Source organism: Streptomyces sp. TAA486 (assembly GCF_000426165.1).
This window is the reverse complement of the sequence record NZ_AUEV01000001.1, coordinates 111,566-169,236: the sequence shown is the minus strand read 5'-3', so window position 1 is coordinate 169,236 and position 57,671 is coordinate 111,566. Positions and strand designations below refer to the sequence as shown.

Sequence of the window (57,671 nt, the reverse complement as noted above, 5' to 3'; positions counted from 1 at the left end):
ATCGGGTCGTACACGGGGATCATGGTCGAGTGGAACTTCCCGCCGCTGTTCACGGTCACCTGCACATGACCTGCCGTGGTCCGCTCCTTCATCAGCAGGAAGAGCAGGCCCAGGAAGCAGATGACCAGGAAGACCACAGCGAGGACGATCGCATGCGTGGGTATCTTCTCCTCCGTGCGGGACATGTCCGTGACCGTCCAGACGGCGCCCTTCAGCGGCATCGTGCCCGCGGGCGTGACGATGCCGTCGGGCGTCACGGTGATGTCCCCGATGACGACCAGGGGCTGCGCGTACGCCCCGGCCTGGCCGTACGGCTCCGCGGCTCCGGCGCCGGACGGATATCCGTAGGCCCCCTGAGGACCGGGGTATCCGTATGCCGCGCCTCCACCCTGAGGTGGCGTGGGCTCCCCCGCGGGTCCGAACCCGCCCTGCTCCGGCGTCGATCCATCTTTCATGACAACCGAGTATGTCGTACGGCCAACCTCACGTCAGTGGCCACCGCTCCCTCGCGGTATCCGGGAGGCACGCGCGCCTGCCACGGTCACCGCGCCACCGCGTCGTCCCGTGTGCGGAACGACCGGCTCTTGCCGCCGCCCCGGCCTTGCACCCCGCTGACGCGAACGTCGGCGGAACTCTCGAGCGGGTGCGGTGACATGGCCGCGAACGCACCGCGAGAGAATCGACGCGACCTCCGTACATCACGGAGCCGCATGCCCGGAATGTACCGAAATGAAGGAAACCAGCGATGAGTTATCCGCCGGAGCCGCCCAACAACCCGTACGCGAACAATCCGTACGCCAACAACCCGTACGGCCAGCAGCCGCAGCAGGGTTACGGCTACCCGCAGCAGCAGGGCGGCCAGCCCGGCTACGGCTACCCGCAGCAGCCGCAGGCAGGCCAACCCGGCTACGGATACCCCCAGGGACCGCCGCCGGGCGGACCGGGGTCGGCTCCGGCCGCTCTGCAGAGCAAGGTGAACGCCGTCCGCGTGATGATGTTCATCGCCGGCGGACTTCAGGCCGCCGTCTCGATATTCGCGCTCATCGGGCTCGGGTTCGCCACGAACAGCCTGAACGAGGTCGAGAGCGTCACGGACGCGCGGATCGGGCTCGGCGTCGCCTACGCGATCTTCGGAATCTTTCTCGCGCACGCCATCATCGGCATCGTGCTGGGCATTTCGACCCCCAAGGGCGGCAGCGGGGTGCGGGTCGGAGGAATCGTCTGGGCCTCCTTCCTCACGCTCTTCGGCCTCCCCGCACTTCCTTTCGGGCTCATCTGGATGGGCATCGGCATCACATGCATCGTGCTGCTGGCGCAGGCGGGTGCCTGGTTCAACAGGCAGCAGTACTGACCGGCGGCCGTTCCGGCCCAGTACCCGGACGCCCGGCGGCCTGCCTCGGGGGCAGGCCGCCGGGACGCCGCGAACGCGCCGCCCCTGAGGGGTCCGGACGGTCCGGCCGACCGACGGTGGACGTCAGTGGAAGAAGTGCCGCGTGCCGGTCAGGTACATCGTGATGCCCACCGCCTTCGCGGCCTCCGTCACGGCCTCGTCGCGCACCGAACCACCCGGCTGCGCCACGGCCTTGACGCCCGCGCGCGTCAGCACCTCGAGCCCGTCCGGGAAGGGGAAGAATGCGTCGGAAGCGGCATAGGAGTCCCGCGCACGCTCCTCGCCCGCGCGCTGAACCGCGAGCTTCGCCGCGTCCACCCGGTTGACCTGGCCCATCCCGACGCCGACCGTGGCGCCGTCCTTGGCGAGCAGGATCGCGTTGGACTTCACGGCACGGCAGGCGCGCCAGGCGAAGGCCAGCTCCTCCAGGTCCGCAGGTGAGAGCGCCTCGCCGGTAGCCAGCGTCCAGTTGGCCGGGTCGTCGCCCGCTGCCTGCAGACGGTCCTTGACCTGGAGCAGCGCGCCACCCTCGATCGGCCTGAACTCGACGGACGCGGAGGGCTCTTCGGCGCAGCGCAGCACCCGGATGTTCTTCTTGCGGGAGAGCACCTCGACGGCGCCCTCCTCGTAGCCGGGCGCCACGACGACCTCGGTGAAGATCTCCGCGACCTGCTCGGCCATCGCGAGCGACACGGGGCGGTTGACGGCGATGACGCCGCCGAACGCGGACAGCGAGTCGCAGGCGTGCGCCTTGCGGTGGGCCTCTGCGACGTCCGCACCGACCGCGATGCCGCACGGGTTGGCGTGCTTGATGATCGCCACGCACGGCCGGTCCCCGTGCTCGTACGCGGCGCGGCGCGCGGCCTCCGTGTCGACGTAGTTGTTGTACGACATCTCCTTGCCGTGCAACTGCTCGGCGCTCGGGAGGCCCGTGCCGCTGCCGTCGGTGTAGAGGGCGGCCGGCTGGTGCGGGTTCTCGCCGTAACGCAGCACGCTGCCGCGGGTCCAGGCCGCACCGGCGAACGCGGGAAGCGGGTTCGCGCCGCCGGAGCCGGTACCTGCCTCGGCCTCACTGCCCGTGTCGTCCGGGGCGTAGCCGTCGGCGAACCAGCTCGCCACGGCCACGTCGTAGGCCGCCGTGTGCTGGAAGGCCTCGCCCGCGAGCCGCTTGCGCTCGGCCAGTTCGAACCCTCCGGTGCCGCCGACCGCCTTCAGCACATCGCCATAGCGCCCCGGGTTGACCACGACGGCGACCGACGGGTGGTTCTTCGCCGCCGCGCGCACCATGGACGGACCGCCGATGTCGATCTGCTCGACGCACTCGTCCGGTGTCGCACCGGAGGCGACGGTCTCCCGGAACGGGTAGAGGTTGACGACGACGAGGTCGAAGGGCTCGATGCCCAGCTCGTCCAGCTGCTCCCGGTGCGAGGCGAGGCGGCGGTCGGCGAGGATGCCCGCGTGCACACGCGGGTGCAGCGTCTTGACCCGTCCGTCCAGGCACTCGGGGAATCCGGTCAGCTCCTCGACCGGCGTCACCGGGACGCCCGCGGCGGCGATCCGCTTCGCGGTCGATCCCGTCGAGACGAGCTGCACGCCCGCCGCGTGGAGGCCCTGCGCCAGCTCTTCCAGGCCTGTCTTGTCGTAGACGCTCACCAGCGCCCTGCGGATCGGGAGCCGCTGCTCGGTGTCCTGACTCCGGCCCTGGCTCATGCCACCCTCACCCATCCTGCAGCCGTACCTTTCGTCCCTCGATGCGATAGCCGGCGCGGGAGAGGCGTCCCACGACGTCGACCAGCAGACGTCGCTCGACCTCCTTGATCCGCTCGTGCAGAGCGGCACCCTCGTCGGCGTGGTCCTCGTCCAGGACCTCCACCACGCCCTGCGCGATGATCGGCCCCGTGTCGACACCGTCGTCGACGAAGTGGACGGTGCACCCGGTCACCTTGGCCCCGTACGCGAGAGCGTCACGGACACCGTGGGTGCCGGGAAAACTGGGAAGGAGCGCCGGATGGGTGTTGACCACCCGGCCTCCGAAGCGGGCGAGGAATTCCTTGCCCACAAGCTTCATGAAGCCCGCGGAGACGACGAGGTCCGGCTCGTACTCGGCGGTCGCGGCCGTCAGGGCCTCGTCCCACTCGTCCCGCGTCGCGTGATCCCTCACCCGGCACACGTACGTGGGGATGTCCGCACGCTCGGCCCGCTCCAGCCCCTCGATCCCGTGGCGGTCGGCGCCGACGGCCACGATCCGGGCGCCGTACGCCTCCGGCCCCTCGGCCTCGATGGCGTCGAGCAGGGCCTGCAGATTCGTACCGGAGCCGGAGACGAGGACGACGAGACGGGCGGGGTGCGTACGGGAGCGGGGGCCGATGCCCTGGCCGCTGCCTGTGTCGGGGCGGCTCGGGCTCTGGTGCGCAGCCACGGCGAAGCTCTCTCTCACGGGATTCGCCCGGCACGAAGGGCGCCGGACAAGGGGAGCAGCGGATTTGTGTGGTCGTACGAACTCATGGAGCGGCGGCTTCCGGGGAACTCTACGAAGCGTTCGACCGTCGGCAACGATACCGGCCCCTCACGCTGCCCCCTCGGGACGGGGGCGGATGTGCCAGGTAGCGTCAGGAGGTACGGGCCGTCACGGAACGGGCGCATCCGGCATCTGCGGGTCGCTGACCGTGAAGGGCCGCACGAGGACGAGCGGGACAGGACGACGGCCGGCATGAGGCACGGCCGGGACGAGACGCATCAGCACGACAGCACGCAGACGAGAACGACAGGACAAGGGGAAGACTCACTCCACATGGCCGACCGACGCCGCCGCCGTGCGGCCCCCTCGGACGACGCTTCGCGCGCGGACAACCCCTTCGCGGCACCACCGGAGGGGCAGGCCGACCAGCCCTGGCAGCCGCGCCGGTCAGCGCGCTCCGAGGGCGAGCCGGGGACCGGCCAGGGACAGGACGGTCCGGACTCCGGGAACAGTTCCGGGAACGGGAACGGCGGGTCCGGTTCCGACTCCGACTCGGGCCGTGACCGCTCCGGGTGGGGCAGCCACTGGAGCAGCAAGCAGCCGGGCCGGCAAAGCGGCGGCTTCGGCGGCCCCGGTGGTGGCGGCCAGGAAGGCGGCAACGGCGACAGCTCGGGCGGCCAGGGCGGCGGCCTCGCCCGCGGTATGCGCTGGGACCCGACGGACCCGACGCAGCGGCATGCGCGCTACTCCCTCCACACCGGCGTCTGGGCGCTGTTCTTCTCCCTCTTCAGCCTTCCTGAGGTGGCGCTGCTCCTCGGGGCGCTGTCCCTCTACTGGGGCATCAGCGCGCTGCGCGGCGGCAAGTCCTCGTCCAGGTCCGGGACTTCGGGCAAGCGCGGCGGCTCCGGAGGCGGGGCGACCGCGGAGGACGTGGCGGGCACGGACCGCACCGCCACGGAGGAAGCACCGAAGCAGGTGCCCCAGGTCCCGGTCGTCGTCAGTCCGGCGCAGGCCGCCAAGTCCCGTACGACGGCGGCCGTCAGCGGTTTGGTCGCCGCGTCGCTCGCGCTCGCGGTCGTCGTGGCGACGTTCACCTTCCAGCAGGTCTACAGCGAGTACTTCACATGCACGGAGGACGCGCTGACGCAGTCCTCCCGTGAGGACTGCAAGGACCTGCTGCCGACCGAACTGCGGCCGCTGCTCGAGAACCGCTCGTCGTCGGCGAGCGGTCTGCAGATGCGCTGAGGCCCGGGGCCCGGCAGGAGTCGCGGGCCGGTCGCGGCCGGGCCCGGTCGCCATCGGCCCTCAGTCCCTCGTCCGCCGAAGGCTGTCAGTCCCGGCGCGGTTCGAAGTCCGGCATCAGTCCGCCCGACGCCGCCTTCAGGTCCCTCCAGCGGGCCAGACGCGCGGCTGCCGCGTCGGGGCCGCCGTCGCCTCCGCGCCCCCGGAGCCGCCACGCCCGCAGCGTGAGCGCCACCGGCACGCCGACCAGCACCGCCCACATGAACGTGGCCACACCCGTCAGCTGCCAGCTCGGCCCGAGAAGCGCCATGGCCTCGGTGCCGAGGGCACCGCCCGAGAACGCCGCGAGGACCGCGACGCCCACCGCGCATTCGCACCCCACGAGGACGACGACGGACGCCGTGGCTCTCCAGCTCACCGGCGCCTCGCACCGGCCCGGGTCGGGTGCGGCGCCGCGCGCCACGTACCACCCGATGGTCGCGCCGGCGGCCAGCGGCAGCATTGCCGCCGCGACGCCGCCGACGAGGCCGTAGCCGCTGTCCACCGCGGGCAGCGCCTCCAGCAGCGGGAACGGCGGCAGCGATGCGCTGCCGGTCTGCGTGAGCGGTCCGACCACGGCACCGGTGCCGAGCGCGAAGCCGGGACCGAGTCCGTACGCGGCCGCCCACACCGCGGCGTTCGGCAGCAGCGCGATCACGAGAAGCAGCACCGCGAACTGCCCCGTCCAGGAGCCGCCGGCGAGGCGCGGAAACGCGGACTGGACATCGTCCACGTGCCACAGCAGCGCGCCGAGCGTGATGACGAGGCCGCCCGCGCACAGCACCGCCATCGCCGTCACGGCGGTGTGCAGCGAGCCCACGCGCCGGGCGAGCGCACGTGCCTCCGACAGCACGGGTGCCGCGAGGTCCCGCTCGCGCGACAGCGGCACGTCGGGCCACTGGGCGCTCTCGCCGGACGGTGAACTGGGAGGCCTGCCGCGCTCGTTGGGTGCCGTGCGTCCCCACCCCGGCCACATCGCCGCCACCGCGATGCACAGGACGAAGAGCGGCAGCCGCCCCGAAGCGCTCAGTGCATCCGCGCGCACGGGCCCGGCGGAAGCGAAGAGAACGGTGACTGCGCCCGTCACCAGATATCCGCCGGCCACGCAGCCGAGGGACGACAGCTCCCCCGGCGACCCGCCTCCGTCCTCGCCGGCCCCAGCCCCTGCGCCCTCGCGCCCCGCGTCCCCGCCCGCGGAGAGCGCCTGCACGCACGCCCGGTACAGCAGCCACACGGGCGGGATCACCAGCAGCAGTGGCGTCAGCGCGACGGGCGCCGGGACACCGGAGAGCGTCTCGGTGCGGACGAGGGCGCTGCCGTGCCCGAGCAGCCACAGATCGGCGGCGAGGTGCAGGGCGGCGCCTGCGCCGCTCTCCGGGTACGGCGAGATGATCCACAGCAGCAGCACGAGGACGGTGAGTGCTCCGAGCCCCAGCCCGGCAGCGAGCACACCTTCGAAGAACCACGAGGCTTTCGACGGCAGCGGTCGTGACGTGCTCCGGCCGTATGGGGACAACGTCGGGCTGCGATGCGTCACTTGGCTCACCTCGACATGCTGTCAACAACACACGTTCTGTCCTGGTAACACGCTTGTTGTCGATGTGTCGCCCAATATGTCCACATACACCTTGTCGGACAAGACGATCGTGCGTGGCCGGGTCTGCCTCCCGCGCCGGAGGATCTGGGGAGCACATGAGCGGACAGCAGCAGGAGCCGGCCGTCGCGGGAGCGGAGAGCGCCGGCGCCCCGGTGCAGCAGGACGCGGTCCTCTCCGAGCGGGACGAAGAACGCCCGGGCCGGGACGGGGCTTCCCCTGCCCAGGCCCAAGCCTCCTCGGTCCAGGACGGAGCTCACCCCGACCGCTCCCCCACCGCTGCGGCGGACGACTTCGACCTGCTCTACGAGGGCAGCGCGCCCGCCCTCGTCCGTCAGGCCTTCCTGCTGTCCGGTGGCCACGACCTCGCCCGCCGCATCGTCGCCCACGCCTTCCGGCTCGCGTGGCACCGCTGGCCGCAGGTCGCCGTCGACCCCGATCCGGCGGGCTGGGTACGGGCTGTCGCACACCGGTCCGCGCTTGCTCCCTGGCGCCAGGTCCGGCCCGTTCAACTCGTCCGCCGCATGCAGGCGATGCGTCATGTCCCGCCCGGCGACCGGACCTTGCTCGACGCATTGCTGCGCCTTCCGCCGTCCTACCGTGCGGCTCTGCTGCTGCACGACGGGCTGGGTCTGAGCCTCGGCGACACCGCCGCGGAAGTGGAGGCGAGCACAGCGGCGACCTCGGGACGGCTGCGCCACGCGCGTGCGGCGCTGACCGAGAGGGTGCCGGTGCTGCGCGACGCCTCGCCGGAGGAGCTGCCGGGCGTGACGGCGCTTCTCGTGCGTCAGCTGGCGGCCCCGCAGCCCGCGACGCTGCCGCCCGCGGAGGCCGTACGCAGGAGCAGCGGGATCCGCGGCTGGTGCGGAACCGCCGCCGCGCTGGGCCTCACCATCGCGGTGGCTGCCGCGGGTTTCGCGCTCGTCGTGTCCGACGACGAACGGAACCCGCCCCGGCTGCCCGTGCCCAAACCGCCGTCCTCGACGCTCGGCCCGGATCTGCAGCCGGGCCGCCTGCTGCCGCTGATCCGCAGATGAGCACGGCACGCGAGGCACGGAGAGACGGACAGGCCCGCTCCCTGCGTGTGCCGCGAGGGAGCGGACCCGTTCGTCGTTTCGAGCTCAAGAGCCCGGGCGTGAGCGGCGTTCACCCGCGTCACGCCCTCACCGGGCCCGGGCCGGGGCGAGACTCAGCCGGCCAGCAGTCCGCGTGCCAGCCGTGCCGTCTCGGACGGTGTCTTGCCGACCTGGACGCCCGCGGCCTCCAGGGCCTCCTTCTTCGCCTGGGCGGTGCCCGACGAACCGGAGACGATGGCGCCCGCGTGCCCCATCGTCTTGCCCTCGGGAGCCGTGAAGCCCGCGACGTAGCCGACGACCGGCTTCGAGACGTTGGCCTTGATGAAGTCCGCGGCACGCTCCTCGGCGTCGCCGCCGATCTCGCCGATCATCACGATCAGGTCGGTGTCGGGGTCGGCCTCGAACGCCTTGAGGGCGTCGATGTGCGTCGTGCCGATGACGGGGTCGCCGCCGATGCCCACGCAGGTCGAGAAGCCGATGTCACGCAGCTCGTACATCATCTGGTACGTCAGCGTGCCGGACTTCGAGACCAGGCCGATGCGGCCCGGCTTGGTGATGTCCGACGGGATGATGCCGGCGTTGGACTGGCCGGGCGTGATCAGCCCGGGGCAGTTGGGGCCGACGATGCGGGTCCTGTTGCCCTTCTGGGAGGCGTAGTCCCAGAAGTAGGCCGTGTCGTGCACCGCGATGCCCTCGGTGATGACGACGGCCAGACCGATCCCGGCGTCGACGGCCTCGACGACCGCGTCCTTGGCGAACTTCGGCGGTACGAAGATGACCGTGGTGTCGGCGCCGGTGGCCTCGATGGCCTCCTTCACGCCGCCGAAGACCGGCACCTGTGAGCCGTCGAAGTCGACGTTCGTGCCCGCCTTGCGGGGGTTGACGCCGCCGACGATGTTCGTGCCGGAGGCCAGCATCCGCTTCGTGTGCTTCTGGCCCTCGGAGCCGGTCATCCCCTGGACGATGACCTTGCTCTCCTTGTTGAGGAAGATAGCCATGGTGTGTCGATGTCCTCGCAGATCTCGGTCTCGTCCGCTTACTTTGCGGCCAGCTCGGCAGCGCGGTCGGCCGCACCGTCCATGGTGTCCACCTGCTGCACGAGCGGGTGGTCCGCATCCGTGAGGATCTTGCGGCCCAGCTCGGCGTTGTTGCCGTCGAGGCGCACGACCAGCGGCTTGGTGACGTCCTCACCCTTGCTCTTGAGCAGTTCGAGTGCCTGGACGATGCCGTTCGCGACGGCGTCGCAAGCGGTGATCCCGCCGAAGACGTTGACGAAGACCGACTTCACGTCCGGGTCGCCCAGAATGATCTCCAGGCCGTTCGCCATCACTTCGGCGGAGGCGCCGCCCCCGATGTCCAGGAAGTTGGCCGGCTTGACGTTCTTGTGCGCCTCGCCCGCGTACGCGACGACGTCGAGGGTCGACATGACCAGGCCCGCGCCGTTGCCGATGATCCCGACCTGGCCGTCGAGCTTGACGTAGTTGAGGTCCTTCGCCTTGGCGGCGGCCTCCAGCGGGTCGGCCGCGGCCTTGTCCTCCAGCGCCGCGTGGTCCGGCTGCCGGAACTCGGCGTTGGCGTCGAGCGAGACCTTGCCGTCCAGGGCGATGACCTTGCCCTCGCCCGTCTTCACGAGCGGGTTGACCTCGACGAGCAGCGCGTCCTCACGGATGAAGACGTCCCACAGCTTCTTGAGGACCTCGGCGACCTGGTCGATCAGCTCGGCCGGGAACTTCGCGGCCTCGGCGATCTCGCGCGCCTTGGTGTCGGTGACGCCCTCGATGGCGTCGACGGGGATCTTCGCGAGAGCCTCGGGCTTCGTCGCGGCGACCTCCTCGATCTCGACACCGCCCTCGACGGAGGCCATGGCGAGGAAGGTCCGGTTGGTGCGGTCCAGCAGGAAGGAGACGTAGTACTCCTCCGCGATGTCCGCGGTCTCGGCCAGCATGACCTTCTGGACCGTGTGGCCCTTGATGTCCATGCCCAGGATGGCCCTGGCCTTCTCGACTGCCTCCGCGGGGTCGGCCGCGAGCTTCACACCGCCGGCCTTGCCACGGCCGCCGGTCTTCACCTGCGCCTTGACGACCGCGCGACCACCGAGTCGCTCGGTCACCTCGCGCGCCGCCTCGGGCGTATCGATGACTTCGCCGGCCAGCACCGGTACGTCATGCTTGGCGAAGAGGTCCCTCGCCTGGTACTCGAACAGGTCCACGCGCGTACGTCCCCTTAATCAGTGGTTCGCGGTTGTCAGCGTGTCAGCGTGATCATGGGCGTGCCGCGAGGCCGCGGCGTCACGACGAGGCGCGGCATGTCCGCCTTGCAGGTTAGCCCCGCACCTGAGCGGTGCCTAAATTCCAGCTCACACCTGTGCGGTGACAACGGTCACAGCGGCACGTACATGTTGTGCGGACGGAATCTACGCGCCGCGCGCCCGCTTCCGCACTCCACGGGCTGGAACGCCAGGGCCGTTCCAGCGCGTTCGTTCGCCACGTGTGGGATGCCCGCGAAAGCCTCACCGCCAAGTGCCGCCCCGGCGAAGACAGTTCACCGGTCGGCCCGGCCTGCGTCACGTGGGAGGGCGCTCGGCCCGCCCGTACCGTCAACTCCGTCCGGCCACCGAACCGGGTTGCGCCACCGTGCTCGTAGCGTCCGAAGCCGTCACGAGGACGCGGACGCAACCCGGTTCATCGGCAGCCGTGCGGTCAGAGGGCCGGGATCGTCGGCGTGACCGGAAGGGCGGGGATCGAGGAGGGGATGATGCCGATGCTCGGGACGCCAGGGATCAACTCGGGTACCTCGATCACCAGGTCCTCCGGCAGCCCCGGCGCGGACGATGGGGCTGCCGGAGCCGGGATGCGGGACAGAGCGCCCAGGTCCTTATTCGAGGGAGCCGACGGCTTCTCGGACACGGCCGCACCGGCCTTCTGCGTGACATCCCTGATCGCCTTCCCTGAACTCCGCCTCGCCGCGTCCCCCGTCTCCTCCTCGTGCTGCGCGATGCGTCCGGTCTTCTCGAGAGTGTGCTGTGCCCCGTGCGTGATGCCCGCGACGGCATCCGTGCCGCCGACGACGGCCGCGCCGGCCGGTGCCTCGTTCGCCGACGCGCTGCCGGCAGCGCCTGCCAACAGCCCGGCGGCGGCTGCCGCGACGACGAATCCGCGGCGAACACTGCTGCTCAAGTGCATGGTTACCTCGATTGCGTGGTCGGTGGTGGTGAAGCGATGAGCGATGGGTGGAGATGCGGGGTGGCCCGACCCCCTTAGCCGGCCACCCCGCATCCCCTTACCGGCGGCTCAGAGGCCGGCCGGCACCTGGGGCGCGACGGGCAGACCCGGGATGTTGGCCGGGTCGGTCAGGTCGCGCTTGGTCGGCGAGGTGACGAGGCTTCCCACGTTCGTGACGGTGTGGGCAGCCAGCTTGTCCACGTTTCCGTGGACACCGGTGCCGGCCAACTCGTGCGCGTACACAGCGGAGTCGGCGGCGACGCCCTGGGCGAAGGTGCCCAGGTCACCGCTCGCGTCCTGCGTGAGGGCCGTGGTGCGGTAGTAGGTGCTCTCCACGAAGGGAGCGGTCGTGGACAGAGCGCAGTCGACGGTCTTGGCCGCGTCCACGGCGAACTGGTAGCCGGTGGCCCGCGCGTGCAGCGCGACGGGACGGACCGCGGGGACGTTGCCGGTGACGTTGTCGATGAGCGGGTGGGCGGTGGCGACGGTGTTGCGGACCGTGCCCACCGTGTCCTCTGCGTGACGGCCCTTGAGCACCGCGGTCAGCTGCTCGGGCCGCAGAGGCGCCGCGGGGAGGGCGCCTGCCAGCTCACCGGCGGACGGGGCGGAGGGCACCGACGGGACGGCCGGAACCGCGGGCACGGACGGGACAGCGGGAGCCGGCAGGCGGCCGGAGACGTCGTCCACGCCCGGAGCGGCGGGAACCGCGGGAACGGCCGGAGCGGTGGGCAAGGCGGGAACGCCGGGTGCGGCCGGGAGAACAGGGGCGGTGGGCACGCCGGGAAGTGCCTGGACCGAGGGAACGCCGGGCGCGACGGGCAGCCCGTCGGTGACCGGACGGACGTCCTTCTGGGCTTCCTTGATGGCCTTGCTGGCGTGCCCGGTCCTGTCGAACACCTGGCCCGCGGCGCCCTTGGCACCCTCGGCCGAGCCGGTGGCGTCCGTGCCGCGAAGCTTCCCGGTCACGCCGTCGGCGGCACCCGCGGGCAGGCCACCGGTGGGCAGGGTGTTGGTGGGCAGGCCGTTCTCGGGGATGCCCTTGCTCGGCAGCTCTTCGCGGACCTCGCCGGTCACGTCCTCGACCGTTCCGGTCGTCTCCTTCACGGTGTCCGTCGCGCGCCGCACCGTGCCGGCCACGGTGCCCTTGCCGTCCTCACCGGCCTTCTCGGTCTTCTCGACGGTGCCGCCGACGGCGCTGCCCGCCCCGGACGGCACGGGCAGCTCGGCCGCGGACGCGCCGGCCGTGCTCAGCGCCCATATGCCGGAAGCGGCGGCAGCGACCATCAGTGAACGTCGGATGTTCTTGCGCATGAGACGGAAGTCCTTCGAATTCAGGGGATCTTGAGCCCCGGATGCCGGACGGCGTGATCCCGATCGGGATCCGTGCCGCTGCTCCGGGGATTCGGGCGGGCAGACCTGTCCACCCCCGCGTGGCAGGTCGCGAGCGCGCGTCACGCGCTGCGCAGACGGGTGGAAGGTCTGCCCTAGCCGGGGAATTCGAGGACGTCGCCGGCGCTGTCGCGCGTCGGCGTACCGTCCGCGGCGCGCACGGCGCCGGACTGAAGCGGCCCGAAGTGCTCGGTGCCGGGCACCACCGCGTCGTGCTGGTGCGGGCCTCCGCGCTGGACCTGGCCGTCGCCGGCGTACTGCGACGCGCTGGGCGCGGGCACGGCGGGCGTGCGGTGGAAGGGAAGCCGGTCGGCGGGGCCTCCGTCGTTCCGGGAGATGCCGTCGTCGGCCGTCGCGGCGGCAATTCCGGGAGATGACGCCGAGGACCCCATGGCCCGACTGCCGTGCGTGCCCTGCCCGTCGGTGCGGTCGCCCGCGCCGTCGGCCGTGGCACCGGACGTGCCGTCCGTACCGATGTCACCGGCGTTGCCGCCGGCGCCGCCCGAGCCCTCGCCGACGCCGAGACCGAGGCGCCCGGGCAGTCCGCCCAGGCCCGACGGGACGGACGCGCTGTCGACGGCCTCGCCGACCGGGCGTGTGACCTCGCCGGTGCGGGAGGCTCCTTCCGCGACCGGGCTCACGACGTCCGAGGCCGTGCGCTCTGTCGCGTCCCGTACCTCGCGCCTGTGCTTCGCCGCGAGTTCGGCCTTGGTGAGAGCGTGCCCGGCCTTTTCCTTGCCGGTCTTGCTCGCCGTGGCTCCCGCGTCCGTGCCGGACGGTGTCTCGGACTTCACCAGTCCTGACGATGTTGCGCCGGCGTCCCGTACGTCGTGACCGGGCCCGGAAGCGGCCTGCGCACTGCCGCCGAAGACGAAGGCGAGAGCGAGGAAGCCCCCGAGGAAGAGGAACGTCAGCAGGGCCCGCCGCGCGGCGGCCGGGCGCGGCAGGCGCACGGCGGCAGGCACAGCTGAAACTGCTGACAAGGCAGGGGCCTTCCAGGCGGAGGGGATGCGGACGCGGGCTACTCAGGGGGCACAACTGCCCGCCGGGAACCCTGCGTTCCGGACAACGGAGATCCTTGCACGGACGCCGGTCCCCAACGCAACTGCCATCACAACTTGTTCACGTCGTGGCCACAGCGCTCCGCAGGGCCCGGCCATGACGTCTCCCGCACCACCGTTCCGCAGCTCCGCGGCTCGCGGGTCATTCGTCCGGGACCGGGAGGGGCCGCTTCTCGATGGCCGCCGCCATCACCTCCGGGAAGTGGTCGGGCGTGCAGGCGAACGCGGGAGCTCCAAGAACGGCGAGGGCGCTCGCGTGGGAGCGGTCGTACGCCGGTGCGCCCTCGTCCGACAGGGCGAGAAGGGCGACGAACTGCACGCCGGCCGCCTTCATCTGTGCCACCCGCTTGAGCATCTCGTCACGTATGCCGCCCTCGTAGAGGTCGCTGATGAGGACCACGACGGTCTCGGCGGGGCGGGTGATGTGCGACTGGCAGTACGCCAGCGCCCTGTTGATGTCCGTGCCGCCGCCGAGTTGTGTGCCGAAGAGCACGTCCACCGGATCGTCGAGCTCCTCCGTGAGGTCGACGACGCTGGTGTCGAAGGCGACGAGCCGCGTGTTCAAGGAGCGCATCGAGGCGAGCACCGCACCGAAGACGGACGCATGGACGACGGACGCCGCCATGGATCCCGACTGGTCGATGCAGAGGACGACGTCCTTCTTCACACCCCGCCACGCCCGCCCGTGACCGATGAGCCGTTCCGGGACGACGGTGCGGTGCTCGGGCAGATAGTTCTTGAGGTTGGCGCGGATGGTGCGGTCCCAGTCGATGTCCTGGTGACGTGGGCGGTGGACCTTGGCGGAGCGGTCGAGCGCGCCGGTGAGGGCGGAGCGCGTACGGGCGCCGAGCTTCTTCTCCAGTTCGGCGACGACCTTGCGCACCACGGCGCGTGCCGTCTCCTTGCTGGTCTCCGGCATGGCCGCCTTCAGCGACAGGAGCGTGCCGACGAGGTGCACGTCCGGCTCCACCGCCTCCAGCATCTCCGGCTCCAGCATCAGCGCGGAGAGGTTGAGCCGCTCGATGGCGTCGCGCTGCATCACCTGCACGACGGAACTGGGGAAGTACGTCCTGATGTCCCCGAGCCAGCGCGCCACTTGGGGCGCCGAGCCGCCGAGGCCGCCGCTGCGCTCGCCACGCCGCACCTGACCGGAGCCGGCACCGGGACCGCCCCCCGGGCCGCTGCCGTAGAGCGCCTGGAGAGTGCGGTCCATGGCCGCGTCCGCGCCGCTCAACTCGCAGCCCGTGCCGTCCGAACCGCCGGAGCCGCCGAGCACCAGGCGCCAGCGGCGCAGCCGTTCGTCGGCGGGGGTGAGCCCGCCTGTGTCAGAGGCCGAGCCGTGGGCGTCGCCGCCGCGTGCGTCGCACGGCGCCGGTGTCGCGGGGGCGGTACCGGCCGGGCCAGGATTGCCGGGCGCGCTGTCCGTGCCGGGGCCGGTCATAGGGGTGCCTCCTCCTGCTCCGTCGTGCGGTCGGCTCGCACCGCCGGTCCGAGCAGCAGGCGGAGAGTCGGCAGAACCGCGTCCGCGCGCGTCTCGTCCAGCCCGTACCCGAAGCCGGGCCGTACCGGGCGGAGCGGCGGCAGCGAACTGCCCGCGCTTCCGGGGCCGTTGACTCCTCCCGCTGCGTCCGCCGCCGTCGAGAGGCCGCCACGCCGCACGAGTTCGCCGACGGTGCGCCGTACGCCGGACTCGAATCCCGCGAACGTCCTGCGCAGCAGCGGCAGGACATCGGTGAAGGCATCACGGGGCACGGACGACAGCCAGCCGTCGATGAGGGCGAGCAATCGCTCGTCGTGCACGAGCAGCATTCCGCCTCCGGCCAGGAATCCCTCGATCCATGCCGCGGCCTCCGGCGGTGCCGTGCCCGGCGAGAGGGCGAGACTCATGAGCCGGCCGGCTTCCGTCTGCGTCAACTGGGCGTCGTCCAGCAGCAGTCGGACGCACCGGCCGCGGACCAGGCCCGGTATCCGGTCACGCGAGGCGAGCTTGCGCACAACTCCACGCCAGCGCGACTGCACTCCCCCCGCTGCGGCCCCTGCAGCCCGCGGGCCCGGCACCGTGGACGTCCCGGTCGGGGCGCCGGAGGGTTCGGCGCACGCCTGCGCCAGGAGCGCCATGGACTGATGGACGGCGTCGATGTGGTCGCGCATCCGGGCCGCGCCGTCCGCGTCCAGCCCCGCGCACGCGGGCGGAAGCCCCACGCACACGCGTTCCGCCAGCCCGAGGGCGACATGCGTGAGGGCCGCCGAGTCGGTGCCGCGCACATTGCCGTACCTCAGTGAACGCACCAGCGCGGGCAGCGCCTCGGCGAGCCTGCCGACGTCGGCGTCCAGCGCGGCACGGTCGGCGAGCGCCCTCATCACGATCCGCAACGCATCGGGCAGCTCCGCCAGCAGACAGCTCTCGGCCAGGGCCGTGACCTCCGCCAGGACGGTGGCCTCGGTCGCGCGGGACACTGCCTTGGCCGTCGCCGCGCCCTCCACCGTCGTGCCCCACACCCCCGCTTCCGCCGTACGCACCGACAACTCCGGTTCCCAGCACAGCCGCCAGCTCTCGCGGAACGTCCCGGTGCCGCCGGTACGGGAGCGCGCCGGCACCGCCCAGTCGATGTCCAGCAGGCGCAGCCGGTGCAGGAGCCGGCTGCGCGCCGAGTCCGTCTCCTTGCGCAGGTCGAGCTCCAACTCTCGCTCGGACGCCTCCGGTTTGAGCCGCAGCGTGCGCTGCTGCCTGGCCAGGTCCCGCTGGAGCGGCACGGCGGGCGCTCCCTGCGGCACCTCCCCCAGGACGTCTCCGACGACGAGCTTGTCCCGCACGAGGGCGAGCGGCACGTCGGAGCCCTCGCACATCACGGCCCTCACGGCGTCGAGGGTTTCGGTCAGGCCCGCCAGGGGTCTGCCGCGCATGGCGGCGAGAGAATCTGCCAGCCGGACGGCCTCGATGACGTGGGCCGAGGAGATTCCGTAGTCCTCGGCGCGCAGCAGCCTGGCCACCTTCGTCATCCACCGCTCGACGACCCGGTCGGGCGAGGCGAAGAGGTGCTCGTACCAGCCGGGAGAGGTGATGCCCGCGCCGTAGCCACTGCGGCGGGCGAGGCGCCGGTGCGTCCATGGCACCCAGGTGATCTCCGCCTTCACCTTCGGCAGGCCCTTGAGGGACTGCCTGTCGTCGGCGACCTTGGTCTTCGCCGCAAGCGCCGGCACGTGCCACGCTCCGCACACGACGGCGACGTCACCCGGCCCGAACTCCCGGACGGCGTCCCGCAGACGCAGCCGCATGTGGGACTCGCGCACCTGGTCGCGGCGGTGGCCCGCGTCGGCCTCCGCGGCCGGGTGGATCCCTTCGCTGCCGTGCTTCTCGCGGATTGCGGCCATGGCCTCACCGAGCACCGCGAAGGGGGCGTACGGATCGGAACCGGCCCGCGCCTCGCGGTGTTCGATCACGTCCTCCCACCACCGCTCGGCGTCGTCGTAGCCCGCGGCCTCGGCCAGAGCGGCGAGCGGATCGACGCGCAGCGATGCCCCGTTGCCCTGCCCGGCCGCGGCCCCCGGATCCTCGCGGCCGGGCTCCCCGTCGTCCTCGCCGGCCGCTGCGTCGTCCCCTTCGTCGGCGAGGGCGAGCGCGTGCGCGGCGGGAAGGTCGATGAAGCGGACCGGGACCCCGCGCCCGAGCGCCCACCTGATCGCGACCCACTCGGGGGAGAACGCGGCGAGCGGCCAGAACGCCGCCCTCCCCGGCTCGTCCAGGGCGTGGGCGAGGAGCGCCACCGGCGGACGCATCGCCTCGTCCCCCGCCAGCGCGACGATGCCGTCCGCCTCCGGCGGTCCCTCGACGAGAAGCACTCGCGGCTGCCGTGCCTCCAGGGCGGCGCGCACGGCGCGTGCCGACCCGGGCCCGTGGTGCCGGATGCCCAACAGCAGGGGCACGCCGCCTTGTTCGCCCACGGGCCCGTCGGTGACGACGTCCGCAGCGGTCACGGGGAGACCTCTCGGCAGGCGCGGTAGAAGTCCTTCCAGCCGTCACGTTCCCGTACGACGGCCTCCAGGTACTCCTGCCACACGACGCGGTCGGAGGACGGGTCGCGCACCACGGCGCCGAGCACGCCGGCGGCCACGTCGCCCGCCCTGAGCACCCCGTCGCCGAAGTGGGCCGCCAGCGCCATCCCGCCGGTGACGACGGAGATCGCCTCCGCCGTGGAGAGCGTCCCGGAGGGGGACTTGATCTTCGTGCGCCCGTCAGCCGTCACGCCCTCCCGCAGCTCACGGAAGACCGTCACCACGCGCCGTATCTCCGCCGTGCCCTCGGCAGCGGCCGGCAAGTCGAGGGAGCGGCCGAGCTGGTCGACGCGGCGGGCGACGATGTCGACCTCCGCCTCGGCCGTCTCGGGCAGCGGAAGGACCACTGTGTTGAACCGGCGGCGCAGGGCGCTGGACAGCTCGTTCACCCCGCGGTCGCGGTCGTTCGCCGTGGCGATGAGGTTGAAACCGCGCACGGCCTGCACCTCACCGCCCAGCTCCGGTATCGGCAGGGTCTTCTCGGACAGCACGGTGATCAGGCTGTCCTGCACGTCGGCCGGGATGCGCGTCAGCTCCTCGACGCGCGCTGTCATGCCCTCCGCCATCGCGCGCATCACGGGGCTGGGCACCAGGGCGTCGCGGCTCGGGCCCTGGGCGAGCAGCTGGGCGTAGTTCCACCCGTACCGGACGGCCTCCTCGGCGGTGCCAGCGGTGCCCTGCACCAGCAGCGTCGAATCACCGCTGACGGCGGCCGCGAGATGTTCCGACACCCAGGTCTTGGCGGTGCCGGGAACACCGAGGAGGAGCAGCGCCCGGTCCGTCGCCAGCGTGCTGACGGCCACCTCGACGAGCCGGCGCGGGCCCACGTACTTCGGCGTGATCACCGTCCCTCCCCCAGACTTCGTCCGGGAGGTGCCCCCAGGCAGCACGCCGCCGAGCAGATACGTGGAGACCGCCCACGGCGAGAGGCGCCAGCGCTCCGGACGCGGCCTGTCGTCCGCCGCGGCGAGCGCCTTCAGCTCGTCGGCGAAGGCGTCCTCGGCGTGCGGCCGCAGCGCGGGCTGCTTCGCGGCGTCCACGGCACTGGAATCGGTCACGAGTCCCCCTCCACACATGGCGGTCGATGTGCCTTCAGCGTGCACCCCGCCACTGACAGTCACCCCTCGCACCTACCCTGACCTGCGATGAAGTCCTGACGGAGCCGCAGCGGCGACGGATTGTCAGTGGCCGGCCGTACGGTCGGGACCATGACTGGACAGGGGGTCCGCTGGAGCGCGGAAGAGGTGCTGGCGCTCGCTCCTGACGACGCGTCACGCAGGGCAGGGAGCAAGCTGTCCTCGCCGGGCCCGTGGTCGGAAGCGGCGTCGGGCGACGGTGCCGTGTGGGGCCTGTGCAAGGGGAGCGGCAGCAGGCCGTACAGAACGGTGGTCGATCTCGGCGGGTACCGGGGCGACGGCGGTACGGACGGTGCGGCAGGCGGGGGCAGCGCCGGCGGGGGTCCGGGCGCGCTGAACGGGCCCGGATACAGCTGCAGTTGTCCCAGCCGGAAGTTCCCCTGCAAGCACGCGCTCGGGCTGCTGCTGCTCTGGGCCGGTGACCAGGCACAGGCCCAGGAGGAGCCTCCGGAGTGGGCCGGCGAGTGGCTCAGCGGCCGCCGCGAACGGGCTGCCCGCAGAGCCGCGGGAGGGGAAGCGGGGCGTGCCGACTCCGGGACCGCTGCCGGTGGCACGGGCAGCGGCGGCGGACGCCAGGCCGACCCGGATGCGGCGCGGCGCCGCGCCGAGCGACGGTTGCGGCGCATCACCACGGGCGCCACGGAGCTCGAGGAACGCCTCGCCGACATGCTGCACGGCGGTCTGGCCGGCGCGGAACAGGGCGGCTACACGCAATGGGAGGAGACGGCTTCCCGCATGGTCGACGCCCAGGCTCCCGGGCTGGCCGCACGCATACGGGAGTTGAGCGCCATCCCCGTCTCCGGCCACACGTCGTCGGAGGCCGAGGGTGCCCACGGGAGCTGGCCGGCCCGCCTGCTGTCGGAGTGTGCTCTTCTCCATCTGCTGAACCGGGCCGTCCTGTCTCTGGACGATCTCCCGGAGCCCCTCGCAGCGACGGTGCGCACCAGGGTGGGGCTCACCGTCGACTCCGCGGAAGTGCTGGCAGGCGAAACCGGCGACCCCGGCCCCGGCGGGTCCAGCGGCAGGATCCGGGACCGATGGCTGGTGCTCGCTCAGAAGGACACGGATGAGGGACGGCTGACGGCGAGGCGCATATGGCTCCACGGCCGGGAGTCGGGGCGTCCCGCGCTGCTGCTCTCGTACGCGGCGGGCGACCGCGCGCCCGAACAGGCCCTGCCCGTCGGCTCGGTGATCGACGCGGAGCTGGCCTACTACCCGGGGGTGCGCCCGCTGCGCGCCGCGCTGGGCGAGAGACACGCGGCTCCGGAAGCCGGCCCCGTACCGGAGGGGGGCACCGTGACCGATGCGCTGGCCTCGTACGGCCAGGCCCTGTGCGACGACCCTTGGCTGGAGGCCTGGCCGACGGTGCTGGGCAGCGTCGTCCCGACACTCGACGACCGCGGCGGGGGCGAGGCACGAGGCAGCGGGGGCGAAAGCCGCAGCGGCGGCGTCCGGCAACTCGCGGATGCGGACGGCCAGTTCGCGCTCCCCATAGCGCCCGGCACTTCGCCCGCGGCCCAGTGGAAGCTCATGGCTGTATCGGGCGGCCGCCCCGTCACGGTCTTCGGCGAATGCGGCCACAAGGGCTTCGCCCCGTACACGGCATGGAGCGAGGGGGAGGCGGTGCCGCTATGAGCGCAGCAACGGGCACTGCCCGGCGGGCGCGTCGCCGTGCCGAGCCGTCCACGGCCCGGCAGAGGGGAGCGCGATGAACGCGGTACCGCTGACCGAAGACGGCCCGGACAGTCCGGACGGCGCATGTGAGACTCCGAACGACGCCTGGGGTGAGCTCGTGACGGCTGCGCTGCTCGGCAGCGAGCGGCGCACGCCACCGGGTGGCAGCCCGGCGACTCTGCTCGACGCGGCTGCGGTGGCGACCGTCCGGCACCGTGCGGGGCTGCTTCCCGCGCCCGCCCGTGCCCGGCCCGAACCGGCGCCCGAGGACCGGCGGCCCGCGCTGCCGACCCCGGCCGCCGACCGGCTGGCGATGCTGCTCGCCGGACGTCCGGGGGCGAGCGGCCCCGGAGGCGGACGGCGGGGCGCGTCCCCCGACCTGACGGAGCTGCTTCCGCAGTGGCTCTCCGCCGCCAACGAGCACGGGTACCGCGCGCCGGACGCACAGCTGCCCGCCTTGCTGGACACTGCCCGCGCCCGTACCGATCTCCGCGCGGAGACGCTGGCGTTCGCGGGTCCGCGCGCGTTGTGGCTGGCACGCCTCAATCCGGACTGGAAGTTCGCGCTGCGCAACAGCGTGCCGCAGCACCGGGCCTCCCCTGGCGCCACGGCCCAGCCCGCGTCTGCCCGGAGCCGGCCGGACACGGAAGCGGCCCGACAGCTCTGGGACGAGGGGCTGTTCGCGGAACGCGTCGCCCTGCTGGACTCGCTTCGCCGCAGCGACCCGGCAGCGGGGCTGGCCCTGCTCGCCGGCACCTGGGCGACGGAGCGCGCCGAGGACCGGCTGATGTTCCTCGACTCGCTCCGCGAGGGTCTCGGCCCCTCCGACGAGTCCTTTCTCGAGCAGGCGCTCAGCGACCGTTCCCGTACGGTGCGCGCCACCGCGGCCGAACTTCTCAGCACACTGCCCGGTTCCGCGCTCGCCGCCCGCATGGCGGTACGGGCCCGCGCGTACGTCACGCAGGACCCTCTCGCCACGGGACCGCGGATAGCGGTCGAGGCTCCGCACGAGTGCGACGCGGACATGCAGCGTGACGGCGTGGTTCCCAAGCCACCCTCGGGCCGTGGTGAACGTGCTTGGTGGCTCGGTCAGTTGGTGGAGGCGGCGCCGCTTTCGGCGTGGAGCGCACAGTTCGGCGGGCGCGGCGCGCGGGAGATCGTGGACCTGCCCGTGGCGGACGAGTGGAAGCAGGATCTGCACGCGGCATGGTGCCGTGCCGCTGCGCGGCAGTGCGACGTCGAGTGGTCGCGAGCACTGATCGGGTCGCCGACGGCACCGCCCTCGGAGGGCCCGGGGGACGCGGCGAGGCTACTGGCGGTGCTTCCCGAGACGGAGCGCGCCGTGTGGGCCGCCGGATTCATCGAGTCTCATGGTCTGTCGGAGGCGTTCCGCATGCTCGGCGTGTGTGCGGTGCCGTGGGCGGAGACGCTGGGACGGGCCGTGGTGGACGCCCTGGAGATCGCACGGGACGCGGGCAGCTATCCCTGGAGCTTCAGCGGCGTGCTGGGGCTGGCCGAACGCTGCCTCTCGCCCGCGGACGCGAGAAGGCTGGAACCGCTGGCCGCGGTGCCGGACGAGCCGGAGGGCGGTTCACCGGGAGCGGGCGCCTACTGGGCGGAGGCATTCCAGCGGCTCGTGGCCACGCTGCGTCTGCGCGCGGCGATGCACGCCGAGCTGCGAGGAGTACAGGAAGGGCAGGGCGGACGCGAGGAACACGGCGAAGAGAAACAAGGCGAAGACGAGCAGGGGCGGCGGCGCGCCGTGGAGACCGACGGGCAGAGGTGAACGGACGGTCATCAGCCAGCGGTCAGCAGTCAGGCAGCGAGCCGTCCGACGTTCGCGCGGATCCACTCGACGACCTCATTGGTCGTCGCGCCCGGGGTGAAGATCTCCGCGACACCGCTCTCCTTCAGCGGGGCGATGTCGTCCTCGGGGATGATGCCGCCGCCGAAGACCTTGATGTCCTCGGCGTCCCGCTCTCGGAGCAGCTCCAGCACCTTCGCGAAGAGCGTGTTGTGGGCCCCGGACAGGATGGACATCCCGATCGCCTCGGCGTCCTCCTGGATCGCGGTGTCCACGATCTGCTCCGGCGTCTGGTGCAGCCCGGTGTAGATGACCTCCATGCCCGCGTCACGCAGCGCGCGTGCGATGACCTTCGCCCCGCGGTCATGACCGTCGAGCCCTGGCTTGGCGACCACCACGCGGATCGGACCCGACACACTCATCACTGCCTCCATCTCGACGGGCCCCCTACGCCCGACGGCGTGGGAGGTGCCCCCACTGAGGGGGTTGGTTCTACGACGGTTCTTCGTCATCTGTCCGCCGCGGGACCGCGGAGGCCGTCCGCGACTGCCCGAGTGAACGAACGTTATCCCCAGCATCCCGCACCCTGGCGCCTCCGGTCGGCAAGCGAGGGGGAAATCACACGACGGCGGCTCCCGGGACGGACGTCCGCTCCGCGCGTCCGCACGCCCGGCGACGGACGCGCGCAGTCACGCGAGCTGTGCGCCGGCCAGGGGATGGCACCTGCCCCGGTATGCCCCTTCGTCACGTTCTCCTGGGCACTTCTCCACCATCTCTCCCCACCCACGCGGCAACCGTCGCCGGCAGCCCACGCCGCTCGCCGCACCCACCCCCCACAGCGGACCCCGCTTCTTTCCCTCCGAACGCTCGGGCCGTACTCCGCTTCGTACGAGATCGACTGCAGCGGAACGGGCCGAACTGCGTGACTGCGCCGAGCTGTTCAGCGTGTTCACCATCGCGTGCGAGAAGGGCCCGAACTCCGAGTAGCGGGGCGCGCGGGAAGCCCCCCACTCCAACACCACCCGCGCGTGGGCCCGTTGCGTCCCACCATGTCCGCACGTGGAGAGTTCTCGGCGGAACTGCCTGCATCACACCGGAGTTGAGTGGCTTCAGCTCGCCCTCGAGACCCCCACCCGAGCAGCGTCCCGGCGTCCGGCAGCCGACCCATTTCGTCGAACATTCATCGAACGCAACGCCAAATACCCGTGCGTAGAGCACCGAAAGGCCACCGAATGCCCGTTTCTCCGGGCCCCAAAACCTGTTGAAGATTGTCGTCGTCACGTACCGCCGGGTACAGTCACCGAACTGCTCCGCCCTTGCTGTCGAGGCGAAAGAGAAGTTGGTGGTGAACGACAGTCACCCGTCGGGAAGCTCATTCCCGGCCGATACCTCTCACGGCTTCTCGTACGCGGCCCCCGGCACAGGCCAGTACGAGCAGACGGCCTTCGGCACCTATGCACAGCAGGGCCACGGCCAGCCGGCTTCGTACGATGCCTACCCTTCGGGCGGCTTCGACAACCACGGCGCCTTCTACGACGAGGATCCGCTCTACGGTTCGATGTCCGGCTCCGGCACGGGCAACGACGGCGGCGCGTGGACGTCGGGCACCTACGACGCCTACTCGGGCCACGACGCCTACTCCGCCCACGGCATGTACGGCACCGGGAGCTACGACACCGGCGCGTACGACGCGAACGGGGCCTGGACGGACGCCGGATTCCCGCAATCCGCCGACGTCCCCGTCCAGCCCGGCGCGGGCCGGATGGACTTCGACTCCGGCTGGAGCAGCGGCCAGTGGGATGCCTCGCAGTGGGACACCTCGCAGTGGAACGGCCAGTGGGAGACGGGCAGCGAGTGGGGGTCCGCCGACACCAACGGCGGCTGGGACGCCTACGGTTACGACCAGGCGGCCGCGCAGAGCCCCGAGGGTGAGACGGGGGAGGCCTTCGAGGCGTACGACTCCTTCGACGCCTACGAGTCCTATGAGTCCTACGACGCGTACGAGCCCGGAACGGCCGAGAGCTACGGCGTCCAGGAGCAGCAGCAACCCTCGTACGACGACGCGGCGTTCGCCCATGACGGGGAGCCCGACGCCACCACTGCCTTCCCCGCCGTCGACGGCGGCTACGAGAACTACGACGGCTACGACGCCTACGGCACGGACTCCCCGGCCCAGTTCGGTGAGCCCGGCGGGCAGTACGACGACGTACACGGCCACGCGGCGGAAGGCCACGGGGACCTCGGTGCCCCCGACATCCGCCCCGAGCGGGACTTGAGGGTCGCGAACCTGCCCGGCAGGCGCCGCTCTCCCAGGCCCAGGCGCTCCGCACTTCTCACCGTCGCCGTCCCGTCCGTCGCTGTGATGGGGGTGGCCGCTGCCGCGGCCGCGTCCGTCGCGGGCAACGCCCCGCAGGACGACACGGCGACGCAGGCTTCCGCCCCCGTCCAGCCGGTGAACAAGAAGCTCGACACGCAGCTCGCCGGACTCTCGGCCGACGCCGACGACTTCGCGGACCGGGCCAGCCGCACCCAGGAGCGCCTGGACCTCCAGGCCCGCCAGGAGGCGGAGCGCAAGCGCAAGGCCAAGGAGGCCGCCCGCAAGGAGGCGCTGCGCCCCAAGTTCGCGCTTCCCGTCAAGGAGCACGGCCTGAGCGCCACCTACGGGCAGGCCGGTCTCAACTGGATGTCCGTGCACTCGGGAATCGACTTCCCGGTCAGCGAGGGCACCCCGGTGATGGCGGCGACCGACGGCACCGTCACCACCAAGTACGACGTGTCCTTCGGCAACATGGCCGTCGTGACGGCGCCCGACGGCACCGAGACCTGGTACTGCCACCTCAGCAGCACCAAGATCCGTGGCGGTCAGGTCAAGGCCGGCGACACCATCGGCTACTCGGGCACCTCGGGCAACTCCACCGGACCGCACCTGCACTTCGAGGTCCACCCCGGCGGCGGCGACGCCATAGACCCGCTCCCGTGGCTGCGCGGCAAGGGCCTGGACCCCCAGTAAGAACCCCGGGCAAGCCTGACGTGGATCCTTCCGGCTTCCGGCCCCTGGGTCGATCCCGCGCGGCTGTCGGGCGGTTCCCGTGCGGACCGCTGCGTCCGCACCGCGCCCTTCCGCGAGCACAGTCGTCCCCGTGCGCGCCCGCGGTCCTCGTGAGGCGCCCACGCTCCCCGTGACAGGGCCGCGCCGCCTACAGCTTCTGCACCGGCGCGTAACGCAGCAGCAGCCGCTTGGGCTTCTCACCGCCGAAGTCGATCGTCGCTTCCGCGTTGTCGCCGCTCCCCTTCACCGCGACGACCCTGCCGAGCCCGAAGGTGTCGTGCGTGACCCTGTCGCCGACCGACAGCGAGACGACGGGACGGTCCGACGTACGCCGCGTCGCGAAGCCGCTGGGCCCGCCACGCCGCTCCCCGCCGCCGACGGTGCCCGCCCGGGCGGCCAGGGACGCCCCGGCGCCCAGCCCCGAGCCGATGCCGCCGCGACCGCTCGCGCCGCCTCCGGCCGCGGCCCCAGTGCGCTTCCAGTCCACGTAGTGGTCCGGGATCTCCTCCAGGAAGCGCGACGGCGGGTTGTACGAGGGCTGCCCCCACACGCTCCGCAGCACCGACCGGGTCAGATAGAGCCGCTTACGCGCACGCGTGATGCCCACGTACGCCAACCGCCGCTCCTCCTCCAGTTCCTTCGTCTGACCCAGGGCCCTCATGTGCGGGAAGACGCCGTCCTCCATGCCCGTGAGGAAGACCACGGGGAACTCCAGCCCCTTGGCCGTGTGCAGCGTCATGAGCGTGATGACGCCGCTCTCCTCCCCCGCCTCCTCGTCCGGGATCTGGTCGGAGTCCGCGACGAGGGCGACCTGTTCCAGGAAGTCGGCGAGCGTGCCGGGCTCCTCCTCGCCCCGCTCCTGCTCGAACTCCAGGGCCACGGCGGCCAGTTCCTGAAGGTTCTCGATGCGCGTCTCGTCCTGCGGGTCGGTGGAGGACTGCAACTCGGCGAGATAGCCGGTCTGCTCCAGCACCGCCTCGAGCACGGTGGCGGGACCCGCTCCGGACTCGACGACCGTGCGCAGCTCCTCCATCAGTACGTTGAAGCGGCGCACGGCGTTGGCCGAACGTGCGGCCATCCCGTACGCCTCGTCCACGCGGGCGAGCGCCTGCGGGAATGTGATCTTCTCGCGGAGCGCCAGCGCTTCGATCATTGCCTCGGCGCGGTCGCCGATGCCGCGCTTGGGCACGTTCAGGATGCGGCGCAGCGGCACGGTGTCCTCCGGGTTGGCCAGGACCCGCAGATAGGCCAGCACGTCCCGGACTTCACGGCGCTCGTAGAAGCGGACACCGCCGACGACCTTGTACGGCAGCCCGACGCGGATGAAGACCTCTTCGAAGACACGCGACTGTGCGTTCGTGCGGTAGAAGACCGCCACGTCGCCGGCCCTGGCCTCGCCCGCGTCGGTGAGCCTGTCGATCTCGTCGGCGACGAACTGCGCTTCGTCGTGCTCGGTGTCCGAGACGTAGCCGGTGATGCGGGCGCCCGCGCCGGACTCCGTCCACAGGTTCTTCGGACGGCGGTTCTCGTTCCGCTCGATCACGGCGTTGGCGGCGCTGAGGATCGTCTGCGTGGAGCGGTAGTTCTGCTCGAGGAGGATCGTCGTGGCGTCCGGATAGTCCTCCTCGAATTGGAGGATGTTGCGGATCGTGGCGCCGCGGAAGGCGTAGATGGACTGGTCGGCGTCGCCGACCACGCACAGTTCGGCCATCGGAGGGGCCGGCCGCTCCTCCTGCTCCTCGCCGACCTCCTCGTCCTCGGCGCGGGGCTGCCGTCCGGCCGGCTCACCGGTGCCGACGAGTTCGCGCACCAGCATGTACTGGGCGTGGTTGGTGTCCTGGTACTCGTCGACGAGGACGTGGCGGAAACGGCGCCGGTAGTGCTCGGCGACGTCCGGGAACGCCTGGAGCAGATGGACCGTCGTCATGATGATGTCGTCGAAGTCCAGCGCGTTGGCCTCGCGCAGCCGCGACTGGTACATCGTGTACGCCTCGGCGAGAGTCTTCTCATAGTTGTCGGACGCCTGCCCGGAGAAGTCCTCGTCGTCGATCAGCTCGTTCTTGAGGTTGGAGATCTTGGCGCTGAACGCCTTCGGCGGATACCGCTTCGGGTCCAGGTCGAGGTCCCGGCACACCAGCGCCATCAGCCGCTTGGAGTCGGCCGCGTCATAGATCGAGAAGGACGAAGTGAAGCCGAGCTTCTTGCTCTCACGGCGCAGGATGCGTACGCACGCGCTGTGGAAGGTGGACACCCACATCGACTGGGCGCGGGGGCCGATGAGTTCCTCGACGCGCTCCTTCATCTCGCCGGCCGCCTTGTTGGTGAAGGTGATGGCGAGAATCTGCCCGGGGTGGACATGGCGTGCCGAGAGGAGATGGGCGATGCGGTGCGTGAGCACACGGGTCTTGCCCGAGCCGGCGCCCGCGACGATCAGCAGCGGCGAACCGGAGTGCACGACGGCCGCACGCTGCGACTCGTTCAGCTCCGCCAGCAGCGCTTCCGGGTCGACGACCGTACGGGGTGAGCCGCCCCGGTGGTACGACGACGAGCCTCCCGTGCCGCCTCCGTAACGGCCACCGGGGCCTTCGCCTGAGCCGTTTCCGGGGCCGCCCGAAGGCCCGTCGGAACTGCTCGGGCCGTCCTGCCCGGGGGAGGCACTGTCCTGCGCGCGCACGGGTGCGAGGTCCGCCAGAAAGCTGTCGTCGAAGAGGCTGCTCATCGTCGGAGAAGTCTAGATTGCCGCGCCGACACCGCACCGCCACCTCCCTCACGGGATAACGAACAGATATCGGACGTATCACCTAACGGCCTTCACAGACGCCCCACATCTCGCTACCGTGCCGTGCCAGGCGGTCCGCACCAATCGCCGGCGAAAGCGTCGGCACGGGCCGCCTCCGCCGAATCCGACGGTCATCCGAAGGGCTCTGCCCACGGAGCCGGGGACCCACCGCGCACGCGCAAGTCCGGCGTACGCACCCGGGGTGAATCGGGAAGTCGCACCGCGGAAGCACCGCGCACGACCCGTAGGGCAGCCTTCCGAGAGCCCGAACCCGTCAGCTAACCCGGTAGGCGGTTCACGGAAGGAGCTGCCGGTCTTGGCGTCACATCGCAAGCCGCGCGCCCGAATACTGAAGACCGCCTCGACGAAGCGCGGAGTGCTCGGGATCACCACCGCCGCGCTCGCCTCCGTCTCCCTGCTCTCCCAGAGCGCTCAGGCCGCACCGGACGACGGCAAGCCGTCGATCTCCGAGGTCAAGAAGAAGGTCGACAAGCTCTACCAGCAGGCCGAGACCTCGACGCAGAAGTACAACGCGGCCAAGGAGAAGGCGGACGCCCAGCGCAAGAAGGCGGACAGATCCCTCGACGAGGCGGCCGAGCGCACCGCGAAGCTCAACGACGCGCGCCGTACCCTCGGCAACTACGCGACGGCGCAGTACCGTTCCGGCGGCATGTCCCAGACGGCGACCCTCCTGCTCACCGAGGACCCGCAGCAGTTCTTCCAGCAGACGCACGTGCTGGACCGGATGAGCGGCCGTCAGAAGGAAGCCGTCGCCGACTTCGAGAAGCGGCAGAAGGCGGCGCAGAGCAAGCGGGAGCACGCCACCGAGGAGCTCGCGTCGCTCAACGCCTCCCAGCAGGCGCTGAAGAAGAACAAGCAGGAAGTGCAGGACAAGCTCTCCGAGGCACGGAAACTGCTGTCGAAGCTGACGGCCGAGGAGAAGGCACGCCTGGCGGCGATCGAGAAGAAGAAGCAAGAAGCGGCCCGCAAGGCCGCGGAGCGCGCCGAGGAGGCGCGCCAGGATGCGGGCAAGGGCGGCGGGGGCTCGCAGTCGGCGCAGACCGAGAAGGTCCTCGCCTACGCCAAGGCGCAGTTGGGCAAGCCGTACGTGTGGGGCGCTACGGGCCCCACCTCCTTCGACTGCTCCGGCCTGACACAGGGGGCGTGGAAGGCGGCCGGCATCTCGCTGCCCCGCACGACGTGGGACCAGGTCAAGGTAGGCACGAAGGTCGCCAAGTCCGAGATGAAGGCCGGCGACCTGGTCTTCTTCTACGACGACATCAGCCACGTCGGCATCTACGTCGGCGGCGGGCAGATGATCCACGCACCGAAGCCGGGTGCGGACGTGACCTACGAGGACGTCAGCTACATGCCGTTCCACTCGGCGGTGCGCCCGGGCTGACCGCGAGCCACCCCGTCCGTGCGCCCGGTCCGCGGCACCGCGGACCGGGCGCAACCCTGGGAGTACCGGGGGACGTACGGGGAGGTGCGGCGGCTCAACCCTCCGCCGATGAAGGCGACTTCAGGGCCTTCGTCGCGTCCGTCAGGTCCAGAGGACGGCGATGAAGATGTTCGCCACAGTCAGCGCGCCGACCGTGCCGAAGAGGGACGAGGGCACTTTCTCCTCGTCCCTCTTCACATACACCAGGCCCAGGATCACCAGGAGCAGCGTGAGCTTGATGCCGATCTTGACGTTGTTCACCGGGTCGTCGCCCGCCTGATTGAGGCCCACGAGGACCATCCCGGTCACCAGCATGGTGAGTGCGCCGTGCAGCATGCCGGGCACGAAGCGGGCCTCGTCCGCACGCATCGCCTTCATCTGGAAAAAGAAGCCGCCCAGCAGGGCCGCGATTCCGATGATGTGGAGGCCGACGAAGAGATGTATGAGTACGTCCATGGCCTGGGAGCCTAGCGACGCTCACACCGTCGCCTCCTGGGCGGGCCCGGCCGGGGTCCTCGTCACCAGCGGACGGGCAGCCGCCGTACTCCCCTCATCAGCATCCCCGGCAGCCACCGCAGGGTCGACTCGTCCGCGTCCGCCGCGATCTCCGGGCAGCGCTCCAGCAGTGAACGGACCGCTATCCGGCCCTCGAGGCGGGCCAGCGGAGCCCCCAGGCAGTAGTGCAGGCCGTGGCCGAAGGCGATGTGGCCGCGGGCGTCGCGTCGGATGTCGAAACAGTGCGGTTCCTCGAAGCGCTCCGGGTCGCGGTCGGCGTCGGCCATGGCGATCAGGACGGTCGAGCCGGCGGGCACGATCGTCCCGTCCAGCTCCACGTCCTCCAGGGCGAGGCGCTGGGTGCACGTCTCGACGGGGCCGTCGTAGCGGAGCATCTCCTCGACGGCGCCCTCCAGAAGCCCGAAGTCCGCACGAAGTTGGGCGAGTTGGTCCGGGTGCGCAAAAAGGGCGCGCATTCCGTTGCCGATGAGGTTGACCGTGGTCTCGTGGCCGGCGACGAGCAACAGCACGCACATGCCGATGAGTTCGTCGCCGGTGAGCCGATCGCCGCCGTCGTCGACCTCCTGGATCATTGCGCTGAGCAGGTCGTCGCCAGGGGTTTCCCGCTTCGTCTCGATCAGCCCGGTGAGATAGGCGGGCATCTCCTCGTACGCGCGGGCCTCCTCCTCCGCGCTGGTGGGCCCGACCATCGCGTTGGACCAGCCACGGAAGGCCTGACGGTCGAGTTCGGGTACGCCGAGCAGTTCGCAGATGACCGTCATCGGCAGCGGAAAGGCGAAAGACGCGATCAGGTCCGCACGCCGCTCCTCCTTCTCCAGCATCGCGTCGAGCAGCTCGTCGGTGATCTGCTGGACGCGCGGTCCGAGCGCGGCGATCCGGCGCGGCGTGAACGAACCCGCCACCAGGCGCCGCAGCCGGGTGTGGTCCGGCGGGTCCGTCGTCAGCATGTGGCCGATCGCCGGCAGGCCGGGGTTGAGGATCTGCCCTATGCCCCCGTGGTTCTGCCAGTCCCGACTGAGCCGGGGGTCGGTGAAGGCCGTGCGGCACGTCTCGTGCCCGACCACGAGCCACAGCTCTCTCCCGTCGGGCACGCGTACGTGGTGCACGGGTGCCTCGGCGCGGAGTGCGGCGTAGACGGGGTAGGGATCGCGTACGAAGTCCGGGCTGAGCTGGGTCAGTTCGACGATGCCGTCGGCCGCCATGAGTCCCCTCTGGTGTCGGGTCCTGGGCACGCTACTCGCCGTGATCGCGGCTCAAGAACCTCACTTTCGGACAATCGTCCACACCTCGCCCGTCTCTCCGAGGCGTTCGGAGTACGGCCCGTCCACCGCCGCGGCCCCGCCTCACACAGCCGGGTGATGAAGCGCGCCCTGCCGACAGCAGCCTGCGATTCGTAGGGCACAATGCGCCTTTCACGAACGGTGTTTGAGAGGCGGGGTTGCGCAGTGGCCGTGGACACGGCACGGGACGGGACAGGCGGCGGCAGCGGCGCGCGCGAAGAGTCCGTCCCGCTTCAGAAGTCCGCCCCGTCGGGCGCCTCTTCGGGGGCCCACTCCACCTCCTGCACCTGCGGCGACTGCCCGCACGGTGCCCGCGAGGGCCACCGGCACGCGCGTGAGGACTTCCGCCGCCGCCGCGACGAACTCGCCGCGGGCAAGGGCCTTCCCGCCGCTCTCGCGCACTCCCCGGGAGCCTCCCGTCAGTGGGTCTCCGACGAGTTGACGCGGTCCGCGCGTACGGTCGCCGAGCGCGCACGCGAAGAGGGTGCGATGCGGCTGGAGTCGCTGTGGCGGCAAACCGTCGTCGCCGTCTGGGCCGCCGTCGGCGTGCTGTTGATCGGGCAGTTGCTCACCGCGCTTTCCGCCGGCTGGACGGCCGGGCGCACCGCATCACTGATCGCCGCGGTGATCGCCGCCGGCGTCGTCTCGCTGGCCGCGTACCTGCACCGGGCGCGCGGCGGAGCGCTGGCCCCGCTCATCGGCGAGGACAACAGGCTGTCCACCTCACGCTCCGTGGCGGCGGCATGGGTGCTCCTCGCCGTGTACACCGTCCTCGTCCTGGCGCTCGAACTGGCGGGCCGCTCCGGGAAGTCCGAGCGTCGCGCCCTCATCGAGGGGCTCGAACTCTCCCGTGGCGCGGGGCTGTTGACAGTGCTCGCGCTGAGCTGCGCCGTCGCGGTCTTCGTGCGCCGCACCGTCTCGGTCCGCGTGCAGCGCCAGCGGCTCCAGAAGGTGCGTGCCGACCGGGCCCGCGCCGGCGACCTTCTCACCGACGATGCAGGCCGCGGCTCCTTCTGCGACGTGCAGTACGTCCTGGTCAGCGGGGTCGCCGTGGTGTTCGCCGGCGTTCGCCTCGCGCGGCAGCCGGACCAACTGCCGGACCTGCCCTGGAGCCTGGCCCTGCTGGTCGTGGTCTCGGCGGCGACGTATCTGACGGGCAAGTACGCCGAGGGCGGCCGTCCCGTGGTGCTTTCCGTCGTACGGGCCCGCGAGGTCGGCGACCTGCACTCGCCCATCCGCACGGGCGACGACATCGAGATCCGCGGCGCGGGCTTCGTCCCGCCGGGCGCGGGTGAACCGGACCGGCTGTCGCGGATGGTGGTCCGTGTCGGGGCGGTGCATGTGCCGGTCCCGCTGATCCCGTCCGGCAACGGATTCTCCAACCCGGCCGACGCGACGCTCACCGTGCCTGTGCCCGTGGAGGTTGAACCGGGCCGGGTCGAGATCCAGGTCGTCACCGCGGCGGGTGTGGAGACCAACCGCTACCCCATCGACGTCGCCGACTGAGCCGGAGCACCGCCAGCGCCCGGTCCGGGCGTCTCCGTGACGCCGGTGCGACCGGCCGCACCGGTGATGACCGGTCATTGTCGTGAGGGAGGGCACCGCGACAGAGCGGTGGCCGCAGGGCGGAACCCCACCCGATGTGGCCCGTTCTGTCGCGAATGCACCCACACCCTCGAAGTCTTCGGCCGTGGTTGCTGACTGAGATCGTTCAGAGAGGGTGTAACGCGGGCCACAGCCGCGTACCGTAGCGACTCGACTTCAGCCCGAGCCGAACACGCATGCGGCACAGGGGCGACTACGGAAGGTGGGACTGTCATGTCTCTGGCGGATCAAACCAGGACTGATGCGCCTGTCAGCGGCTCCCCGGGCAGTGTGCGGGCAAGAGCGTCCAAGTACGCACTGGTCCCGCTCCGTCTCTTCCTCGGAGCCACCTTCATCTTCGCGGGACTGGACAAGCTCGTCATCAACAAGGAGTTCCTCAACGGCAAGGGCGGCGACTCGCTGGCCCAGGTTCTGGAGTCCTCGCACGACGCCGCTGCGATCCCCGCAATGATCGACCTCGCGCAGAACGACCCCAAGGCATTCGGCATCGCCATCGCCGCGGGTGAAATCGCCGCCGGGCTGGGCGCGTTGGTGGGTCTGTGGACCCGCCTGGCCGCCCTCGGCGGCATGCTCATATCGCTCAGCCTGTGGCTGACGGTCAGCTGGCAGAGCGACCCGTACTACTACGGCAACGACCTCCCGTACATGATGGCCTGGGTGCCGCTGATCTTCGCCGGAGCCTCGGTGTGGTCGCTCGACATGGCCTTCTCGCGGCGACGGCGCCGAAAAGGCAGGCACATCTTCGGCTAGGGCCGAGGACCGAGCACGGTTCATGCAAGACGAGGCGGGGGTCCGCTCCGGAGGCGCGGCCTCGGGGGCTCGGCCTCCGCCTCAGTCCGTTCCGGTTCCCCCGCCGCTGCCGCCGGGCCGGGCGCCCCCCTGCCGCTCGTCGCCGTCCTGCCCGTCGTCCTTCTGCCCCTCGTCCTGTTGCCCGTCGTCCTCGTGCCCGGCTTGACGCTGCCCGTCTTCACGCTGAGGCCCGCCGGTGCCCGACGCCCCGTACCCGCCGCGCAGTTCGTCCATCGGCATCCGGCCCGGCACGCCCGGCCCCTGCGTCTTCCTCCGCCGTCCCAGAAGGCGCCGCACGGCGAAGGTCGCCACCGCTGTGAACGCCGCCGCCACCAGCGATGCCGGCACCAGCACCAGGAGCGCCCACACCGGGACCTGCCACTCCCCGAGGGCGTCCATCGCGTAGACCGCCGCGGCGCCCATCAGCATCAGGCCGAGCAGCAGCCGTGCCGGTTCGAAACGGTGCTGGTTCATCGGCGCTCCTCACTCCGCTCGTCCCCGGGCACGCTGCGCGCGGGCAGGTGGTCGGTCCGTTCACCGGAGGGAAGCACCCGCACGATCTCCAGCTGCCCCACCGTGAGGTCCACCGACAGCTTCAGCGTCCCCTCCTCGTCCTTTCCGCTGCCGGAGGGCGACAGCGTCAGCCGCTCGTGCCTGTCGACGCCGCCGATGCTCTCCACCACGAAGTGCTCCCCCTCGCGCTCGGTCCGCGAGGGCAGACGGATCTCCCCCGCGCCGACCTTCGCGTCGAGTTCGACGCGTGTGCCGCTCGGCACGATCACCTTCAGCGCCCCGGCACCGAGCCGGGCATGCGTCCGTACGGTCTTGTGGTCACCGGTGAACCGCACGTCGCCCAGGTCGAGTTCGCCCGCGCCGCCGTCGAGTTCGTAGGCGCCCGCGATGTCCGACGCGGAGGCCGGGGCCCAGGTGACCTCGCGCCAGTCCGTGCCGATGCTCTTCGGGATCAGGGAGACGCCCGCCAGCATCACCGCCGTGACGACCGTCAGGAAGACCGTGCCGAGGCCGACCCGTCCCGCGAACGCGCTGACCGCGAACCCGATTCCGTACACCGCGAGCGCACAGGCCAGTCCGATGGTGAGGCCCGTGCCGAGCGCCCGCGGATCCCAGCCGGCGACGGTCCCCGCGACCGCCGCGGCCGAGGCCAGCATCGCGAGCAGCCCGCCGAACGCCCCCTCACGGCGACGTCCCGGGCGTGGGCCACCGCCACCGCGCCCCCAGGGACGCCCGTGCGGGAAGTGCCCCCGGCCCGCTTGCGCCTCCGCCTCGTCGGGGCCCCACAGATACCCGGGCTCCCCGGCGCCGTCCTTCGTCAGGGGCTCGCGCCACCACGACGGCATCCCCGGCACGGGCGGAGCCTGCGCTTCCGGGGGTGCGTCGGCAACCGCGTGCGCCGTCGTCGGATCTACGGGGGCACCGACGGCCTCCGCGGCCGCGGCCTCCCGCCGGTGTTGCGACCAGTACGCGGCACCGGCGACAGCGCCCGCGAGCAGCACCGAGAAGGGTGTGCTGAGGCTGCCCAGCGACGCGAGGAAGAGCCCGCAGCCGACGAGCGCGACGAGGATGGCGGAGAGCGTGGTCCCCTCGACGCGGCCGGACAGCAGCCACCGCGCCTCGTTCTGCTTCTCGTCCTCCGCGGGGATCAGCAGCCATGCGGCGCCGTAGAAGACGAGGCCGAGCCCGCCGATGACGGAGAGCACGACGAGCGGTACACGGAAGATGACGGGGTCGAGGTCGAAGTACCGGCCGAGGCCCGAGCACACCCCGGCGACCGCCTTGGGACGGCGGCTCCGCGTGAGCCTGCGCCGGGGAGGGCCGGTGCCGTCCTGGCCGTCGCCTGCTCCCCCATCGGCGGCGGCGCCGGCGGCGACCGCGCGGGCGGCGGTGTCCGTACCGGCGTCGTCGCCGCGCACCGGCCCGGCCGCCGGCGGATGCTGCCGCGGCGAGTGCTCGTCGTCCTCCGTCATGCGCCCCATGGTGTCCCCTGCCTCCCGCCGGGCACATCGGGGCCCGTCCCCCACGCGACCCTGATTCCGGCGCCGCGTGCGCCGCCTCTCCGGGAGGCCACGTACGGGTCGGGATCAGGGACCACCCTGATGCCTCACACCGCACAAGCGTGTGACGATCGGTACATGACCCCCGCCTCGTCGACCGCTTCCGGCCCCGGCGACGGCGGAGCGGCCGTGGGGGTCCCCCCTGAAGGCACATCCTGGCGCAGCCAGGAAGTGCCAGGGGGAGGGCCGCCCACCGACGACGTCGCCCCGCCGCCCCCGCTGCGCAAGCTCTACCGCAGCGCCGAAGGCCGCATGCTCGGCGGCGTCGCACGGGGCCTCGCCGGGCACTTGGGGCTGCCGGTCTCCTGGGTCCGCATCGTCTTCATCGCCCTCACGGTGACCCAGGGGCTCGGCGTGCTGCTCTACGCCGCCTTCTGGTTCGTCGTGCCGCTCGGTACGGGAGGCGTCGGCCAGGACCGCAAGGCGACCACCGCCGCACCGGCCGCCGACGCGGGTTCCGTCCCGCGGATCCGTCGGGAGAGCGAGAGCACCTGGTCGCGACTGCACCTGCGCAAGCCCGACAAGGGCCAGCTCTTCGCCGTACTGGCCCTGATGGTCGGCGCCGTCGTGATCGCCGACAACCTGCAGTTCGGACGGGTCGACACCTATCTGTGGCCGGTGCTTCTGATAGGTCTCGGCGTCGTCCTGGTCTGGCGCCAGGCCGACGACGCCCGCCGCGCACACTGGGCCGAGGTCAGCCGACGCCGCGGGCTGGTGCCGCTCGCGCGCAGCGCCGCCGGTGTCGTGCTGGTGGCCGTGGGAGTGAGCGGAATCGTCGTCGTGCAGGGGTCGGCCAGGCATCTCGGCCCGGTCCTGCAGGCCGCCCTCGCCGTCCTCGTCGGAGTCGCGCTGCTCGCCGGTCCGTATCTGGTGCGGATGATGCAGGACCTGTCCGAGGAGCGGCTGATGCGCATCCGCGCACAGGAACGGGCCGAAGTCGCCGCGCACGTCCATGACTCCGTGCTGCACACCCTCACGCTGATCCAGCGCAGCGCCGACGATCCCCGCGAAGTGGCCCGCCTCGCCCGCGCCCAGGAGCGCGAGCTGCGCAACTGGCTGTACAAGCCCCGCGGCAAGGCCAAGGACGAGGACGAGAAGCCGCAGACGCTCTCCGAGTCCGTCAAGGCGACGGCGGCCGAAGTCGAGGACCATCACGGAGTGCCTATCGAGGTCGTCTGCGTCGGCGACTGCCCGCTCGACGAAGGGCTGGACGCACAGATTCAGGCCGCGCGCGAGGCGATGGTGAACGCCGCCAAGTACGGTGGCGATGGCGGCACCCCTCCCGGAGGCCATGGGGCAGGGGCGGTCCAGGTGTTCACGGAGGTGGAGGGACGCACGGTCTTCATCTCCGTACGCGACCGCGGTCCCGGTTTCGACCCGGACGCGGTGCCGGAGGACAGGATGGGCGTGCGCGAGTCCATCATCGGCCGCATGCGACGCCACGGCGGCACGGCACGGCTGCGGTCGGCGCCCGGCGAGGGGACAGAGGTGGAGCTCGAAATGGAGAGGGCGGCCCAGTCGTGACCAACGAGACACCAGGCACCGCGGAAGACGCCGGCTCGGGCACGTCCCGCCAGGTCAGCGTGGTCCTCGTCGACGACCACCGCATGTTCCGCGCGGGCGTGCAGGCGGAGATCGGCCGCACCGACGACACGGGCGTCGACGTCGTCGGGGAGGCGGGCGACGTGGAACAGGCTGTCTCCGTCATCACCGCAACGCGCCCCGACGTCGTACTCCTGGACGTCCATCTCCCCGGCGGAGGCGGCGTCGAAGTCCTGCGCCGCAGCGCCTCGATGATGGGAACCGCCGAGTCCCCGGTGCGTTTCCTCGCCCTTTCCGTGTCCGACGCGGCCGAGGACGTCATCGGCGTCATCCGTGGCGGTGCGCGCGGCTACGTCACTAAGACCATCACCGGCACCGACCTCGTCGACGCGATCTTCCGCGTCGCCGATGGGGACGCCGTCTTCTCACCGCGCCTGGCCGGCTTCGTGCTGGACGCCTTCGCATCCACCGACGCCCCGCCGCTCGACGAGGATCTCGACCGGCTCACCCAGCGCGAACGCGAGGTACTGCGTCTGATCGCGCGTGGCTACGCGTACAAGGAAGTGGCCAAGCAGCTCTTCATCTCTGTGAAGACGGTCGAGTCCCATGTCTCGGCGGTCCTGCGCAAGCTCCAGCTGTCCAACCGCCACGAACTGACCCGCTGGGCGGCCGCGCGCCGCCTGGTCTGACTCCCTCCGGCGCCCGGCACGGCGGCCGTGGCGGGCCTGCGCACGGCAGGCTCCGCGCTCCCCGCAGTCACCTCGCGTCCGGTCCGTGTGCTCATGTACCGCACACATGCTCTGGTTTCGGCTGCGGCCGATCGTCACAATGACGCAGGATGGTCGCGTGGCCCGCTCAATTTGCCGTGTAGCAGCGGCGGGCTCGTAACCGGCCGAGGCCGACCCCGGGGAATCTCGGGCCACCTGGGTGAGCTGGGGGTCTTGGCGGCTGCGGGCACGTGCGCAGAGGTGTTCGCTATGACTCAGCCACCGCAGGACGGTTACGGCGGTCCGCGGTACAGGAGGCAGCGGCCTCCCCCGCCGCCCGTGCCCCGTCAGCCCCCGCCGCAGCAACTTCAGCCGCGCCAGCCTCCGCCGCAGCCACCGACTGCCGGGTTCGGATACTGGGATTCACCGGCTCAGCAACTCCCGCCACAGCCACCGCCGCGGCCGGCGCTGCCTCCGCAGCCGCAGTGGGAGTCGATGCCGCCACCGCCACCACCGCCGTACGACTACGAGTACCTCTTCGACGAGACGTACGAGGAGCCGCCGCCGCCCGACTACGGCTACCCGCCGGCGGGGCCGCGGTGGGCCGCCCATTCGAAGAGGAAGCTCGTGGCTCTCTTCGCGGGCACGATCACCGCGGTGCTGCTCGCGGGCGGCGGCGTGTACTACATGACCGACGGCGGAGGCGGTGGGGACAGCGGCGCCAGCGCGGAGGGCGGCGGGAAGCCCGACCCGGGATCTGCCGGCGAGCGGCCCGACGGCACGAACAAGGGCGGGGCCCAGGACGAGGACGCCGGAGGCGGCGGGAAGAACGCAGGGAAGAGCTTCATCGGCACCTGGCAGTCGCGCGGCGGGGAGACGCTGACCGTGGGACGTGAGGTCCGCTCGGGCAAGTCCGCCGGCAAGAACGCCGTGGCCTACAACCGTCCCGGCCGCCTGTCCACCTGCCCCGGCGTGGGTGAGGCGCGCAAGTCCGGCGCCGCTTTCCGGCTGGCCCTCAAGTGCGTCAACGGCAATGTGAAGAGCGCCCTCACGGGCGACGCCGTCCGGTCCGGTGACAAGCTCACCGTCGAATGGGACGGAGGCAGCAAGGACACCTTCCAGCGGCAGAGCGGGCGCAACAGCGGATAGGGCGGGGCGCGCCGCCACCGGCCGGCCGGCGCTTCCCGCGGACGCGGCAGTCAGGAGCGGCGGGAACGCGGCTCGTCGGGAGCGGCCGGGACGCGGCAGTCAGAAGCGGGCCTGGACGCCGACCCGTCAGAAGCAGCCAGGACTCGGTCAGGAGCCTCCGGCCAGGGCGAGCGCCTGCCGCCCCGAGAGCGCCGAGTCGAAGGCGCGCACCTCGTCGACGGTTCCCCTGAGCCCTTGGAAGGGCGCGCCGTCGAGCAGCCCCCTGCCGACCGTGAAGTCGCCGTCGGCCGGCCAATCCCCGTCGTGCCTGGCCGTGTCCTCGAGCCTGCCGTCGACGTACAGCCGGATCTCGTTGCCCGGGTCGTCGTAGACGCCGGTGAGCTGGGTCCATCTGCCGGCCCTCGGAATCGAGTCGGAGAGGGCCACGTCCGCCACGACGTCCGAGGAGTCGTCACGGCGCAGGGCCATCGACCACCTGTCCTTCGCCGCGTCGTACTGCAGCGAGAACCCGCTCACGTCGTAGCCGTCCTGGCTGACCACGGTCTGGGTGCCGCCTTTGTCCTGCAGCTTCACACGGGCAGTGACGGAGAAGCTGGACTCGGTGTCCAGCACGGCACCTTCCGAGGAGACGTCCTGCGTCCCGTTGAACTGCAGAGCGCCGTTCACCGGCGCCGGCAGCGGGTCCCCGAAGAGTGTGCCGAGGATCCCGTTGGCCGAAGTGTCCGCCGTCGTCGCGCCCTGCACCGTGTCGAAGAGCCACTCCAGCGCCGTGTCGACAGCCGGCAGACCTCCGGCCGGTTCACCGACGCTGCCACCGGCCCGTCCGCCGCCGTTCCCGCGGGGCGGGGCGGTCTCCGTCGCCGTGACGGTCGAGGTGGCGGTGGCCGTCGCGGTCGTCGGGGAGGACCGCGGCGGCTGGGCCGGCACCTGCGAACCGCCCTGGGCGGGAGGCGGCTCGGTGCTCTGCGGGGAGCCCGGACCGAACGCCCCGGTGTAGGCGACGGCGACGACGAGCGAACACAGGCCGACCAGTGCCGCGCTCTGGAGCACGCGCTTCCTCTGGTGCCGTCTCCTGCCGTCGCCGGGACGCGGATCCGCGCCGTTGCGGCCGAGGATTCCTCCCAGGAACCGGCCCCCGGCGAACCCGCGGGACCATCGGGAGACCAAGCCCCGGAGCAATCCCGCCAGTCGGCCCTCGTACGAGCGCTCCCCTCGGCCCGCCCCGGCTCCGGCGGCGGCCCTGTCAGCGGTGTCGTCCTCCGCCCCGTGCGCGGCGCGGACGCCACCCGATGACGAAGGAAGGCTGGAGGCGGCGTACTCATGGCCGCCCCATGGGAGCAGGGCCTCCGCCAGCAGCGCGCCGCAGTGGACGTGCATCAGCCCGAGGTCGTCGACCGCCTGCGAGCAGTGTGCGCACCGCGCCAGGTGCGGCATCAGATCGGCAGCGGTCTCGATCGACTTCTGGTCCGCGTAGGCGAGCACCGTCCGCTGGAGGCGAGCGCACTCGTCCTCACGTATCTCGTCCTGGTGGATGCGCACGTAGGCGTTGTAGAAGTCCCTGCGCGCACGCCTGCCCAGCACCGATACCTCGTCGGTACCGCCGCCGAGGAGCTGGTCGATCCTCGCGACGCCGTCGTACTCGACCGCGTAGTGCCACAGCACCGTCTGGGTGTGGCCGGGAAGCGAGGCGAAGGCGCGGGCCGCCATGGATGTACAGGGGAAGTCGTCCGCCGAGGAGTCCCCGCGGCCCTCGGTGACGTAGCTCTGGATCCAGCTGACCAACTCTTCGTGCAGTTCGCCGCGTTTGGCCGTGCCGGCCCAGTCGGCCGTCGTACGCAGCACCGAGCACAGCGCATACGGACGTACGGCGCCGACGGGTATGTCGGCACGTAACGCCGTTGCGCGGCGCCATGCGTTGTCGGCCAGTTCCTCGGCCGCCGACGAACTGACGGTGCACACCGCTGCGAACGCCCTCACGGCATGGAAGTGGCGCCGCTCCAGCTCACGGAGCGCGTCGCGGGACGACTCGCCCTCCTCCCGCACCAGCGGGAGGAGTTCCGCGTCAGACAGTCGCGCGCATTCCATCCGTGCGTTCAATCCCCATAGTCGACGGCGTCCCGATCACAGGACGAATGCTCAGAGTGCATAGCCGATAACAGTACGAGGATACGACGTACCGGCGACCGAATCGGCTCCATCGCGCGGGTCCGGGGAAGACGCCCGAAAAGGCCACAGGCATAACGGATTTAAGGATCCAACCGAACAGGAGGGGACAAGACGGTGATCGGCGCCCGGAGCGCGCCCGTCAGTCGTCGCTGTCACCGCCCTTCTGGAAGCTGTACGGGTAGGGCAGCCGACGGCTCGCGGCGGCCGTGAGCCGCTTCACCTGCGAAGACTCCAACTCCCAGTCCACGACGGCCAGATGGGAGGCGAACTGCTCCATGGTGCGCGCGCCGACGATCGGGGAGGTGACACCGTCCTGCCGGAGCAGCCAGTTGACCGCGACCTGGGCCGGAGGCCGTCCCGACTCCTCTGCGACGGCGAAGAGTTCGTCGAGTACGCGCCACGTCCGCTCGTCCTCCGCGTAGGCGCTCCACGACTCGCTCCAGCCCTGGCTCTCCGCGGTCCTCACCCGGCTTCCGCTCGGCGGTTCCTGCATGCCGCGCCGGATCGCGCCGCTGAGCCAGCCACCGCGCAGCGGGCTCCACGGGATCACACCGATGCCCTCGTTTCGGCAGACGGGGAGCAGTTCCCACTCGGCTTCGCGGTCGAGCAGGTTGTACAGCGGCTGGAGGGAGGAGAAGGGCTCCCAGCCGCGGGCGCGGGCGATGTCCACGGCCTTCTGAAGCTGCCACCCCGTGAAGTTGCTCGCACCCACCGCCCGGACCTTTCCGGCCCGTACGAGCGAGTCGAGGGTGGAGATCGTCTGCTCCAGCGGCGTGTGCGGATCCCAGGCGTGCACCTGGTACAGGTCGATGTGGTCGGTGCGGAGTCGTCGCAGGCTCGCCTCCACGCCCTGGACGATGTGCTTGCGGCCCAGCCCCTGGTCGTTGGGGCTGTCGCCCATCGGGAACCTGACCTTCGTCGCGATGACGAGATCGTCGCGCTGCTGCCTGCTCAGCCAGCGCCCGAGGATCTCCTCCGATCCGCCCCGGGAGTACACGTCGGCGGTGTCGATGAAGTTGCCGCCCGCCTCGACGAAGGCGTCGAGGATGGCGCCGCTCGTCTCCTCGTCGGTCTCGCGGCCGAAGGTCATGGTCCCCAGGCACAGCTCGCTGACGCGAAGCCCGGAGCCGCCCAGCAACTTGATGCGCATGTGTTTCTCGACCTCCGGCCGGTGATTGGGGCAGGACTGCGTCCCGTCTGCGGTCGGCGCATTCTAGGTGCGGAGTGGGGGAACGGACCCCGCTCCACCCGGGCCGGGGCCGCCGGATCTTTCGCTTCTGTGACGGTGCTCGCCGGCACCCCTCTCACCGGCCCACCGCGCCCCTACCATCACGGACATGTCCGTGACCTCGTGGAAAACCCTCGCCCGCGACATCGTCCTCGTCGTCGCGGCGCCCCTCGTGCTGGCCGGATTCGGGCTGGGGCACCCGGCCGGGCTGCGGCCGCACAACGCCGCGATGTGGGCCGAGATGCACGTCTGGCTGCTGCCTGTCTGGCCTCTGCTGGCGCTGGGCCTGATCGTGCCCTTGTGGGGCAGGCCGCGGCGTGACGTGCCGGGCGTGGCCACCGTCGTCGCATGGGTGGGCGCCTTCGGGTACGCCTGCTTCTACACCGGGCTGGACGCCGTCGCCGGCATCGGGGCCGGCATCGCCGAGGAGCACGGCGGCGAGCAGCGTCGCCGGGTCGTCAACCCGATCTTCCACACCGGTGACGCGCTCGGGCAGGCGGGTGTGTGGTGCCTGACCGTCGCGGTGGTAGCGGCATCGGTCGCGCTGTGCGTCAGGTACGGGGCGCGTGTGCTGCCGGGCGCGGTGCTGCTGCTGGTGTGCTGCGGGTCCTTCTTCGACAGCCACATCTTCCAGCCGCGAGGGGTGGTGACGATGCTGGGCTTCGCGCTCGGCTTCGCCCTGCTCGTGTGGGCGTCGGCAGGACCGGCGAAGGACGGCACCTCCCAGGGGCGACCGCCGGCCTGAGCCACCGGACGCCTAACGGACGCGGCCCCCGAAGAAGACCTGGGTCTCGGTGATGCGCCCGTCGCGGACCGTCGCGACCTCGACGTTGCGGTGGCGCTCGCCCGTCTTCAGTTCGTACTCGTAGAGGATGAAGACGTCGTCGCCCCCGGCCGGCACGACCGACAGGATCTTCTGCGACAGGAGGCGTCCGGCCGTGGGGAAGCAGCGCTCGAAGAACGCGGCCCTGTCGATGTGGTCGTCCTGCGGGCTGGTGAAGCTGTAGTCGTCGGCGATCAGCCGTTCCGCTCGCTCGCGGTCCTGCGCGACGTAGCTCTCCATGCAGGCCCTTACGACCTCGGTCCCGTCGGTGCCGGCCACAGCGGCTCTCCCTCCGTGCGTGATGTCCCTGCCGCAGTGCAGACCGCTGCCGGCACCCGGACTCATCGCAGCGGGCGACGGCCGGTGCCACTTCCTGACGGCGACCGGGACGAACCGGCGGCCCGGCCATGGAAGGCTGGCTCCATGACCAGGACGACATCGGACGGACGACCCGTCCCCGCCCCGCACGCGGACGAACGCACCATGCTGGAGGGCTGGTTGGACTTCCACCGGGCCACCGTGACCCTCAAGTGCGCGGATCTCGACGACAGTCAGGTGCGCGAGCAGTCGGTGGAGCCGTCCTCGATGACTCTGCTCGGGCTGGTGCAGCACTTGGCGGAAGTCGAACGCAACTGGTTCCAGCGGGTGTTCGCCGGTCAGGACGTGCCGAGGCTGTACGAGGAGGGGGAGGACGGGTTCGCGCTCGTTCCCGGACGCGGCATGGACGAGGCGATGGCCGTCTGGCAGCGCGAGGTCGAGCGTGGACGCGAACTGACGGCCACCGCGTCCCTCGACGACTCCGGCAGCCTCCCCGAAGGAGCGGCAGCGATCATGGGCGCCGACAGCGTGTCCCTGCGCTGGATCCTGATCCACATGGTCGAGGAGTACGCGCGGCACAACGGGCACGCGGATCTGCTCCGCGAGCGCATCGACGGCACATCCGGTACGTGAGCCGCGGCGGCCGGGCGGCGACGCCTGGCACCGCCCGAGCACTCGGCGTCCGCGGGCCCGCCTTGCGCTCCGTCAGGCCCGGGGCGGGTCGGCCGAGACCCGTGACGGTACGCGCGGCTTCGTGCAGCCACGGCGGTCGGCCTGCCGCTCGGCGAAGGCGGTCAGGATCGAGCGCATCTCCTCCGCGCTCAGCACCGGCGTCTCCCCGTCCCCGCCCAGTGCGCGGATCCGGAAGACGGCGTCCGTCCCGTCGCACCGCGCGGTCGCCCAGCCCTGCGTCGCGCTGACCCACGGCTTCTTCCTGCCGAGGGCCTTCCACAGGTGGCGGGAGAAGTCGCCGTGGAAGGCCGTGAGATCGAGCGCCTCCTTCCCCAGGGCCGCCTGACCTGACCCGGTGCCGTCGCCGTTGCGTTCCAGCAGGCAGCTGCCGACCGGGGCGCGCTGCGACATCCGCACCTCCACGCTCCAGGCCTTCTTCGGACCGAGAGGTGCGTGGGCGAGCGCAGAGCACGGCGTCCCGTCCGTCCGTCCCAGCGGCACCGGCTCCGGCCGGGGCACCTTCTCGGGGACGGCCAGTGGCTTCGCTCCGCAACGCAGCTTCTCCGAGGCCTTGTTGGCGAAGGAGACGGCGGCGCGCGCACCGGCGTCGTACGCGACTCCGGCAGCGGGCTCGTCCCCCGACTCGCCGTCGCCGAAGTAGCCGGGGATCTGAGCCCTGGTGTGCAGCTGCCGCGGCTTCCCCGAGCCGTCCCTGCCCAACCGGGGGCAGACGACCGTCACGACGAGATCGCCGCGCGGCGTCTCGTAGCCGGGCAACTCCGCCGGGAGCGCCAGCCGGGCCGGCTCATGGCCGGAGAAGTCCTCGGAGAGGTGGCCGTCGATGTCGTCACGGGCGGTGTAGGCCGAGGCACGGAAGCGGTAGCCGCGGCCGGTCTCGCCGTCGTTCACCTCGCAGCGGTATCTGCCGAGGGGAGAGTCGACGGTCTCCTCGTGTCCGTAGAGATGCCTGTCGTCGTCCATCGGCTTCGTGCCCATGTCGTCGAGGACGCCCTCGGGGAGCGCTCCGCTGCAGGCGTCACGGGTGACCCACCAGTCGTTCACGTACGGCTCGACGACCGCGGCGACCACCCCGAGCAGCACCACTCCCGCGGCAGCGGCCCCGACGATCCGCTTCCGCCGGTTCAGTCGGCGGGTCCGGCCCCCGATATCGGTCACCCCGGCAAACTACCGCCGTGGGCGCCGGACATCCGAGATCGCCGGGCCCGGCCGGGCCGGGTGCCCCGGCGGGTCTGCATCAGGGGACTCATCGCGCCGGGTGTTGGCCGCCGCCTACAGGTGGTCGATCTCGGTGAGGTCGATGTCGACCTGGAACGGCACCGAGAGTTTCAGCTGGTCATGGTGGATGCCCGTGACTGCGTAGACCATGGTCGTCGGATCCAGCTCGTAGACGTAGACGACTGGACGTTCGCCGTCGCCGGACATCTCCACGCGCCAGAAGTGCGGGATGCCCGCCCGCGCGTACTTGTGCGGCTTGGTGTCGCGATCCCGCTCCTGGGAGTCGGGCGAGACGACCTCGACAGCAAGGACGAGGTCCTGCGCCTCGTAACGGGTCTGGCGCCCGTCCTTGTCCGCCTCTGTACGGACCACGCAAATGTCCGGTTCCGGTACGGTGCCGGGGCTGAGCACCACCGCCATCTCTCGCCGCACGCGCAAGTTCTCAGGAACCGTGCAGCGCATCCCGCTTTCCAGCAAGTACATCGCCAGCGAATGAAACTTCCGCTGTGGGCTCACGAAGACCAGGCTCCCGTCGATCAATTCGGTGTGCGGCGGGAGGTTTGGCAGATTGAACAGGTCGTCCACGGTGTAGCCGTGCCTCGGCGGCACAGGCCACTGCGGGGCGGCATCCTGGGAATCGCCGCTGGTGGGCACGGGCTCGGCGGTCATGGTTCCTCCCATGGACGGGATTCTCTGCCCCGCACCCACCGTAGCGGGCGGGAGCGCGTCCTTGTCACTCAGAGGCATGAAGCACGAGGCCACGTTGACGGAGGGTGCGCGCGGGCGCTCGCCGGTCGTCCCGGCTCACTCCCACTCGATCGTGCCCGGCGGCTTGCTCGTGATGTCGAGCGCGACACGGTTGACGCCGGAGACCTCGTTCGTGATGCGGGTGGAGACGCGGGCCAGCACGTCGTACGGCAGCCGCGACCAGTCCGCGGTCATCGCGTCCTCGGACGAGACGGGGCGCAGCACCACGGGATGCCCGTACGTGCGGCCGTCGCCCTGCACGCCCACGGAGCGGATGTCGGCCAGCAGCACGACCGGGCACTGCCAGATGTCGCGGTCCAGGCCCGCGGCCGTGAGCTCCTCGCGGGCGATGGCGTCGGCCTCGCGCAGCACGTCGAGGCGCTCGCGCGTGACCTCACCGATGATGCGGATCCCGAGCCCGGGGCCGGGGAACGGCTGCCGCTGGACGATCTCCTCCGGCAGGCCCAGCTCCTGGCCGACCATGCGGACCTCGTCCTTGAACAGCTTCCGCAGCGGCTCGACCAGTTCGAACTCCAGGTCCTCGGGAAGCCCGCCCACGTTGTGGTGCGACTTGATGTTGGCCGCGCCCGTGCCGCCGCCGGACTCGACGACGTCGGGATAGAGGGTGCCCTGCACGAGGAAGGCGACGTCCTCACCGGCGGCACCCGCCTCGGCGACGAGCTCGGCCTGCGCCTGCTCGAAGACCCGGATGAACTCACGTCCGATGATCTTGCGCTTCTGCTCCGGGTCGGAGGCGCCGGCCAGCGCGGCGATGAAGCGGTCGGCGGCGTCGACGACCTTCAGCTGCACGCCGGTGGCCGCGACGAAGTCCTTCTCCACCTGCTCCGTCTCGCCCTTGCGCATCAGCCCGTGGTCGACGTACACGCAGGTCAGCTGCGTACCGACGGCCTTGTGGACGAGGGCTGCGGCCACCGCGGAGTCCACGCCTCCGGACAGTCCGCAGATGGCGCGCTTGCTGCCGATCTGTTCGCGGATCGCCGCGACCTGCTCGTCGACGATGCTCGCGGTCGTCCAGGTCGGGGAGAGCCCGGCGCCGCGGTAGAGGAAGTGCTCCAGCACCTGCTGGCCGTGCGTGGAGTGCATGACCTCGGGGTGGTACTGGACGCCGTAGAGCCTGCGCTCGTCGTTCTCGAACGCCGCGACCGGGACCATGTCGGTGGACGCGGTCACCGTGAAGCCCTCCGGTGCGGCGGAGCAGGCGTCGCCGTGCGACATCCACACTTGCTGGTGCGAGGGCGTGCCCTCGAAGAGGGTGGAGGCGCCCTTCGAGACCGAAAGGTCCGTGCGCCCGTACTCCCTGCTGCCGGTGTTGTCGACGGTGCCGCCGAGGGACCGCGCCATCAGCTGGAAGCCGTAGCACAGGCCGAGCACAGGGATCCCGGCGTCGAAGAGCGAGCCGTCGAGGGACGGAGCGTCGTCGGCGTACACGGAGGAGGGGCCGCCGGAGAGGATCACCGCCTTCGGGTTCCTGGCCAGCATCTCCTCCACCGGCATGGTGGAGGGCACGACCTCGCTGTAGATCCGTGCCTCGCGCACACGGCGCGCGATGAGCTGGGCGTACTGGGCGCCGAAATCGATCACGAGCACGGTCTCCGGAGCGTCCGGAGATGCGGAGGCGGATTCCGGGGAGCCTGAGCCACGAGGGGCGGGCGCTGATGCCACGGAGCGGCTGCCTTTCGGCCTTACGGCGGTGGTACGGGAGCGTGGGACGGCGGGGACGGCGTTGATGCACGCCGTGCCGGAGCTCGGAGCACGTGCTCACTTCGTACGGCCGATTCTAACGGGAGCCGCCCGGGGTGCTGCTTGGCCTCCGCAGGGGGCCCGTGCATACTGTCGAGCATGTTCGAGCAGCCCGTCACAACCAGCTTCTGGTTCGGCTACGGATCCGGCCCTCACGGCCGCCGTGGTCGAGCTGCTTGATCCACTGACGAGCGACTCACCGGGCGCCCCGGGCCGGCAAAGGCCCGGGGCGCTCTTCGTTTCCGCTCCACGGGCCACAAGGTCCAGGGCTCCGCCGTACGCACGGCCTACGAGGACGGAGACATGCACACCATGAGCACAGAAGCCGCAGAGACCACCGGGCGTACCGGCCCGGACGCGACCGGGGCGGGCACGGCGGGCGGGGGCGAGTCCGGAGCCGGGGCCGGATCCCGCATCGACGAGCTGGACGCCCGCATCATCGCGCTCGTGCAGGAACGCAGGAACGTCGCGGCAGGCATCCGGCAGACGCGCACCGAGGCCGGAGACGGACCGGCCGGTGAGAGCTCCCGGCCAGGGGAACAAGTGGGTCTGGCACGGGAGATGGAGATCCTCAACCGCTACCGCAGCGAGCTGGGCCGCCCGGGCACACAGCTCGCGATGACGCTGCTGGCGCTGTGCCGCGCCCAGTCGTGAACCCTGTCGTGAGCCAGTCGTGAGCCCAGTCGTCGATCGACAGAACGCGCAGTGGTGAACCGCCGCACGTGTGCGGCCGGGCGCCCGGTCAGCGCACGGCGGCTGCCGCGAGCCGTTCGCACAACACGGCAAGTCCGCGGCGCGGCGGTCACCCGTAAGGAGCGTGACCGCCGCGTGCGGAGCTTCGTTGGTCCCGGTGACCCCGATGCCCGCCGGACGTCCGGCAGTTCGGGGACGCGCCATCGCAGCGATGAGACGCCCGTTCCTCCTCGTGGGCGGGGACGGAAGTGTCGTGGGACCTCGCTCCGGCGCGAGTGACCGGTCAGCAGGGGACAGCAGCCCGGTCACCAACTCTCCCCGCGCGGGGAGACAGTGGCCGGTGCGGGGGACGCCCTGGACCGGCCGCTCCGCGGAGCGCGCAGACTTTGGGATTCAGGAAGATTCTCGGGAGATTGTCGTCCGACGGTAAGAGTTCCGGTCAGCCGGTACCAATGCCGTGACCAAGGGGGTCCGACGCCTTGCGCGTCCGATGCGCATCCAGCACCATGCACACGAACTCCCTTTCAAGACCCGGCCGTTGACCGGCTGTGCAGCATGCTGCCGCAGCTCGGACGGCCAGGCGGCACTACCCCCCGGTGCCGTTCCTTCAGGCGGGCGCTGCCCTGACGCCCGTGCTGGACGCCAAGGGCCCCGTGGCGCCGTCCACCAACCGGCCGGCGCCACGGGGCCCTTCGCGTGTGCGAGAACCGTTCCCGTTCCCGCCCGGCCGAACTGCCCGGGCGGGAACGCGAATTCGGGAACTACTCCACGTCGGCGCTCTCCCGCGCCGCCTCCGGCCTCTCCCCCTGGCTTCGCCGGGAGGGACCCCTGGCCGGCACCTCCGGCACGGGCAGCACCGTCAGCCGCAGCGCCCCGAACGCGTCGTCCGGCACGACCGGTTCGCGCGGCGCCACGGGCGCCATCCGTACGTACTGCGATCCCTGCTCGGGTCGCGCGTCCTCCTCGCCCTTGTTCGGCCACAGCGACATGGCGCGCTCGGCCTGAGCGGTGATGGTGAGTGCGGGGTTGACACCGAGGTTCGCGGAGACGGCGGAGCCGTCCACCACCGTGATGCCGGGGTGCCCGTACAACCGGTGGTACGGGTCGATGACGCCGCTGTCCGCGTCCGCACCGATCGGGCAGCCGCCGAGGAAGTGCGCCGTGAGCGGCATGCCCATCAGCTCACCGAGGTTGGTCCCGGCGAAGCCGTTGATGTCGTCGGCGAGATGCCGTGCGACCTCCGCGCCCTCGGGAATGTAGGCCGGGTTGGGCGCGCCGTGACCCTGACGGGCGGTGAGCAGTCCCTTCCCGAGTCCCTTCGTCTTCCGGTACGTGGTCAGGGAGTTGTCGTGCGTCTGCATCACCAGGCCGATGATGATCCGCTCGGACCACTTGCGGCCGGAGAGCGACCTGAGGAACAGGTTGGGATGCCGCAGACAGGTGAGCAGATGGCCCAGCACCTTGGGCAGCTTCGTGTCGTGGTTGACCTGGAGAGTGGTCAGCGCGCTCATCGCGTTGGAGCCCCTGCCGTAGCGGACGGGCTCGATGTGCGTGTGCTCGTTCGGGTGGACGGAGGAGGTGATGGCCACGCCCCGCGTGAAGTCGAGCTTCCGGCCGTCCTTCCACTTCTTGCGGTAGCGCCGCTCGATGGTCTGCGCGCCCACCAGCGCCTCGGAGTTGGTGCGGGTCAGCTCGCCGAGCCGTTCGGAGAGCCCGGGCAGTGTGCCGGTGTCGCGCATGCGGTGCAGCAGCGTCTGCGTCCCGTACGTACCGGCCGCCACGACGACCTTGCGGGCGCGCAGCACCGTTGCCGGCCCCTTGCGCTTGTCCGTCGCCACGCAGGTGACGGCGAAGCCCCGGCCGTCCGGGAGTTCCTCGACCTCGCGCACCGTCGTCATCGGGTGCACGACGGCGCCCGCCTTCTCGGCGAGATAGAGGTAGTTCTCGTTGAGGGTGTTCTTCGCGCCGTGACGGCAGCCCGTCATGCACTCGCCGCACTCCGAGCAGGCCCTGCGGGACGGGCCGGCTCCGCCGAAGTACGGGTCGGCGACCTCGCCGCCCGGCTTGGTCCTCGCCTTGCCGTCCGCGTCCTCGCCGTCGCCGAAGAACACGCCCACCGGCGCCATGTGGAAGCTGTCGCCGACGCCCATCCGCTCGGCAGCCGTCTTCAGATGCTCGTCGGAGGGCGTCATCGTCGGGTTGAGGCGCACGCCCAGCATCCGCTGCGCCTGGTCATAGAAGGGCTTCAACTCCTCCTGCCAGTCGGTGATGTGGCCCCACTGGCGGTCCTGGAAGAAGGCCTTCGGCGGCACGTAGAGGGTGTTGGCGTAGTTCAGCGAACCGCCTCCCACACCCGCGCCTGCCAGGATCATGACATTGCTGAGCACATGGATGCGCTGGATGCCGTAGAGACCGAGTGCCGGCGCCCAGATGTAGTTCTTCGTGTCCCAGGAGTTCTTGGGCAGAGTCTCGCGCGTGTAGCGGCGTCCCGCCTCCAGCACTCCGACGCTGTACCCCTTCTCCGTAAGACGGAGTGCGGAGACGGAACCGCCAAAGCCGGAGCCGATGACAATCACGTCGTAGTTGTACGAACCGCCCTCGTTCGGGGCGGAGTTCTCCTCGGACACGATGGGCCTCCGGTGCGAGTGGTTCGGCTCTGGATCGGTTGTACGGGTCGTCGGGGCTGGGGGTCGGCGCGGTGGGCGGCTGCCCGGCGTCAGCGGAAGCGGAGCGCCTTGAGCACCTTGAGGGCGAGGCTCATGAACGCGGAGTACTTCGCGTCGTCCATGCCGAAGGACGGCGCCATCGGCAGTACCCGCTGGTGCGCCACGGTCTGCGACTCGGTGTACTTGAGGATGCCCTCGCTGCCGTGCCGCCTGCCGAGGCCGGAGTCGCCCATGCCGCCCATCGGGGACTGCACGCTGCCGTACGCCGCCGCGTAACCCTCGTTGACGTTGACGGTCCCGCTGCGCAGCCGTGCCGCGACCGCCCGCGCATGGCTGCCGTTGCGGCCCCAGACGCTCGAATTCAGGCCGTACGCCGTGGAGTTGGCGAGCTCGACGGCCTCGTCCTCGTCCGAGTAGCGGTAGACGGACACGACGGGCCCGAAGGTCTCCTCCGTGCACACGGCCATCGGCGACTCGACGCCGTCGAGGATCGTCGGCTCGTGGAAGAGCGGCCCCACGTCGGGGCGTGCGCGCCCGCCCGCGAGCACCTTGGCGCCCTTGGCGACCGCTTCCTCGATGTGACGGCTGACGTTGTCGAGCTGCTTCTGCGAGACGAGGGAACCCATGTCGGCGCCGTAGGCGAGCGACGAGCCGAGCCGCATCCGCTTCGTACGGGCGACGAAGCGTTCCACGAACGCGTCCGCCACCGACTCGTGCACGTACAGCCGCTCGATCGAGATGCACAGCTGGCCGGCGGACGAGAACGCACCTCGCACCGCACCCGCCGCGGCCTTGTCCAGGTCGGCGTCGGGCAGCACGATCATGGCGTTCTTGCCGCCGAGTTCGAGGGACGCGCCCACGAGCCGCTCCGCGGCCTTCTGCGCCACGCCGCGTCCGGTTCTGGTGGAGCCGGTGAACGAGACGTAGTCACCGCGCTCGACGACGGCGGGGCCGATCACATGGCCCTCGCCTATGACGACCTGCCACACGTTCTTCGGCAGCCCGGCCTCGATGAGCAGCTTGCGCGCCCACAGGGCTGTCAGAGCCGTCTCGGTGTCGGGCTTCATCACGACGGCGTTGCCCGCGACGAACGCGGGAAGGGCATCGCCGACGGAGAGTTCGAAGGGGTAGTTCCACGGCGCGATCTGCCCGACGACGCCGCGTGGATGACGGTTCTCGGTCACCTTGGTCAGGACGGGGAACGCGCCGGTGTGCCGCTTGGGACGCAGATATGCGGGGGCACGCCGCCCGTAGTGGCGTGCGGCGACGGCGACGGCCTGCACCTCCTCGTGCGCGTGCAGCCGTGCCTTGCCGGTCTCCAGCTGGATCAGGTCCAGCACCTCGCTCTGCCGCTTCAGCACCAGGTCGTGGAAGCGGAGCAGGACGGCGGCCCTCTCCCGTACGGGTGTGGCGGCCCATTCACGCTGCGCCTCGCGCGCACGGTGGAAGGCGAAGGCGACGTCCTCGGGCGTCGACTCCGGCAGCTCGGCGAGCTTCTTCCCCGTGAACGGCGTGTGGCTGGACGTACGGCCGCTGCCGATCACTCCCTCGGTGAGAGCTTCGACGAGCCCGGCGGTGACGACGTCGGCCGCCGTGCGCACCCCTGCGGGAGCGGGGGCCACCGGGTTGCCACCGGCGGCTCCGTCCGGTGTGGCGGTGCCGCCGGTGCCGCGGTCTTCGCCCTGGTCCTGGGAGCGGGTGTCCTGCGTGTCCGTCATGCGAGAGAGCGTACGACCCCGGAAACACGCTGCATACCCGGCGGTAACCACTTTCACGGAATCTGCCAGCGAACGCTGGCACGACCAGCCGGCGGTCGGTGCGGCTCAGATCGCTGACCTCCGGTGATGCCGACGCCCGGTCCGGGAGGCCGGCACGCGTCCGATGAGGCCTGCGGAGATCAGCGGCCCGTCGACCGGTAGGTGTCGGCCACGGCCTCGAAGTGCCGGTCGATCTCCTGCTTCTTGCCCTTCGAGCCCATCACCATCAGCACGTGGTAGCGCCCGTCGAGGATCATCGCGCGGTTGCGTGCGTAGATGTCACGGCCGCCGTCCTTCCAGCTGAACGTGCCCTCGGCCATGGCGGTTTCGCCGACGTCGATGCGCCGCAGCCCGGAGGTCGACGCCCAGTCCGAGGCGCGGTAGGCCTTCAACTCCGGTTCGTCGTCGCTCTGGTAGGCCATCGGATCCTTGCCGTACTTCCCCACCGCGTCACGGCCGTTGACGATGACCATCTCGATCTCGCCGCCGTTGTAGCGGACCTGGCCGCGACCGGTCGTCGAGCGGCGGTTCCACTCGTCGGGCACGGCGACACGGAAGCCGGCGGGGTCCTGGCTGAGCTTGTAGCCCTTCGGCGCCTTGCCCGCGGGGGCGGGCGGCCGATGCTTCTCGGCGTTGCCGCCGCCGTCACCGCCGCCGTTGCCACTGCCGTCGCCCGTCCCCGGGGACCGGCTCTCGCCTCCGACGGAACCGCGCTGCTGGTTCGAGGCGCCGTCGGTGTCGCCCTCGGGCATGAACCACACCGCGTACATCAGTGCGGCGGCAAGCCCCGCGAGCACGAGGCCGACCAGTACGCCGCCGAGCTTGCGGGGGCCCGAGCCCTGCCGTGGCTTCTTCTCCCGCGCGGGCCGGCTCCGCCTGTGCGCGGCGCGTTCACGCCTCGGTTCCGGCGCCTGCTCGGGCATCGGCGGAACGGGTCCCGGCTGCTGGGGCTGCTGGGGCTGCTGGGGCTGCTGGGGCTGCTGGGGCTGCTGCGCCTCATATCGCGCAGTCCGATCGTGCGGGGCCTGATCGTGCGGGCCCTGAGGATGGAGCGCGTGCGGGGTGCCCTGGAGTGGGGCGGGCCGCGGCCGTTGCTGCTTCTGCCGGCGCTGCTCCCGCTGCTGATGCCGGTGCTGCTGTCTCTGCTCGGCGCGGGCCGCGCGTCTCGCCGCCCGCCGTCTGCGTACGAGTTCGCCGCGGCGGCGCAGTATCGGCAGCCGTCTCGGGTCCGACGTACCACCCGGGTCCAGCGACGGCGCGTACACCGTGTGCCAGCCGACTTCGGGCTCCGGCGCGGAGCGCACCAGGGACCGCAGCCAGCCCCTCAGCTCCTCGAAGTCCGGGCGCTCCGTGGGGTCCTGGCGCAGCAGCGATTCGACGACGGGACGCAGCGGACCGCACTCCTCTGCGAACGCGGGCGGCTCACCGCACACCATCTGCACCAGTTCGGCGACGTCGTCCTCGGGGTAGGGCGCATGGCCCTGCACGGCACGGAAGAGCAGGACACCCAGCGCCCACAGGTCCGCCGAGGGGCCGACCGGCGGGGCGAGCCGCCAGTTCTGATGGACCGGCCCGGCCTGCTCGGGCGCCCACCGCTCGCTGACCGCGCCGACGACCGTCATGCGCGCCTGCCGCGCACGTTCGGCGGCCAGGGCGGTGGCGGGACCGCGGAAGCCCTCGGGTGCGCCGTTCTCCTCGGCGCCCTCGCCGCCCCAGGGACGGCTCTCGGACTCGTCGGCGTACTGGTCCTCGCTGCGGGCACCGCCGCCGTACATCTCCTCGGCATACGGGACGTCGGAGTACCTGGAGCCCGCGGGTCGGCCTTCGCGTTCCTGCTCCGGCCTTGGCTCCGGCTCGGCGGGACGCCAAGTGGCCTTCACAGGAAGGCTGTTGGGCGGACGTGAGCCCGGCAGGTCGCTCGGGGTGACCTCGTCCTCCCCGGCCGGGAACCAGCGCACGTAGTCGTCGGGCGTCGCGTGACGGGCGTCCGCCGGGGGTGCCGACGCGGGGCGGTTCCACCAGTCCTCCCGAGCGCCCGCCTGGTCCCCCTGCCCGCCCTCGTGCCGTCGCTCCAGCTCCGGTTCGTCGCGCTGCGTGCCGTGCACACGGGCGGCGGCGCCGCGCTTGGCACCCGCCTGGTAGGCCGCGATGGCACCGCTGCGCGGGCCGCGCCCGCCGGTCTCGTATCCATGACGTACGGGCCCGCCGCCCTGCCCGGTCGGCGGGCCGTCGTTCCCGAGGACCTCGAGGCCCTCCAGGCCGAAGATGCCGCGCGGGGATCCGCCGGCCCTCGGAGGGTCCTGGCCCGGCTCGTTTCCCGAGCCCGGTACGGGACCGCGTCCGTACGGGTCGTCGGCCTGGTCCTCCTGCCGCACGTCGAAGCCCTCGGGGAGCGTGATGCCCTTCCACGACCCCGATTCGGGTGTGGGTTCGTGCCCCGCCTGCGACTGCTCGCCGGCGGCCTCCGCCTCGCCGCCACCACCGCCCCGCCGTGGCTCGCCGGGGATGTTGCCGCTGGGCGGCAGTGCCACCCGCTCGGAGTCCGGGAGCGGGTTGTACCCGCACAGCGCCTCCTGGGCCGCGCCGACCGCGAGCCCCGTCAGCAGCGCCCGCCCGTCGTCACAGATCAGGACCGTACGCGCGGTGACGTTCCGGTGGGTCCAGCCGTGCGCGTGCACCACGCGCAGCGCGGTGAGCAGATCGGCGGCGATCTCCGCGGCCCTGTGAGCGGTCAGCGTCTGGTGCGAAAGCAGCGTCGCGAGCGGCGTGGCCGGCAGCAGCTCGCTGACGATCCACAGACCGTCACCCTCGACGAAGACGTCGAAGACCTGGTCGAGCCTGGGGTGGTCGGGCAGACGGGCGGCTGCGACCGCCGCCTCGACGGCACGCCGGACGGCCGGGTCCGCGGGGCTGCGCGTCGCGCGCCCTATCGAGCCGCGGAACGCGGCGCCGTGTGCGGCACCGGCACCGACGGAACCGCCGTCCTCGAGCACCTCGGCCTCGACGATCTCGGGCAACGGCACCTGGCGTACGAGCACTTCCTGCCCACTGGCCGTGTCGTAGGCCACCGACTCCGTCAACTGGTGGGAATCGGCGGTGGTCCGGGGCAGGCGATAGCGGTCGGCCAGCAGCCGTCCCGCCTTGTCCGCGTAGTCGTCCACGACGCCTCCCCACAGCGCGCGAGACCGTCGATTGCACAACTCATCCGTATCTTTACGGACGGATACCGGTCCGCGGCCATTCACGATACGTGCCCGAGCTGTCCGGCGCGGGCGGACTCGGTGACTCTCCGGCCGCGCTCACACCGCAGCGGGCCTCACTCACCTAAAACGCTTGCCCGATTCGGCCTCAACCCGAACGTCCCCCGGAACGCGGGCAGGGAACCCCTCTCAGGTGAGCGGCTTGAAAGTGCTGAACGCCGTCTTGCGCAGCGTCTTGCACTCCGAGTCGTCCCACTTGTCCGCGCGGCAGGTGATCATTATCGCGTAGCCGTGTGAATCGTCCACGCGGAAACCGCGGTTGAGGACCCGCACCTTGTGGCCGTCCTCGTCGCGCTCGAACAGCCAGTCGCCGACGGTCGGATAGCCCCGCCACTTCACGCTCTTGATGCTGATCTGCCGGTACCCGCTGCTGTTGTTCTTCACGGAGGGCTCCAGGGCGCGCCATCCGGCGGCGGCGTCCTTCAGCGGCTCGGGGCTGAAGTCCACCTGGATCTTGGGCAGTCCGCCGTCGGAGTACTTGGCCCCGGAGTTGGCGCCGGCGACTCCCGAGCGCTCGAAGTCCTCCGGCATCCCCATGCTGAAGTGGAAGCGCTTGTCGTCGACCTGCTCGTAGTCCTCGGGCAGGGAGGGCTCCGCGCCGGGCTCCTCCTCGCCCTCACCGCCGGAGGAGGCGCTCGGGTCCGGAGAGGAGCTCTCCTTCTCCTTGCCGCCATCCTTGTCGTCCTTCTTGGTGCCGCGGCCTTCGCCCTTGTCGCGTTCGGCACCTCCGGCGCCCGAACTCGTGTCGTTCTTCGGGGACTTGTCGTCGCCGCCACCGCCACCGCCGTTGAGGGCGAGGACCGCGATCAGCGTCAGCACGGCGACTGCCGCCACCGCCACGATGGCCAGCGAGCGGCGCGAGAAGCCGCTCGCGAACTGCGAGAGCCCCGTCGTCGCTCCTCCGGAGCCGTCCCCCGACCCCGACGGGCTGTGCGCTACCGCCTTTTCATCGTTGCGGGCGAGTGCACCGGAGCCGACGGGCGCCGAAGTCCCCTCACCTTCGGGGGCCTTGGCGTCGTCGGCCACGGCCCCGGAACCATCGGCGCCCGCGGCGCCCGCACCCACGGCTGCCGCGCCCGAAGCGCCTTCCGATGCCGCGTTCTTCGAAGTCCCCTTGGCCGGGGCCGGCTTCGCGGTCGCCGCCTTGCCACGCTGACGGCGCTGCTTGCCGCCGCCCGGCGACGCCGGCGAGCCGTCGTTCTTCGTCCCGCCCTCGGCGGGCTCGGCGTCCTGCCCCTTGCCGCCGTCCTCGGCGCCTGCGTCTCCGGCCTCCCCGGC

At 71.5% G+C, this 57,671-nt stretch carries 43 protein-coding genes and 1 riboswitch (2 of these 44 running past the window's edge); of the genes, 15 read left to right on the top strand and 28 right to left on the bottom strand.

Features of this window, described 5'->3' with window-relative positions; translation table 11 throughout:
* Positions 1 to 455 carry the 5' portion of a hypothetical protein gene (locus I004_RS31340; protein ID WP_051344559.1) on the bottom strand. Its footprint begins 55 nt before the window's first position, so only the first 455 of its 510 coding nucleotides appear in the window; it begins with the start codon at positions 453 to 455; the stop codon falls past the left edge of the window.
* Between the two features lie 290 nt (positions 456 to 745).
* Between I004_RS31340 and I004_RS0100820 the strand changes: the two genes are divergently transcribed.
* Positions 746 to 1,351, top strand: coding sequence for a hypothetical protein (locus I004_RS0100820; RefSeq protein WP_028433944.1), 606 nt, complete (start codon positions 746 to 748; stop codon positions 1,349 to 1,351).
* 123 nt (positions 1,352 to 1,474) lie between these two features.
* On the opposite strand, the gene purH is transcribed toward I004_RS0100820, so the two are convergent.
* Together purH and purN are read right to left on the bottom strand one after the other, a co-directional pair.
* The gene (gene purH / locus I004_RS0100815; RefSeq protein ID WP_028433943.1) at positions 1,475 to 3,100 is read right to left on the bottom strand and encodes a bifunctional phosphoribosylaminoimidazolecarboxamide formyltransferase/IMP cyclohydrolase; all 1,626 of its coding nucleotides are present in this window, start codon (positions 3,098 to 3,100) and stop codon (positions 1,475 to 1,477) included.
* Between the two features lie 7 nt (positions 3,101 to 3,107).
* Positions 3,108 to 3,758 carry a phosphoribosylglycinamide formyltransferase gene (gene purN, locus I004_RS0100810; RefSeq protein ID WP_028433942.1) on the bottom strand — a complete coding sequence of 217 codons (651 nt, stop codon included), beginning with the start codon at positions 3,756 to 3,758 and terminating at the stop codon, positions 3,108 to 3,110.
* A gap of 423 nt (positions 3,759 to 4,181) precedes the next feature.
* Here purN and I004_RS38830 point away from each other — a divergent pair, with 423 nt between their 5' ends.
* Positions 4,182 to 5,093, top strand: coding sequence for a hypothetical protein (locus I004_RS38830; protein WP_037974518.1), 912 nt, complete (start codon positions 4,182 to 4,184; stop codon positions 5,091 to 5,093).
* A gap of 85 nt (positions 5,094 to 5,178) precedes the next feature.
* On the opposite strand, the gene I004_RS31330 is transcribed toward I004_RS38830, so the two are convergent.
* On the bottom strand, positions 5,179 to 6,666 hold the full coding sequence (locus tag I004_RS31330; RefSeq protein ID WP_158676974.1) for a cell division protein PerM: 1,488 nt from the start codon (positions 6,664 to 6,666) through the stop codon (positions 5,179 to 5,181).
* 155 nt (positions 6,667 to 6,821) lie between these two features.
* Between I004_RS31330 and I004_RS37320 the strand changes: the two genes are divergently transcribed.
* Positions 6,822 to 7,760 carry a sigma factor-like helix-turn-helix DNA-binding protein gene (locus I004_RS37320; RefSeq protein WP_051344557.1) on the top strand — a complete coding sequence of 313 codons (939 nt, stop codon included), beginning with the start codon at positions 6,822 to 6,824 and terminating at the stop codon, positions 7,758 to 7,760.
* A gap of 152 nt (positions 7,761 to 7,912) precedes the next feature.
* On the opposite strand, the gene sucD is transcribed toward I004_RS37320, so the two are convergent.
* The 8 genes from sucD to I004_RS0100755 form a co-directional block, all read right to left on the bottom strand.
* A complete protein-coding gene (sucD, locus tag I004_RS0100790) occupies positions 7,913 to 8,797 on the bottom strand; it encodes a succinate--CoA ligase subunit alpha (RefSeq protein ID WP_028433940.1) in 885 nt (294 codons plus the stop codon).
* A gap of 38 nt (positions 8,798 to 8,835) precedes the next feature.
* Entirely contained in the window at positions 8,836 to 10,008 is a 1,173-nt protein-coding gene (gene sucC, locus I004_RS0100785) for an ADP-forming succinate--CoA ligase subunit beta (RefSeq protein ID WP_028433939.1), read from the bottom strand.
* 490 nt (positions 10,009 to 10,498) lie between these two features.
* Positions 10,499 to 10,975 carry a hypothetical protein gene (locus I004_RS0100780; protein WP_158676973.1) on the bottom strand — a complete coding sequence of 159 codons (477 nt, stop codon included), beginning with the start codon at positions 10,973 to 10,975 and terminating at the stop codon, positions 10,499 to 10,501.
* Positions 10,976 to 11,089: 114 nt separating this feature from the next.
* Positions 11,090 to 12,331 (bottom strand): hypothetical protein, encoded by a 1,242-nt coding sequence (locus I004_RS0100775; protein WP_028433937.1) that lies wholly within the window; start codon positions 12,329 to 12,331, stop codon positions 11,090 to 11,092.
* A 173-nt stretch (positions 12,332 to 12,504) separates the two neighbouring features.
* Positions 12,505 to 13,374: a hypothetical protein gene (locus I004_RS0100770; RefSeq protein ID WP_028433936.1), complete on the bottom strand. Its 870-nt coding sequence runs from the start codon at positions 13,372 to 13,374 to the stop codon at positions 12,505 to 12,507.
* A 238-nt stretch (positions 13,375 to 13,612) separates the two neighbouring features.
* Complete coding sequence (locus I004_RS31320; protein WP_078510709.1) at positions 13,613 to 14,911, bottom strand: VWA domain-containing protein; 1,299 nt, start codon at positions 14,909 to 14,911, stop codon at positions 13,613 to 13,615.
* The gene (locus I004_RS0100760) at positions 14,908 to 17,445 is read right to left on the bottom strand and encodes a DUF5682 family protein (protein WP_051344556.1); all 2,538 of its coding nucleotides are present in this window, start codon (positions 17,443 to 17,445) and stop codon (positions 14,908 to 14,910) included. Before I004_RS0100760 ends, I004_RS31320 begins: the two co-directional genes overlap by 4 nt.
* Entirely contained in the window at positions 17,442 to 18,599 is a 1,158-nt protein-coding gene (locus I004_RS0100755; protein WP_106965221.1) for an ATP-binding protein, read from the bottom strand. The genes I004_RS0100760 and I004_RS0100755 overlap by 4 nt, the downstream gene beginning before the upstream one ends.
* A gap of 132 nt (positions 18,600 to 18,731) precedes the next feature.
* On the opposite strand from I004_RS0100755, the gene I004_RS0100750 reads away from it, so the two are divergent.
* A complete protein-coding gene (locus I004_RS0100750; RefSeq protein ID WP_028433933.1) occupies positions 18,732 to 20,294 on the top strand; it encodes an SWIM zinc finger family protein in 1,563 nt (520 codons plus the stop codon).
* A gap of 73 nt (positions 20,295 to 20,367) precedes the next feature.
* Entirely contained in the window at positions 20,368 to 22,119 is a 1,752-nt protein-coding gene (locus tag I004_RS31315) for a DUF5691 domain-containing protein (RefSeq protein ID WP_486579629.1), read from the top strand.
* Positions 22,120 to 22,148: 29 nt separating this feature from the next.
* Here I004_RS31315 and icmB read toward each other — a convergent pair whose 3' ends face one another.
* On the bottom strand, positions 22,149 to 22,559 hold the full coding sequence (gene icmB, locus I004_RS0100740) for a coenzyme B12-dependent isobutyryl CoA mutase small subunit (protein WP_028433932.1): 411 nt from the start codon (positions 22,557 to 22,559) through the stop codon (positions 22,149 to 22,151).
* A gap of 923 nt (positions 22,560 to 23,482) precedes the next feature.
* Here icmB and I004_RS37865 point away from each other — a divergent pair.
* A complete protein-coding gene (locus I004_RS37865; protein WP_486579628.1) occupies positions 23,483 to 25,147 on the top strand; it encodes a M23 family metallopeptidase in 1,665 nt (554 codons plus the stop codon).
* Between the two features lie 187 nt (positions 25,148 to 25,334).
* Here I004_RS37865 and pcrA read toward each other — a convergent pair whose 3' ends face one another.
* Positions 25,335 to 27,905, bottom strand: a complete 2,571-nt coding sequence (pcrA, locus tag I004_RS0100730) for a DNA helicase PcrA (RefSeq protein WP_028433930.1) — start codon at positions 27,903 to 27,905, stop codon at positions 25,335 to 25,337.
* Between the two features lie 166 nt (positions 27,906 to 28,071).
* A riboswitch (cyclic di-AMP (ydaO/yuaA leader) is annotated at positions 28,072 to 28,274 on the top strand.
* Positions 28,275 to 28,281: 7 nt separating this feature from the next.
* Here pcrA and I004_RS0100725 point away from each other — a divergent pair.
* The gene (locus tag I004_RS0100725) at positions 28,282 to 29,367 is read left to right on the top strand and encodes an NlpC/P60 family protein (protein WP_028433929.1); all 1,086 of its coding nucleotides are present in this window, start codon (positions 28,282 to 28,284) and stop codon (positions 29,365 to 29,367) included.
* A 141-nt stretch (positions 29,368 to 29,508) separates the two neighbouring features.
* On the opposite strand, the gene I004_RS0100720 is transcribed toward I004_RS0100725, so the two are convergent.
* Entirely contained in the window at positions 29,509 to 29,862 is a 354-nt protein-coding gene (locus I004_RS0100720; protein WP_028433928.1) for a hypothetical protein, read from the bottom strand.
* 62 nt (positions 29,863 to 29,924) lie between these two features.
* Positions 29,925 to 31,124, bottom strand: a complete 1,200-nt coding sequence (locus I004_RS0100715) for a cytochrome P450 (RefSeq protein WP_028433927.1) — start codon at positions 31,122 to 31,124, stop codon at positions 29,925 to 29,927.
* A 243-nt stretch (positions 31,125 to 31,367) separates the two neighbouring features.
* Between I004_RS0100715 and I004_RS31310 the strand changes: the two genes are divergently transcribed.
* A complete protein-coding gene (locus I004_RS31310; RefSeq protein WP_078510708.1) occupies positions 31,368 to 32,708 on the top strand; it encodes a hypothetical protein in 1,341 nt (446 codons plus the stop codon).
* Positions 32,709 to 33,020: 312 nt separating this feature from the next.
* Positions 33,021 to 33,557, top strand: coding sequence for a DoxX family membrane protein (locus I004_RS0100705; RefSeq protein ID WP_028433926.1), 537 nt, complete (start codon positions 33,021 to 33,023; stop codon positions 33,555 to 33,557).
* A gap of 81 nt (positions 33,558 to 33,638) precedes the next feature.
* Here I004_RS0100705 and I004_RS39745 read toward each other — a convergent pair whose 3' ends face one another.
* Together I004_RS39745 and I004_RS31300 are read right to left on the bottom strand one after the other, a co-directional pair.
* On the bottom strand, positions 33,639 to 34,070 hold the full coding sequence (locus I004_RS39745; protein WP_199779304.1) for a hypothetical protein: 432 nt from the start codon (positions 34,068 to 34,070) through the stop codon (positions 33,639 to 33,641).
* Entirely contained in the window at positions 34,067 to 35,581 is a 1,515-nt protein-coding gene (locus tag I004_RS31300; RefSeq protein ID WP_051344555.1) for a PspC domain-containing protein, read from the bottom strand. The genes I004_RS39745 and I004_RS31300 overlap by 4 nt, the downstream gene beginning before the upstream one ends.
* Positions 35,582 to 35,746: 165 nt before the next feature.
* On the opposite strand from I004_RS31300, the gene I004_RS0100690 reads away from it, so the two are divergent.
* The 3 genes from I004_RS0100690 to I004_RS0100680 all read left to right on the top strand — a co-directional run bounded on the left by I004_RS0100690 (position 35,747) and on the right by I004_RS0100680 (position 39,066).
* Positions 35,747 to 37,192 (top strand): PspC domain-containing protein, encoded by a 1,446-nt coding sequence (locus I004_RS0100690; RefSeq protein WP_078510706.1) that lies wholly within the window; start codon positions 35,747 to 35,749, stop codon positions 37,190 to 37,192.
* Positions 37,189 to 37,899, top strand: coding sequence for a response regulator transcription factor (locus I004_RS0100685; protein ID WP_028433924.1), 711 nt, complete (start codon positions 37,189 to 37,191; stop codon positions 37,897 to 37,899). The genes I004_RS0100690 and I004_RS0100685 overlap by 4 nt, the downstream gene beginning before the upstream one ends.
* A gap of 288 nt (positions 37,900 to 38,187) precedes the next feature.
* Positions 38,188 to 39,066 (top strand): hypothetical protein, encoded by an 879-nt coding sequence (locus tag I004_RS0100680; RefSeq protein ID WP_158676972.1) that lies wholly within the window; start codon positions 38,188 to 38,190, stop codon positions 39,064 to 39,066.
* A 147-nt stretch (positions 39,067 to 39,213) separates the two neighbouring features.
* On the opposite strand, the gene I004_RS0100675 is transcribed toward I004_RS0100680, so the two are convergent.
* Complete coding sequence (locus I004_RS0100675) at positions 39,214 to 41,151, bottom strand: LamG domain-containing protein (protein ID WP_028433922.1); 1,938 nt, start codon at positions 41,149 to 41,151, stop codon at positions 39,214 to 39,216.
* Between the two features lie 220 nt (positions 41,152 to 41,371).
* On the bottom strand, positions 41,372 to 42,382 hold the full coding sequence (locus I004_RS0100670; protein WP_028433921.1) for an aldo/keto reductase: 1,011 nt from the start codon (positions 42,380 to 42,382) through the stop codon (positions 41,372 to 41,374).
* Between the two features lie 187 nt (positions 42,383 to 42,569).
* Between I004_RS0100670 and I004_RS0100665 the strand changes: the two genes are divergently transcribed.
* Entirely contained in the window at positions 42,570 to 43,205 is a 636-nt protein-coding gene (locus I004_RS0100665) for a hypothetical protein (protein WP_078510705.1), read from the top strand.
* A gap of 12 nt (positions 43,206 to 43,217) precedes the next feature.
* Here the strand turns inward: I004_RS0100665 and I004_RS0100660 are convergent, their stop codons facing one another.
* The gene (locus tag I004_RS0100660; RefSeq protein WP_037974684.1) at positions 43,218 to 43,523 is read right to left on the bottom strand and encodes a nuclear transport factor 2 family protein; all 306 of its coding nucleotides are present in this window, start codon (positions 43,521 to 43,523) and stop codon (positions 43,218 to 43,220) included.
* Between the two features lie 183 nt (positions 43,524 to 43,706).
* Between I004_RS0100660 and I004_RS0100655 the strand changes: the two genes are divergently transcribed.
* The gene (locus tag I004_RS0100655; protein ID WP_028433918.1) at positions 43,707 to 44,234 is read left to right on the top strand and encodes a DinB family protein; all 528 of its coding nucleotides are present in this window, start codon (positions 43,707 to 43,709) and stop codon (positions 44,232 to 44,234) included.
* Positions 44,235 to 44,306: 72 nt separating this feature from the next.
* Here the strand turns inward: I004_RS0100655 and I004_RS0100650 are convergent, their stop codons facing one another.
* The 3 genes from I004_RS0100650 to guaA all read right to left on the bottom strand — a co-directional run bounded on the left by I004_RS0100650 (position 44,307) and on the right by guaA (position 47,858).
* Positions 44,307 to 45,449, bottom strand: a complete 1,143-nt coding sequence (locus tag I004_RS0100650; protein ID WP_158676971.1) for a hypothetical protein — start codon at positions 45,447 to 45,449, stop codon at positions 44,307 to 44,309.
* Positions 45,450 to 45,563: 114 nt separating this feature from the next.
* A complete protein-coding gene (locus I004_RS0100645) occupies positions 45,564 to 46,178 on the bottom strand; it encodes a Uma2 family endonuclease (RefSeq protein WP_078510704.1) in 615 nt (204 codons plus the stop codon).
* Positions 46,179 to 46,313: 135 nt separating this feature from the next.
* Entirely contained in the window at positions 46,314 to 47,858 is a 1,545-nt protein-coding gene (gene guaA, locus I004_RS0100640) for a glutamine-hydrolyzing GMP synthase (protein ID WP_486579627.1), read from the bottom strand.
* Positions 47,859 to 48,329: 471 nt separating this feature from the next.
* On the opposite strand from guaA, the gene I004_RS0100635 reads away from it, so the two are divergent.
* Complete coding sequence (locus tag I004_RS0100635; protein ID WP_028433914.1) at positions 48,330 to 48,671, top strand: chorismate mutase family protein; 342 nt, start codon at positions 48,330 to 48,332, stop codon at positions 48,669 to 48,671.
* An 800-nt stretch (positions 48,672 to 49,471) separates the two neighbouring features.
* On the opposite strand, the gene I004_RS31295 is transcribed toward I004_RS0100635, so the two are convergent.
* The 4 genes from I004_RS31295 to I004_RS0100615 form a co-directional block, all read right to left on the bottom strand.
* Positions 49,472 to 51,337: a GMC family oxidoreductase gene (locus tag I004_RS31295; protein WP_051344553.1), complete on the bottom strand. Its 1,866-nt coding sequence runs from the start codon at positions 51,335 to 51,337 to the stop codon at positions 49,472 to 49,474.
* Between the two features lie 89 nt (positions 51,338 to 51,426).
* The gene (locus I004_RS0100625) at positions 51,427 to 53,094 is read right to left on the bottom strand and encodes a succinic semialdehyde dehydrogenase (protein ID WP_028433913.1); all 1,668 of its coding nucleotides are present in this window, start codon (positions 53,092 to 53,094) and stop codon (positions 51,427 to 51,429) included.
* A 179-nt stretch (positions 53,095 to 53,273) separates the two neighbouring features.
* Positions 53,274 to 56,294: a protein kinase gene (locus tag I004_RS0100620; protein ID WP_028433912.1), complete on the bottom strand. Its 3,021-nt coding sequence runs from the start codon at positions 56,292 to 56,294 to the stop codon at positions 53,274 to 53,276.
* Between the two features lie 228 nt (positions 56,295 to 56,522).
* On the bottom strand, positions 56,523 to 57,671 hold the 3' portion of the coding sequence (locus I004_RS0100615) for a serine/threonine-protein kinase (RefSeq protein WP_028433911.1). 936 nt of this gene lie beyond the right edge of the window; the window shows 1,149 of its 2,085 coding nt (coding positions 937-2,085); the start codon falls outside the window, past its right edge; it ends in the stop codon at positions 56,523 to 56,525.

Excerpts from the sequence above, each read along its gene's own strand:
- I004_RS0100820 (WP_028433944.1), top strand. The coding sequence starts at position 746 with ATGAGTTATCCGCCGGAGCCGCCCAACAACCCGTACGCGAACAATCCG.
- purH (WP_028433943.1), bottom strand. The coding sequence starts at position 3,100 with ATGAGCCAGGGCCGGAGTCAGGACACCGAGCAGCGGCTCCCGATCCGC.
- I004_RS38830 (WP_037974518.1), top strand. The coding sequence starts at position 4,182 with ATGGCCGACCGACGCCGCCGCCGTGCGGCCCCCTCGGACGACGCTTCG.
- I004_RS37320 (WP_051344557.1), top strand. The coding sequence starts at position 6,822 with ATGAGCGGACAGCAGCAGGAGCCGGCCGTCGCGGGAGCGGAGAGCGCC.
- sucD (WP_028433940.1), bottom strand. The coding sequence starts at position 8,797 with ATGGCTATCTTCCTCAACAAGGAGAGCAAGGTCATCGTCCAGGGGATG.
- I004_RS0100775 (WP_028433937.1), bottom strand. The coding sequence starts at position 12,331 with ATGCGCAAGAACATCCGACGTTCACTGATGGTCGCTGCCGCCGCTTCC.
- I004_RS31320 (WP_078510709.1), bottom strand. The coding sequence starts at position 14,911 with ATGACCGGCCCCGGCACGGACAGCGCGCCCGGCAATCCTGGCCCGGCC.
- I004_RS0100755 (WP_106965221.1), bottom strand. The coding sequence starts at position 18,599 with ATGTGTGGAGGGGGACTCGTGACCGATTCCAGTGCCGTGGACGCCGCG.
- I004_RS0100750 (WP_028433933.1), top strand. The coding sequence starts at position 18,732 with ATGACTGGACAGGGGGTCCGCTGGAGCGCGGAAGAGGTGCTGGCGCTC.
- I004_RS31315 (WP_486579629.1), top strand. The coding sequence starts at position 20,368 with ATGAACGCGGTACCGCTGACCGAAGACGGCCCGGACAGTCCGGACGGC.
- icmB (WP_028433932.1), bottom strand. The coding sequence starts at position 22,559 with ATGAGTGTGTCGGGTCCGATCCGCGTGGTGGTCGCCAAGCCAGGGCTC.
- pcrA (WP_028433930.1), bottom strand. The coding sequence starts at position 27,905 with ATGAGCAGCCTCTTCGACGACAGCTTTCTGGCGGACCTCGCACCCGTG.
- I004_RS0100720 (WP_028433928.1), bottom strand. The coding sequence starts at position 29,862 with ATGGACGTACTCATACATCTCTTCGTCGGCCTCCACATCATCGGAATC.
- I004_RS0100715 (WP_028433927.1), bottom strand. The coding sequence starts at position 31,124 with ATGGCGGCCGACGGCATCGTCGAACTGACCCAGCTCAGCCCGGACTTC.
- I004_RS0100705 (WP_028433926.1), top strand. The coding sequence starts at position 33,021 with ATGTCTCTGGCGGATCAAACCAGGACTGATGCGCCTGTCAGCGGCTCC.
- I004_RS39745 (WP_199779304.1), bottom strand. The coding sequence starts at position 34,070 with ATGAACCAGCACCGTTTCGAACCGGCACGGCTGCTGCTCGGCCTGATG.
- I004_RS31300 (WP_051344555.1), bottom strand. The coding sequence starts at position 35,581 with ATGACGGAGGACGACGAGCACTCGCCGCGGCAGCATCCGCCGGCGGCC.
- I004_RS0100690 (WP_078510706.1), top strand. The coding sequence starts at position 35,747 with ATGACCCCCGCCTCGTCGACCGCTTCCGGCCCCGGCGACGGCGGAGCG.
- I004_RS0100680 (WP_158676972.1), top strand. The coding sequence starts at position 38,188 with ATGACTCAGCCACCGCAGGACGGTTACGGCGGTCCGCGGTACAGGAGG.
- I004_RS0100675 (WP_028433922.1), bottom strand. The coding sequence starts at position 41,151 with ATGGAATGCGCGCGACTGTCTGACGCGGAACTCCTCCCGCTGGTGCGG.
- I004_RS0100670 (WP_028433921.1), bottom strand. The coding sequence starts at position 42,382 with ATGCGCATCAAGTTGCTGGGCGGCTCCGGGCTTCGCGTCAGCGAGCTG.
- I004_RS0100665 (WP_078510705.1), top strand. The coding sequence starts at position 42,570 with ATGTCCGTGACCTCGTGGAAAACCCTCGCCCGCGACATCGTCCTCGTC.
- I004_RS0100660 (WP_037974684.1), bottom strand. The coding sequence starts at position 43,523 with ATGGAGAGCTACGTCGCGCAGGACCGCGAGCGAGCGGAACGGCTGATC.
- I004_RS0100655 (WP_028433918.1), top strand. The coding sequence starts at position 43,707 with ATGACCAGGACGACATCGGACGGACGACCCGTCCCCGCCCCGCACGCG.
- I004_RS0100645 (WP_078510704.1), bottom strand. The coding sequence starts at position 46,178 with ATGACCGCCGAGCCCGTGCCCACCAGCGGCGATTCCCAGGATGCCGCC.
- I004_RS0100635 (WP_028433914.1), top strand. The coding sequence starts at position 48,330 with ATGAGCACAGAAGCCGCAGAGACCACCGGGCGTACCGGCCCGGACGCG.
- I004_RS0100625 (WP_028433913.1), bottom strand. The coding sequence starts at position 53,094 with ATGACGGACACGCAGGACACCCGCTCCCAGGACCAGGGCGAAGACCGC.